Raw genomic sequence first — 55490 nt, forward strand, 5'->3', positions numbered from 1 at the left:
GCAGCAGCACCAGCGACAGCTGCTCGTTCATCGTCAGCATGGGCCGCGTCCAGCGCGCGGCCTCCGCTTCCGCGTGCCCCTTGGCCAGCTCCTTCTGGAGCCGCCACAGGCCGGACATCTCCTCGGCGCGCGTGGGCGCCACGCCCGCGAGCAGGCTCGCCGCCTGGTCCATGGCGGCCTCCGACGCGACGTAGTCCTGCTTGCCGAAGGCCGTCACCGCCTCCACGCGCTTCTCCACCGCCTGGCGCAGCACGCCGCGCGCGGGGACGCCCAGCCCGTCCGCCGCCGCGTCCAGCAGGTCCCCCAGGCCCTTGAGGCGCGCGGTGAGCTCCACGCTCTTCGCGGTCGCCACCTGCGGGTCCTTCACCTGGCCCTCGCCCACGGCGGTCAGCGCGGCGCTGGTCTCCTTGGCCACGTGGCCGGCGCGCTCCACCTCGCCGATGCGCAGGAAGCGCAGCGCGTCCTCGGCGCCCATGCGCGCCGTGTCCATGCGCTGCTCCAGGGCGAGCGTCTCCTCCTCGTTGAGGAGGAACTTGAACATGGAGGGCAGCACCAGGAAGTAGCAGAACAGCGAGCCCACGATGAAGGCCACGGAGCCCAGCACCACGAAGGGCGACGCGTACTTGCGCTCCTCCGGGTAGAGCCCCGGCGCCACGAAGCCCCAGATCTGCCAGAGGATGACGGGCGTAGTGAGGAAGATGCCGCAGTACACGCCCACCTTCATCAGCACGTTGATTTCTTCGATGCCGGATGTGTAGACGAGCGAGCGCCCCTCCGGGGGCAGCGCGTCCAGCACCGGCCGCATCAACACGCCGAAGATGGGCTTGGCGAAGATGAGCGACACGGCGCCCAGCACGAGCACCGCGAGCGAGCACTTCACGAGCCGCGAGCGCAGCTCCGTGAGGTGCTCCGCCAGGCTCATGCGGAAATCCGACAGGTCAACCCCTTGGCGGTTCAGGGCTCAGCTCCGTTTCGGCGCGTTGCGCGCCACCGTGCCCGGGATGGGGGCGAGTTGCGGAAGGCCGTTCTCGTCCTGCGCCGGCGCGCCCCCGGTTTCGGCCTTGGCTTCCGTGCCGGGCGCGGCCGCGTCCACGGCGGCCTCCGCGGGAGCGGGCACGTTCGCGGGGTCCAGCGTCGCGGTGAGCGCGGGCGCGGGCTCGGCCAGCACGTTGGGCGGGGAGGCGTCCGGGAGCGTGGAGGGGGCCAGCTCCGGCGGCGGGGACGGCACGCGCGTGCCCGGGCGCGGCGGGGGCTCGGCGTTGAAGTCCTGGTCCATGGCGTAGAACTCGCGCTCCACGACGTTGCGCACATCGTCCGTCTGCCGGCGGAACTCGCGCATGAACTTGCCGATGGCCCGCGCCAGCTCAGGCAGCCGCTGGGGGCCGAGCACGATCAGCGCGGCCACCAGGATGAACACCATTTCGCCTGCGCCGATGTTGAACATGGGTCGTCGTCTTCCCCTTGGAGGGAACGTCCCGGGGTTATCGCGCCCACTGGCGGCCCGCGCAACCGTCAGCGACCGTCCAGCGTCCGTCTGGCCTCGTGTCCGGGAGGCGGGCGGCCGGGCACCCCGTCCCCTCCGCCGCGCCCCTTGGGGCACATTGCCCCATCAGGCGTGGGGATTGGCCTGGGGCGACAGGGGCGCCGCCAGCCCCTGGGCCGGGGGCACCGCCAGGGCCCGGGCCTGCTCGCGCGAGCGCACCCGGCGCTCCACCACCCGCAGCATCACGGGGACCCCCACCGACAGCCCGATGGACACCCAGCCGATGGTGTCCATGCCGCCGAGCGTCCCGTCCGGCAGGTCCACCAGCAGGCGCGACGACAGGAAGGCCCCCAGCGCGGAGGCCATGTGCTGGGTGGCGGACTGCAGCGACATGAAGCGGGCGCGCACCGGGTTGTCCGGCACGCGGGAGGTGAGCGTGTTGTACGCCACGTTGCGCACCCCCATGGCCAGCATGAAGACCATGAACAGCACGGGGATGGGCAGCCACGCGGGATAGTGCACGAAGCCCAGGTACGTGGTGACGGCCGCCAGCGCCACGCCCACCGTGCCCACGCGGTAGGAGCCGAAGCGGTCCACCAGCGGCCCCGTCAGCCGCAGCGTGACGAAGCTCACGATGCCGCCCGCGAAGTAGAGGATCCACAGGTGGTCGCGCGGGTAGCCCAGGTTCTGCTGGACGTAGGCGGAGATGTTGGGGATGACGATGAAGCCGCTCATCATCACCAGCGCCGTCATCAGGTAGGACAGCTGCACGTCGGTGCTGCCCAGCAGCTCCGCGACGCCCGGCGCCCGCGCCGCGCCGCCGCCCGGTAGCAGGTGCCCGCGCACGGGCGGCAGCAGCCACAGCGCGGCCACCACCACCACCAGGCCCAGCGCCGCCACCACGAAGAAGGGCAGCCGCCAGCCGCCCACCTCCGCCACCTTCAGCGCCAGGGGCACGCCCAGCACGGAGGCCACGGAGAAGGACGCCATCACCGCGCCCAGCGCCCGGCCCCGGCGCTCCACCGGGATGAGGTCCGCGATGATGGACAGGGACAGCGCCGTCGCCGGTCCGCCGAAGATGCCCGCGCACACCCGCGCCAGCAGCAGCGTGGACAGCCCCAGCGCCAGGCCCCCCGCCGCGGTGGCCGCGACGAGCCCCAGCATGCACACGGCCAGCGCCTTGCGCCGGTCGAAGCGGTCCAGGAAGTAGCCCCCCAGGAGCCCCGCCACGCTCGCGGCGGCGGTGTAGCTGCCGCCAATGGTGCCGATGTGCGACGACTCGATGCCCAGCCCCTTCGCGAAGTCCGGGCCCAGCGGCATCACCATCACGAAGTCGAGGATGTTGACGAACTGCACCGCGCCGATGAGCAGCACCACGGCGCGCTCGGACACGGGACGGGAGGGGGCGGCGGACTCGGGCATGGACCCTTCGAAGGAATCGCGGTGCGTCAGACGCGGAAGCGGCGGACCTCGGCGCGCAGGATCTCCGCCTGGCGCGTGAGGTTGTCGATGGCCTCTTCCAGCTGGCGCACCGAGCGCGTCTGGTGCTCGGACACGCCCTTGATGGTCTCCACGGCCTTGAGCACCTGCTCGCTGCCCTTGGTCTGCTCCTTCTGGGCGCGGTTCAGGTGGGTGACCATCTCGTTGATGCTCTCGATGGAGCGGGTGATCTGCTTGCTGCCGTGCGCCTGCTCCTGGCTGGAGCGCTGCACGTGCTGGGTGAGCGTCTTCATCCGCTCCGCGCTCTTCATGATCTGCTCGCCGCCCCGGGCCTGCTCGTTGGAGGCCTGGGAGATCATGGACACCGTGGCGGAGATGCGGTGGATGGCGGCCGTCACCTGCTTGCTGCCGCGCGCCTGCTCCACGGTGGCGCGGGCAATGGCCTTCACCATCTGCGTGGACTTCTGGGTGCTGTCGTTGATCTTCCGCAGGGCGCCTTCCGCCTCGCGGCCCAGCTGCACGCCCTCCTCCACGCTCTTGACGCCCTGGTTCATCACCACCACGGCGTTGCGGCTCTCCTCCTGCACGCCGCGGATGAGCTCGGCGATCTCCTTGGTGGACGCGCCGGTGCGCTCGGCCAGGTCCTTGATCTCCTCGGCCACCACCGCGAAGCCCTTGCCGTGCTCGCCCGCCTGCGCGGCGATGATGGCGGCGTTGAGGGCCAGCAGGTTCGTCTGCTCCGCCACGTCGTCAATGACGTTGAGGATGTTGCCAATCTCGCTGATGCGCCGGCCCAGGCTGTCGATGACGCCCGCGGCGGTGCGGCTGGTGTCCTTGATGCGGTCGATGCCGGAGAGCGTCTTGCGCAGGGCCTCCACGCCCGTCTGCGCGTCCTCGAAGACCTGCTCGGACAGGCGGGCCGTCTCATTGGCGTTGGCGTCGACCTGGCCGATGGCGGCGTCCATCTGGCTGATGGCGGAGGACGTGTCCTCGGTGGACGCGGAGAGGTCCTCGATGTTCTTGGCCACCTCCTTGATGGAGTACGTCATCTCCTCGATGGCGCTGGTGGTCTCCTCCACGCTGGCGGCCATGGCCTGGACGTTCTCCGCCACCTCGTCGTTGGTGGCGGCCATCTCCATGATGGAGGAGCTGCTCTCCTCCGCGCTCTGGTAGAGGACCTCCACGTTCTCCGCGATGCCGCGCAGGGAGGCCATCATCTCCACCATGGAGGAGGACGTCTCCTCCACGCGCGACTGCACGGTGCCCGCGCCGGAGGACACGGTGGTGCCGGTGCGGTGGATCTGCTCGATGACGCCGGCCACCACGTCGGACACGCCGCGCACGCGGCCCAGTGTGTCGCGCCAGGACTGGGCCATGCGGTTGAGGGCTTCGGCCAGCTGGCCCAGCTCGTCCTTGCTGTTGCGCACCTCCGCGCGGCCGGTGAGGTCTGCTTCCGCCAGCTTGCGCGCCATGGACATCATCGCGTCCAGCGGGTGGAGGATGAACGCGCGCGAGATGAGGAACGCCGTGAGGAGGAAGAGCACCAGGCCCACGACGAAGGCCAGCAGCACCGTGTGGCGCAGGGACTCGAGCACGCCCTCCAGCCGGGCCCCGGCCACCACCACGACGACCTCACCGGGCACGCTGTCCGCGAGCGTCACCGGCACGGACACGGCCCAGTCCTTGGAGTCGAACTTCGTCTCCGCCAGCGGCGGCAGGGGGCGCGACTGGAGGCGCTTCTCCAGGCCCTGGGTGAACCACTGGGGGGGCGTCGCGGGGTAGGTGGCGCGGGGCACGCCCTGGGCATCCAGGACGGCCACGACGCTGAAGTCGTCATCCTCCAGGTAGACCCCTTCCAGGGTGGGGACCGGTTGGGTCTTCGCCTGCTTTTCGACCAGGGCCTTGACCTCCCGGGCCTTGTTCTGGGCATGGAGCGCCATGCGTTCCCTCAGGTGGTTGTCCACCTGGAGGGGAACGACGAAGTAGAGCGTCCCCAGGATGACGGCCAACGCAAGACCGAACGAACCCAGGAGGATGCCCCGGAGACCGGGTTTCTTGAGGCGACGTGGCAAGGCCGGCCCACTGTAGGGAGGGTGGCCCGTCCGGGCAAGGAACGGACTTCCCCGCCTGCCGGGGCTGGACGCTGGGTTCCCGAAGGGAGGATGCGTAAGGTCCAGGGGATGACCGCGACCCTGCTGCTCACCGACCCGCTCTTCCTCCAGCACGACGCCGGTGAGGGCCACCCCGAGTCGCCCGCCCGCCTGCGGCGCATCCTCCAGGTGCTGGCGCGCAACCCCGTCGAGGGCACGGTGATGGCGCAGCCCCGCTCCGCCACGGACGCGGAGATTCTAGCGGTGCACACCCCCGCGCACCTGGAAGCGATGGAGAAGCTGGGGGGCCGCTTCGAGCGCATCGACGGGGACACGGCGGTGTCGCCGGACAGCATCGACGCGGCGCGGGTGGCGGCGGGCGCGGCGGTGCAGGCCGTGGAGCAGGTGATGGCGGGGCACGCGCGGAACGCGTTCGCGCTGGTGCGCCCGCCCGGCCACCACGCGGAGCCGGACCGGGCGATGGGCTTCTGCCTCTACAACAACGTCGCCATCGCGGCGGAGGCGGGCCGCCGGCTGGGGGCCGAGCGCGTGCTGGTGCTGGACTGGGACGTGCACCACGGCAACGGCACGCAGGCGGCGTTCTGGGGGCGGCGGGACGTGATGTACCAGTCGGTGCACCAGTTCCCCTACTACCCGGGCAGCGGCGCGGCGCCGGAGGTGGGGCGCGCGGAAGGCCAGGGCTTCACGGTCAACTGCGGCCTGCCGGGCGGCAACACGGACGCGGACTACGGGATGATCTTCCAGGAGCTGCTGCTCCCGGTGGCGCAGGCGTACCGGCCGGACCTGGTGCTGGTGTCCGCGGGGTTCGACCCGCACCGCGCGGATCCGATTGGCGGCATGGACGTCACCGAGCGCGGCTTCGCGGCGATGTGCACCGCCGTGCGCAAGCTGGCGGAGGAGGTCTCCGGCGGGAAGCTGGTGCTGGTGCTGGAGGGGGGCTATTCGCTGGAGGGGCTGTCGAACTCCGTGCACGCGTGCGTCGAGGTGCTGGCCGGGCGCGAGGACAGCTTCGCGCCCGGAGCCACCAACGCGGACGCGAGGGCGGCACTGGCCGCGAGCCGCGAAGCGCTCAAGCCGTACTGGGCCAGCGTGCGCTGACGCGCGACCGGCTCAGCCGCCGGACTGACGGCCTTCGATGGCGCACAGGAGCACCGCCGCGGCGATGCCCAGCCGCCGGTCCAGCCGGCGCTGCGTGTCCATGGAGAAGTCCAGGTCGATCTTCTGGATGAACGGGTTGAAGTGCTGCCGGAAGCTGAGCACCTGCTCACCGCCCAGGGTTCCGGTGAAGGTCTGCGGGAGGAGGTTGGTGAGGAAGCGCCGCACGAGCGCCAGCAGCATGCTGTCCTCTTCAATCCGCCCCACCTCCTGGCCGTCCACGTCCAGCACCAGCCACGTGTCACGCAGCATGGAGCTCAGGGCCTTGCGGCGCAGCGCGCCCACCCGTTCGCCGGTGGCCGCGTCGGTGACGTCGTAGGTGGCGCCGAAGTCCAGGATGCCGCGCGCCTGGATGGTGAGGAGCTCCTCCTGCATGTCCTCGCCGCTGTAGATGCGCAGGTCCTCCTTCAGCTTGAAGGCCTTCATCTTCGAGTAGAAGGCGACGTTGCCCGCCTCGTCGTAGATGTGGAACGCGCCGCCAAACAGCTTGAAGAACTTGCGGCGGATCAGGTAGCGGGACTGGCCGAGGCGCCCGGAGGCGAGCTCGCTCCGGGGACGGGTCTGGAGGGCGGAGGACATGGCCCTCCTCCCTAGCGCGAAGCGGCGCGCGGGGCCAGGGGGCTACTTGATGCCCTGCTTCGCCTTGCTCTCCGCCACGGCCTTCTGCGCGGTGGCGTGGATGTTGTCGAACTGGGCGCGGTACACGTCCGAGTGGCTCTTGCCCGTCGTGTCGTCCTTCTTGTTCTGGCGATCCCAGTAGCTTTCGAAGCTGGGGTCGGCGCCCTCCAGGCGCTTGCCGAAGCGGTCCATCTCCTTGGGCCAGCCCTGGTTGTCGATGCCGTGCTTCATCACGTCATGGTGGCGCTTGATGCCGTCGTACTCGATGCGCTCCATGTTCTGGGCGAACTTCTCCCGCCGGGCGCTCAGGTCCCCGCCGAAGGTCGGCTTGCCCAGCACGGCGTTGAGCTCGTTCTGGAAGGCATCGCTCGTGACCTTGCTGAACTTCTTCTGCTGCGCCACGTTGGTGGCCTCGAAGGCCATGACGCTGGCGCGCTTGGGGCCCGTGAGGTCCGGCCGCAGGCCGATCTGGTTGTCCTTCTTGTAGAACATGCCGCCATGGACCTGGTCCTTGGTGACGACATTGACCGGCTTGCCATCCGACGCCTTCGCGGCGTCCTCCGCCAGCGCCGCGTACTTCGGGTTCTTCAGCATCTCCTCGTGCGCCATCTTGTCGTAGACGGCATGCATCGAGGGGTCCGTGGGCGGCTTCTTCACCGGCTGCTGCTGCGTGGCATCAGGCCCCTGGGTCCGCTGCTTCTTCTGCGGCGGCCCCTCCACCGTGGGCTTGCGGATGGAGGAGGTGAGGTCGTCGTGCTTGCGCTTCACCGGAAGCGACGGGCCTGAGCTGAACTTGGAGATTCCACGGGGCATGGGGGCGCTCCTGAGGGGGAGGGGCTGGATGAACTGGAAGCGCAGGATAACGCCCGCCATGGCCCGGTGAACACGCCGCGTCACGCACGGCGTGTCCGACCTTCAAGCATCCATCAGTAGCAGAGGTAGTTGTCGTTCCAGGCGTGGGGGTCCGCGCCCTCGTGGATGAGCGTGCAGAGCTTGCCCGCGATGGGGCCCGCCTGCGACCACGACAGCTGCAGCGGGCTGTTGGTGGGCACGCAGAGGTAGTTGTCGTGCCACGTGTGCGCCGCGGGCTCGGAGCCCTCGGAGACCTGCGTGCAGCGCATGCCGGCGATGGGACCCGCGCTGCTCCACTGGAAGCCGTAGTTCACGGCCGAGCACAGGAAGTTGTCGTGCCACGTGTCCGGGTCGGACGACTCGTGCACCTGGGTGCAGTACCGGCCGGCGATGGGGCCCGACGAGGACCAGGCGAGGTCCGGCATCGTCTGGATGGCCTGGCGCAGGTTGGGCAGCCGGCCGATGTTGCGCGCATCCGCCGCCTGCGCCGTGCCCGTGCTGGCCAGCAGGCCGCGCACGTAGCGCGGGTCGAGCGCGCCCGTGCCGCGCGCACGCGCCACGCCCTGGAGGCTCAGCGCCGAGCCGGTGACGATGGGCGACGCGCTGGACGTGCCGCTGAAGGTGCCCGTGTAGTACTGGTCCTCGCCGTAGGCGGAGCCGAACAGGTCGCCGTAGCCCATGGTCGCCACGCTCTCACCCCAGCCGTGCACGTCCACGCGCGAGCCGAAGTTCGTCCAGCACATGGGCACGCGCGTGGTGGCGGTGCTCGCGCCCACCACGATGGCGCCCGAGTCGCGCACGTTGCGGTTGAAGACGCCGCCGTACGCGGCCTCGTCCAGGTTGGCGCTGCCGTTGCCCGCCGCCTCCACCACGGTGACGCCGTTGGCGGTGGCCGTGGCGATGGCGTCGTAGTTGGCCTGCCAGTACTCCATCGCGATGTAGTTGCACTGGCTCTGGTTGCAGGTACAGGGCGTGCTGTCCGCCGGCCCCTGCGCGTGCAGCTCGATCAGGATGACGCCGCCACGTCCCACGGCCGCCGCCGCGTTGGCGATGGCGGCGGCGGTGCCCTGCGAGGCCGCCGACACGCCCGCCGTCGCGCCGTGCGCGATGCCCGTCACGCCGTAGCCGTTGGCCGTGCCCACGACCTCCCCCAGCACCGCGGTGCCGTGGTTGCGCCAGCCCAGGTCGTTGTACTGCGCGCCCAGCTGCGTGAAGAGGGCCGGCATGTCCTCATGGGTGGTGCGCCAGCCGCCCTCGATGTCCACGAAGCGGATGCCCGCGCCGTTGCCACCGGCCACGCCCCACGCATAGCGCGCGTCCACGCCGCTGGGGGCCGCGTTGAGGTAGCCCTGGTTGCCCTCGTACAGCGGCGTGGTGGGGGCGATGTCCGCGGCGGCGAGCAGGGCGCGCAGCGCGGGCTCCATGCCGAAGTTCACCATGGCGGGCTCGGCGGGAGGCTCCGCGTAGGCGACCTCCACGCTGTCCAGCGCGTTGAGCGACGCGACGAGCTCCGCCACGCGCTCCGCGGTGGTGCCCGGCACGAGCGGCACCGCGTAGTAGAGGTTGAGGTCCGCCAGCTGGCGGCCACTCTCGGACTCGCCCAGCACCTTGCGCGCCTCCAGCGAAGCCTCCGCGTCCGTGAAGAGGCGGCGGAGCGCGGCGGCACGGGGCGCGCGCTCCAGCAGGGCCTGCGCGGTCTTCACGTCACCATCGAGCCGGGCCTCGGAGAGCCCCCGCCCGGCGAGCAGCGAGCGCTCGGACTCGGAGCGCTCCGCCGCGAGCGGGCGCAGCGCATCGCCACGCAGGCGCACGCGGCTGCCCTCCTGGAACTTCACCACCAGCCGCTCCACGGGCGTGCCCGACGGCAGCGCCTTCTGGAGGCGCTTGTCGGCGGCGGCGCGGGGCTGCAGCTCCTGGGGAGCCGCGAAGGCGGTGGTGCACAGCGTGAGCCCGACGAGCGCGCCCGTCAGGCGGGATGCGAAACGCGAAGTGGTCATCCGGTTCTCCGGGTGAGGAAGGGGACATCGCCGACGGAGCCGCCGGGCCTCCTGCCCGGTTCCTCCGTCGGCCCTCCACCCTAGAATGCCGGCCTGACATGGAATACGTCTAAGGCCCGACCTGACTTCAGGGCCCGCGTGGCCTCGTGTCCTGGAACGCTTCCAGCTGCGCGGCCAGCGCGCGCTGGAACGCGGGCCGAGCCTCGCAGCGTTCCTTGTAGGCCTTGAGCGAGGGATGGGCGTCGAGCACGTCCGTGTGCCGCAGGATGCGCAGCACCGTGGTCATCATCAGGTCCCCCACGGTGAAGCGGTCCTCCAGGTACGGGCGGTCTCCCAGCCACGTGGCCAGCTCGCCCAGGCGCTGGTGGATGTTCTTCACCACGTCGGGCCGGTGGAGCTTCGCCCACTGGGCATCCGGGACGAAGAGGTCGATCTCCGCGAGCTGCTGGATGTGGATCTCCAGCGAGTTCAGCGCCGCGAACAACCACGAGAGCGCACGCGCCCGGCCTGCCTCGTCCGTGGGGAGGAGCACGTCGCTCTTCAACGCAATGTGCACCAGGATGGCGCCCGACTCGAAGAGGGACAGGCCGTCCTCCTCGAACACCGGCACCTGCCCGAAGGGCTGCTGCATGCGGTAGTCGGCCGACCGCTGGACGTCGCCATCGATGAGCCTCGCCTGGTACGGCAGGCCCGCCTCCTCCAGCGCCCACCGCACCCGGAGGTCCCGCACCAGGCCCTGCGCGAACGGCGGCACCCACTTGAAAGCACTGACGGTGATCATGCCCGGCAGCCTCCCGTCACCCAGGCAGGCATGACCAGCGTCATCTGAAACGCCTGTCCACCTGGAGGCCCCTGCCCGGAGGACGATGCCCGTGTCGGGCCGGGTGGCCATCTCGTGCGCATGGGAGACGAAGCGCGCCGGGGCTCCGCACGGAGCCACACCTCGTGGCTCACCCGCGCCAGCCCGTTCCTGGCGTCGCTGCGTGGCTATGACCGGACGCGCCTGAAGAAGGACCTGATGGGCGCGCTCACGGTGACGGCGCTGCACATCCCGGAGGGCATGGCCTACGCGCAGCTCGCCGGGCTGCCTCCGCAGGCGGCGCTGTACTCCACCCCGGCGGCGCTGGCGCTCTACGCGCTGTTCGGCAGCTCGCGGCAGCTCATCATCGCGGTGTCCGCCAGCGTGTCGGTGCTCTCCGCCGCCACGGTGGGCGCGCTGGCGCAGCAGGGCACCCCGCGCTTCATGGCGCTCACGGCCGCGCTGGCCCTGATGGCGGGAGCCGTCGCCGTGCTGGCGGGCGTGCTGAAGCTGGGCCGCGTCGCGCAGTTCTTCTCCACCTCCGTGCTGAGCGGCTTCGTGTTCGGGCTGGCGCTCATCATCGCCATCAAGCAGGTGCCCAAGCTCCTGGGCATCGAGGGCGCGAAGGGAGGCTTCTTCGAGCGGCTGGGCTTCATCCTCTCCCACCTGGGACAGACGCATCCGCTGACGCTCGCCGTGGGAGCCGCGAGCATCGCGGCGCTGCTCTTGCTGGGGCGGGTGTCGCGGCGCATCCCGGCGGCGCTCGCGGTGCTGGTGCTGGGCATCGCCGTATCCTCCCTGCTGCACCTGGACGCGAAGGGGGTGGCCATCGTGGGGCATATCCCCGCGGGCCTCGTGCCGCCCCAGCTTCCGGACGTGGGGCTGAAGGACCTGCTCCAGCTGTTGCCGGGGGCGTGCGGCATCGCGCTGGTGGCGTTCGCGGAGGCCATCGGGCCGGCGCGCATGTTCGCCGCGAAGCACGGCTACGAGGTGGACCCCAACCGGGAGCTGGTGGGCCTGGGCGCCGCGAACCTGGGCGGCGGGCTCTTCCGGGGCTTCAGCATGGGGTGCAGCCTGTCCAAGTCCGCCGCGAATGATCAGGCGGGCTCCACCACGCAGGTGTCCTCGCTGGTGACGGCGGGGCTGACGCTGCTGGTGGCGCTGTTCCTCACCGGGCTGTTCCGCGCGCTGCCGGAGGCCACGCTGGGCGCCATCGTGGTGGTGGCCATCCTGGGGATGATGGACGTGAAGGCGCTGGTGCGGCTGGCGCGCCTGCGCCGGGGGGACTTCCTGGGCGCGGCGGTGGCGCTGGTGGCGGTGCTGGCCTTCGACGTGCTGCCCGGGCTGCTCATCGCGGTGGGCGTGTCGCTGTTCCTCACCGTCTACCGCGCCAGCCAGCCGCGCCTGAGCGAGCTGGGGCGGGTGCCGGGGACGCTGGACCTGGTGGCCACGCACCGCGAGGCCTCCGCCATCACCCTGCCCGGCCTGCACGTCATCCGGCCGGACGAAGGGCTCTTCTTCGCCAACGCGACGTCGCTGCGGGACGAGGTGCTCGCCCGCGTGCGCGACGCGAAGGTGCCGGTGCGCGAGGTGCTGCTGGACCTGGAGCTGACGGAGGACCTGGACGTGCCGGGTGCGGACATGCTGGCGGGCCTGCACGAGGACCTGTCGCGCCGGGGCATCACCCTGGCCCTGGCCCGCGTGCACGCGCCGACGCACCGGTTGCTGGAGCGCACGGGCGTGCTGGCGAAGGTGGGCCCGCGGAACGTGTACTCACAGGTGAGCGAGGGCGTGGAGGCCTGGATGGCGCGGCATGAGTCCCAGACCTGGCAGGAGTGGCGCCTCATCCAGGATGGGCTGTACCTGGTGCGCTCGCGGGTGGACGAAGCGGGCGCGGCGCTGCACGGCGAGGAGCGTCACCGGCAGGAGGACCTGCTCATCCGGCTGGATGAAGCGGACACGCGCATGCGGGAGCTGCTGCGGCACCTGCCGCATCCACCGGCGGATGATGACTCGCGGGGGCCCACGCACTGAGCCGCGCGGACCTGCCTCCTGAGCGCCCGCCCGCCCCCGGCTGCCGGAACGATGTGCGGACCGGCCCCCGTGGGCACCTCGTGCCCAGGAGGTGGCGAATGGCAAGCAAGGCGAAGTCCTCGGGCAACGGACACGGCAACGGTCACGGGAAGCAGGCGAAGCAGAAGCCCAACATCCTGGTCATCTGGGGAGATGACATCGGCTTCTGGAACATCAGCGCCTACAACCAGGGGATGATGGGCTACCGCACGCCCAACATCGACCGCATCGCGAAGGAGGGCGCGCTGATGACGGACTGCTACGGCCAGCAGAGCTGCACCGCGGGCCGCGCGGCGTTCATCACGGGCATGAACCCGCTTCGCACGGGGCTCACCACCATTGGCATGCCGGGCGCGAAGTACGGCCTGCAGGACTCCGACCCCACCATCGCGGAGATGCTCAAGCCGCTGGGCTACACCTGCGGCCAGTTCGGAAAGAACCACCTGGGCGACTCCAATCCCTACCTGCCCACGAACCACGGCTTCGACGAGTTCTTCGGCAACCTCTACCACCTCAACGCGGAGAACGAGCCCGAGTGCCCGGACTACCCCAAGGACCCGGCCTTCAAGGCGCGCTTCGGGCCGCGCGGCGTGCTGCACACCTGGGCCACGAACCGCAAGGACGTCACCGAGGACGCGCGCTGGGGCCTGGTGGGCAGCCAGCGCATCGAGGACACCGGCCCGCTCACGAAGAAGCGCATGGAGACGGTGGACGGTGAGTTCCTGAACGGGTCGCTGGACTTCATGGAGCGCGCGGTGAAGGAGGGCAAGCCGTTCTTCCTCTGGCACAACACCACGCGCAACCACGTCTGGACGTTCCTCCAGGAGAAGTACCGCAACGCCACGGGCTATGGCCTCTACGCGGACGCGATGCGGGAGCTGGACGACATCGTGGGCGTGCTGCTGGCGAAGCTGGACGAGCTGGGCATCGCGGACAACACGCTGGTGGTGTTCTCCACGGACAACGGCGCGGAGAAGATGGGCTGGCCGGACGGCGGCAACAGCCCGTTCCGGGGGGAGAAGGGTTCGACGTGGGAGGGCGGCGTGCGGGTGCCGTGCGCGGTGCGCTGGCCGGGCGTGGTGGAGCCGGGGCGCGTCATCAACGACATCTTCGCGCACGAGGACTGGATGCCCACGATGGTGGCGGCGGCGGGCGGCCCCACGGACCTGGTGGAGAAGTGCAAGCGCGGCTTCAAGGTGGGGAACAAGACCTTCAGGGTCCACCTGGACGGGTATGACCAGACGGGGCTCTTGGCGGGCACGGAGGAGGGCCGCCGGCACGAGTTCATCTACGTGCTCGACAGCGGCAACCTCGCGGCGGTCCGGTACAAGGACTGGAAGATCATCTTCAGCTACCAGGACGGCGAGGGCCCGGACATGTGGTTCAGCGGCAAGCGCTTCAACCCGGCGTGGCCCTACCTCATCAACCTGCGCTCGGACCCCTTCGAGTACGGTCCGCACTCCGGCCTGTACACGTCCTGGTACGGCGAGCGCATGTTCACCTTCGTCCCGGCGCAGATGCTGGTGAAGCAGTTCGCGGAGAGCCTCATCGAGTTCCTGCCCAGCCAGGCGCCGGGAAGCCTGAGCATCGGGCCGATGAAGGAGCGCGTGAAACAGAAGATGGCGGCGGCGCGCAAGCAGAAGGAGGAGCCCAGCATCAGCGACCAGGTCATGTCCCTGGCGAACGAGGTGGAGCAGTTCATCCACCGCTTCCAGCAATCGCACACGTAGCCCAACCCACCGCCACCGTCGGAGGGGGCATCGACGGCGGTGGCGGGGATTCCCTCTACTTCGGATCAGGAGGCCCCAGCTCCTGCGGGAGAGGCGTCCGGAGGAACTTCAGGCCCTTGGGCAACTGGATGACCTGGAAGCCCTGGCCGTCGATTTTGACGAGCGCACCATCGACGGCTTCTCCACTGGCCAGCCACGAATCCGCATCCGCCTGGGTCGCGAACTCTCTCGCGATGGGGACATGCGCCGACGCGTCAGAGAACTCCCGATGGTACTCAAGGAAGCCATCCAGCTTCTTGAGCCGGCGGAGGTAGAGCAATGAGACAGCAGCCAGTTGTACAGCTGCCTCTTCCTTGGAACCGGGCGGATAGCTCTTGCTCACGGCATCAAGGATTCTCAGCGTCGACTCCATCTCGAACTTCTTGGAAGCAGTCATGGCCTCGTCCTGTCCGCGGTCACTAGAGCGCAAGCGGGGCAAGAATCAACGCCCCTGATCCGCCAGTGGCGACGATGAACGCCACACCCGCGATGACGACGACGGTTCCCAGCGCCAACTCCGAGCGGTGCGCCCTCAGCCAATCGAGCGCTCCATCGATGTTCGAAAACCGAAGCTCCGCGACATCGCCTTTCTGGGGCGCCCGTTCTAGCGCCTCGATGCAATCCATGTAGCGTTCGCGGCACTCCCCCGTGCAGTACTCATGGTGCTTGCCAGAGCCCCGCTTGATGCTCGTCAGCGGCGGGGCGGAGTTCCAGCACCGGTCGAAGCACACGACATGTTCGGCGTCACAGTCGCGTCCGCCAGCACCGCCGATTCCACCTGCGTCTTCCGCGATGAGATAGACACGCGGTTCTGGCTTCTGGGCGTGTGAACACCCGCTGGATGCGGCGGCAGCGAGCAGGACCCACGCTCCAAGAGCCTTGGGCAGGGTTGCCTTCCGTCCTCGGACGCTTCGGGCCATCCAGGCTCCAAGCATGAGGGTCTTCGATAAAGGTTCGGCGACAGTGTATCCAGCCATCCCCGTCAACGCGCCGACACCCTCCCCGGCCCCCGGTGCGAGTGTCATTCCGCGCGCAGGGCCGGATGTTCTCCATTGGAGGACTTCCAGCCATGCACCGGAACGACATCCGTGACGCCGCGCCCGACTCGGAGCCCACCGACACCGCCGCGCGCCCTGGCCGCGCTCCGTTCCCGGACATGGTCTGGATTCCTGGCGGCACGTACTGGATGGGCTCCGACCATCACTATCCCGAAGAAGCCCCCGCCCATCAGGTGACCGTCTCCGGCTTCTGGATGGACCGCTTCACCGTGACGAACGAACAGTTCGCCCGCTTCGTCGAGGCCACCGGCTACGTCACCGTCGCTCAGCGGCCGCTCAACCCCGCGGACTACCCCGGCGCTCCTCCGGAGTCCCTCGTCCCCGGCTCGCTCGTCTTCCAGAAGGCCCAGGGTCCCGTGGACCTGGGCAACGTGGCCCACTGGTGGAGCTATGTCCCCGACGCCTGCTGGAAGCACCCCGAAGGCCGCCGCTCCTCCGTGAAGCACCGCCGCGACCACCCCGTCGTCCACGTCGCCTACGAAGACGCGGAGGCGTACGCCACCTGGGCCGGCAAGGCCCTCCCCTCCGAAGCCGAGTGGGAACGCGCCGCGCGCGGCGGCCTGGACCGCAACGAGTTCTGCTGGGGCAATGACTTCACCCCGGACGGCGAACACCTGGCCAACACCTGGCAGGGCTACTTCCCCTGGCAGAACCTCCGCGAGGACGGCCACGAGGGCACCTGCCCCGTCGGCGCCTTCCCTCCCAATGGCTATGGCCTCCACGAGATGGCCGGCAACGTCTGGGAATGGACCACCGACTGGTACCAGGAGCGCCACCAGGGCAACAAAGGCAAGGCGTGCTGCATCCCCGTCAACCCGCGCGGCCCCGCCACCGCCCAGGGCAGCCAGGACCCTTCCACGCCCGCCGTCACCATCCCGCGCCGGGTGCTCAAGGGCGGCAGCCACCTGTGCGCGCCCAACTACTGCCGCCGCTACCGCCCCGCGGCTCGCTCGCCCCAGGCCGTGGACAGCGGCGCCAGCCACATCGGCTTCCGCTGCATCGTGCGCCCTTGAGCGGCCTACGCGCTGCCGGCGCTGGGAGGCACGGGTGAGTCGCGCTCCACGGGCAGGCGCGGCGGCACCACCACCGAGGCGAGCACCAGCCCCAGCACCAGCTGGAGCGCCACCAGCAGCACGTTGAACAACCGCGCGTCGTCCGCGCCCGCGCTGCCCGCGCCGAGCAGCGCGACCACGGCCTCCGTGCCGATGAAGCCCGGCGCCAGCTGCAACATCCCGGGCATGATGACCGTCATGGGCATCCGGTCCCTCCCGCGCCCGTAGAGCAGCCCCGCCACGCCCAGCACGAACGCGGCCACCAGCGGACTGCCCCGGTCCCCGAGCAGCAGCTTCATCACCGCCTGCGCCTCGTAGGCGAGCAGCACCCCGCCGACAATCCACGCCACGTCCCGCGGCCGCCCCGACATGCACACCGACAGCGCCACGCCCCCCACCCCGACCAGGAGGAAGGTGAGCAGGGGCGGCAGCGCGTGCGCCTCGAAGTGCGGCGGCAGCGGCCCGCCGAAGCCCCAGAGCGTCCCCGCCGCCGCGATGCCCACGCCCAGCATCAGGAAGCGCATCACGCCGTACATGAGCCGGGGCAGGCCCGCCTCCACCGACTCCAGGGCCAGCTCCAGCGAGCCCAGCGTCACCACCATCGCGGGCACCAGCAGCGTCACCCCGCCGAACAGGGCCCGCACCACGCTGAAGCGCGGCAGGAGGAACGTGAACCCCAGGGCCACCAGCGTCCCCAGGAACGCCGCGACGAAGCTCTTCTGCAAGTCCAACCGCTGCGAGCGCAGCGTGCCGAAGTGGATGACGCCCGCGATGACGCCCACGAAGAAGGCCACGAACATCTCCAGCCACGCCCCGCCCACCCGCGCCGCCACCGCCGCGCCATAGACGCCGTAGGCCACGAACACGAGCCACTCCGGATACGGCGAGCGGGTCTTCAGGACGCGCTCCAGCTCCGCGCGGGCCTCGGGCAGCCGCACGCGCCCTTCATGGATGGCCTCCGCCAGCCGCAGCAGCGCCGCGGCCCGGCCCAGGTTCCAGTGCGGGTTGAAGGGCAGCCGCACGAAGGCCACCCGCGAGCGGCCCGGGGACACCACCTCCGTCAGGGCCACGCTCTGGAGCGTGAAGACCTCCATGTCCAATCCCCACGCCTTCGCCGCCCGGCGCACGCGCGCCTCCACCAGGGGCGCTGGCTGGTAGGCCAGGTGCAGGGCCTTCGCCAGGTCCAGCAGGAAGGCGGAGGCCGCCGCTTCGTCCACCGCACGGTCCGCCCCGGGCTCCTGCGTCATGGAGACTCCGCGGTGGGAGCCTCTTCCACGCCGGGCTTGCCGCCCGGGCCCCGCGTGTCCTTGAAGGAGAAGCTGGCGCCCACCAGCAGCGTGGCCTGGAAGTAGCGGACGTCCTGGCTGCGCGTGGAGGCGGACAGGCCCAGCTGCTGGAGCGTCTCCGAGAACCGCTCGGTCTGCTTGCTGCCCCACGCCAGGTTGCCGCCGAACGTGAAGCGCGAGCGGCCCAGGAGGAAGTGGACGCCCGAGGCGACGTGGTACAGGTCCCAGCCCCCGAGCAGCGCGTTCGTCCCCGGCGTCTGCTCCAGCGCGCTGAAGTCCGTGTGCCCGCTCAGGTACACCCGCAGCCGGTCCCCCAGCGGCTGCTCGACGCCCAGCGCCGCGTTCAACACGGGCTTGAGCGCGAAGGCGTAGTCCCCATTGATGATCTCCGTGGAGTCGCGCGGAACGATGGGTTCGGTGTCCACCAGCGTGAGGGAGGAGACGCGCGCGAAGCCCTCCACGGACGCGTACAGCGTGGTCGAGCCAAAGCTCCGGCTGACCCCGAGCGCCGCGGCCCAGGAGTTGCGGAAGTGCGCCGGCAGGTCCTCCTGGAAGTCGAACACGGGCGCGGGCGCGTTCGTGTCGAACCCCTGGGATTGGACGGCGCGCTCGAGCCCCGTGGAGCCCTGCCCCCAGATGGCCAGGCTCGGCGTCGTCAGGGTGAGCCCCACGGCCCACGGGCCCTGCTGGTAGCTGGCGCCCACCTTCAGCAACACCCGGATGTGGTCGACCTCCAGGTCGCGGCCCAGGGTCGCCAGCAGCCGCTGCCCGGCGTCACCGGAGCCCTGCGCGAGCGTCTGGAAGCGCAGCTCGTGGTGCCGGGTCGCGACGAACGGCGTCAACCCCAGGCCCAGGTGTTCGGTGATGGGGGTGGCCCAGGAGAGGCCCGTCCAGTACTCGCTCACGGACTGGTCCAGGCGCACGTCCGTGGACAGCGAGTCCAGGCCCTGCACGCCGCCCAGGTCCACGCCCGTCCGCGTGCCGCGCGTCTGCAGGCTGTAGGAGAAGCCCTGGCGCGTGAGCAGCGAGTAGGCCAGCCGGGACTTCCCCAGGAACTCGAAGCGCAGCGAGCCCGCGATCAACGACGGCAGCACGTCCACGTTGGAGTCGGACAGGTCCCTTCCCTGCCCCTGCCCGTCCTCCACGTGCACGGTCGTGTACTCGTACACGCTGCCGGTGAGCTCCAGCTCCGGCGCGCCCAGCAGCGCGAGCGCTCCGGGGTTGTAATAGACGGCGCTGATGTCCTTCGGGTCGCCCACGAAGGCGCCCCCCAGCAGCCACGCCCGGTTGCCGAACTGCCGCGTGTTGTAGTGCGCGTCCTGCGCCAGCGCCGGCATGGACACGAGCAGTCCCAGCACCGCGCCCATCACCGTGCTGCCCCGGGCCCTGGATTGGATTGGCGTCATGGCGTCAGTGCACCTGTGGCGATAGGGCGGGCGCGCCATCCGGGGCGGCCCGCGCGTCGTCTCGCGTTTCGAGGTAGGCGCGCACGGCCGCGCCCACCGTGGGGAAGAGCAGGTCCTGTCCAATCAGCGCGGCCAGCCCCGAGCGATTCAGCATCCGGCGCATGGGCGCGCGCGCCTGGGCCACGGCGAAGACGATGCCTTCCTCCGTGAGCTCGTGGCGCACCTGGTCCAGGCTCTCCGCGGCGGTGATGTCCAGGTCGAACACGGAGGACGCGTCCAGCACGAACCAGCGCACCGGCTGGCGCGAGTCCGCCACCAGCCGGTGCACCTGTTCGCGCAGGAAGCGCGCGTTGGCGAAGAAGAGGGGCGCGTCGAAGCGGTAGACGACGAGGCCGGGGAGGGTCTCCGCGTCCGCGTGGCCCTCCACGTCGTGCCAGCCGGGCAGCCCCTCGCGCTCGCCCAGGACGGCGTCGTGCGGGTGCGCCGCGCGGCGGATGAGGTCCACCAGCGCCAGCGCCACCGCGATGAGGATGCCCTGGAGGATGCCCAGGAAGAGCACGCCCAGCGTCGTCACCACCGCGAGCACCGCCTCCATCGGCCGCACGCGCCAGAGCAGGAGGAGGGGTGTCAACTCCAGCAGGTACACCGCCGCGACGATGACAATGGCCCCCAGCGTCACCAGGGGCAGGTGGGAGAGCAGCGGCGTGAAGAACAGCGAGAACACCAGGACCACCACCGCCGCGCCCACGCCGACCAGCTGCGTGCGCCCCTTCATGGACACGTTGACCGCCGTGCGCGAGTCGCTGCCCGTCACCGGGAAGCCCTGCGTGAGGCCGGTGAGCAGGTTGGCCGCCGCCTGGCCGAAGAACTCCTGATGGGTGTCCAGCCGGTAGCCGAAGCGGTCCGCGTAGATGCGGCCCGTGAGCACGGAGCTGGCGTAGTTCACCAGCGCGAGGCTGAAGGCCGCCGGCAGGAGCGTGCGCACGTCCTCGAAGCGCGGGGAGGGCAGGCCGAAGGCGGGCGCCGACGCCTCGATGGCCCCCACCACCTTCACGCCGCCGTGTTCCAGCTGGAGCCTCCAGGTCACCAGCGTGGTGAGCGCCACCATCACCAGCGGCGCGGGCCAGCGAGGCAGGAAGCGGCGCATGGCGACGAGCGCCGCGACGATGCCCAGCCCCAGGGTCAGCGTGGGCACGTGCGTGCGGCCCACGTTCGCCGCCACCTCGTGGAGCTGCCCCGCGAACTCGTTCGACCTGCGCTCCAGCCCGAACATCCGGGCCAGCTGGCTGCCGATGATGATCAGCGCCGCGCCGTTGACGTAGCCGATGAGGATGGGCCTCGACAGGAAGTCCGCCAGCGCTCCCGCGCGGCACAGCCCGCACAGCAGGCTCAGCCCGCCCACCATCAACGCCAGCAGCGCCGCCAGGGAGGCCAGCCGCTCCGGCCCGCCGGCCCCCACCACCGGGGCCAGCGCCGTCGCGGTGAGGATGGCCGCGCCCGCCTCCGGCCCCAGCAGCAGGTGGCGCGACGGGCCGAACAGCGCGTAGGCCAGCATCGCGAAGACGCCCGCGTACAGCCCCGCCACGGGACGCACGCCGACAATCTGGGCGTAGGCCAGCCCCTGGGGAATCAGCATCGCGCCCACGGTGAGCGCGGCCAGCACGTCCGCGCGCAGCCAGCGCCGCTCATACGTCCGCGCCTGCTCGACGCCCGGGAGCACCCGACTCAGGACCTGACCGGCCGTGGCCGCGGTGCGCTTCATGACCCTTCCCCCCCCGTGTGCCTGGCCTCCCGGACGCAAGGAAGGGTGGAGGCGCCCGGGGCTCACGGCATCACCCACCCGGGTGCGTTGCGCGCATCGGCTCCAGGACACGGAGGGTCTACGGGTTCGCGGAGGCCCGCCTGCCCGGCGGCAGCGTCGGCCCGCCTCCGCGCTCGGACGCCTGGTGGCGCGGGTTCCAGAGCAGGTACGGCACCAGCGCCAGGGTGCGGATGAGCAGGTACAGCCCCATGACGCCCAGCAGGCTCTTCATGGGATAGGTGCTGCCGCCCAGGCAGAAGGCGAAGGCGGGGTTGCCGAAGACGGCGGAGATGGCCAGCGCCGTGCGGTCCTCGGGCCGGGGGCGGCCGGCCACGTGGCCCAGCGCCGTGGAGCCCAGCGTCACCACCACCATCGCGACCAGGGCCCAGAAGGGGAGGCGCTTCAGCAGCGGGAAGCTCGCGGCGAGCAGCGCCAGCACGGCCACGCCCAGGGCGAAGTTGAAGTAGAGCTTCACCGGCCTGCGCAGCCGGCGTGCCCACACGGGCGACAGCTTCTGGAAGCCGATGCCCAGGGCGAAGGGGATGAGGAACGGGAGCATGACCCTGGACAGGAGCACCTGGTACGGCGGTGGCTGGATGGCCAGGGGGAACAGCTGCGCCAGCAGCTTCAGCGACCACGGCATCAACACGATGGCGACGAGCGACAGGGTGATGGACAGCGCCAGGGCCAGCGGCAGGTTGCCCTTCTGCTGCGACACGACGTTGAGCGCCATGGGCAGTCCCGGGCAGAACGCCATCAGCGCGATGACGCCCTGGGCGGTGGGCCCCAGCGGCAGCACCTTCACCACGATGATGGACAGCAGCGGCACGCCGATGAGGCACACGCCCAGCCCGCGCGCGAACGCCGGCTGCCGCACGCCCCGGCCCAGGTCCTCCAGGTGCCACGACAGGCCCTGCGACAAGCCGAGCGCGACGATGAAGGTCGAGATCATCAGCCCGATGAAGTCTTGCAGGGCGTGCATCAGCGGCCCTCCGGGAAGACGCGCTTCCAGTCCTGGCGCATGCTGACCACGGTCCAGCCGCCCTCGCGCGCGGCCTTCAGCGACGCGTCGTTCTTCTCCGCGTAGGCGAACTCGCGCTCCGCGTCGTCGTGGTGGATGAGCAGGGCGAAACCCTGGCGCGGCTGCTCCTTCGTGTACTGGAGCATCTGGATGTCACCGCCCGAGCGCACGTTGCCCGCCGCGAACACGGGCCGCCGGCCGATGTGCTGCTCGATGCCCACCGGCTTGCCGGCCTTGTCGTTGAGGTGGTCCAGGCGGGCCTCGCGCCGGAGCACCGGGTGGCCGTTGCCCTCGTCGAACTTCTCCTTGAGGTTGCTGCCGATGACCTGCTGGGGCGGGATGCCGTAGGTGTCCTCGGAGATGGCCCGCATGAAGTCGGTGCCGCCGCCCGAGGAGATCCACGTCTGGAAGCCGTTCGCGCGCAGGTACTGGAGCAGCTCCAGCATGGGCGTGTAGACGAGCTGCGTGTACGGCACGCCCAGCTTCGGGTGGCGCGCGGTCTGGAAGAAGGCGCGGGCCTCGCGGTCGAACTCCTCCTGCGTCTTGCCCGCGTGGGTGGCGGCGACCAGCTCCATCAACTGGGGCTCGTCCATGGCGGACAGCAGGGCCACGTCCCCTTCCAGCACGGCCTTGAAGGGCTGCCGCTTCGCGAGCGACGCGTCCTCCTTCACGCGGGCCTTGACCTGCTCCAGGAGGAAGGCGCCCTGCACGACGGGCTGCTCCTGCCAGAGCGTGCCGTCGTTGTCGAAGGTGGCGATGCGCTCCTCCGGCGGGATGAAGCCGGGGCCGCCCTCGGTGGTGGCGCGGGTGACGAAGTCGACGATGGACTGCTTCACCGGGCCGTCGTTCCAGGAGGGCAGCGGATCCGCCGCCAGCGCCTGGAGGGGAACGGCGACCAGCAGCGCGAGCGCCCAGGCCGGTTGCTTCCACGTACGTCGCCTCACGGCCGCCTCCTGTTCCCGTGCAATCCCAGACATCAGGAGGGTGGGAACGCGGAGGCGCCTCCACAACGCGGCGTGGAGGGCGCGGGAGGAGGGCCCGCTGTGCCCGGCCGTCAGTGGGGAGTCAGAGGCTCCCGCGCCACTGGCGGGAGCCTCCGGTGTTTGCGCGAAGGAGGAAGCGGCGCAGCACAGGCCCCCACGAGCCCCAGCAGCCACCTTCCTGTCCGGGCTCCCGCCATGTGCCTCCCCCGCCTGCGCTGCGCCCGGGAATGAAGCTGGTGAGGAAGTGGAGGCCGTCGCCACGGACCTTCAGTCTCACGCATCTGTCCGCTGACGCGGGCCAACGCCTGCTCACCCCGGGTCGAGATTCCAGGTGCCTTCGGCCCAATACTGGAGCGTCTGCCGCGCACCAAAGGGAATGAGCCCTGTTCCCTTCGCGGCCTCCTCCAGTACTGACCTGGCTTCTTCAGTGCGGTAACGCAGGAGGAATGCCGCCGCCATTACACGGACATCCATCCGCTCATGCTTGAGCAGCACACAAAGGGCCTCACGGCCAACGTCGCCCGACTCCAAGAGCTTGCTGACCGCGGCAATGTACTTCCGGGCGTGCTTGTTGCCCGCCCTCGCGTCCCCGCGGAACAGGGCCTCGTTCTGGGCCACGACATGGTGCGCGAACTGCTCCACGAGTTCCTTCAGCTCCATCACGAGTAATCTATACGGACATCCCGTGTCACCCCTCGGGCGTCCTGGCTTGGAATGAAGGTGGTCTTACGCGTGGCGCCAGCGCGCGGACAGCACGGTCAGGGCCATCAGCGCACTGCCCGCGCCTGCGAGGGCAATCAGGGGCCGCCGCAGCTTCGCGCCCAGAGCCTCCAGTGCTCCGGCCGTGATCTCCCGGCTCGTGCGCCGCACCAGCTCCTGGTTGCGCGGCGCCTCCCGCCAGCGGAGCTCCTCCTGCGTGAGCGCGCTCCCAGCCCCCCGCATGGTCGCGGCGGCGGTGCGCTCGGCGAGCGTCGCCAGCGCTTCGCCGGAGGCCATTGGACTCGACGCCAGCTCCTCGCGCAGGCCCGCCGCCAGTCCGCGCACCAGCCCCTGCCCCGCTCGCTCCACCAGCCCCAGCAGCAGCCCGGAGTCCTCGCGCAGCTTGGACTCGACGCCCACCACCAGCCCCCGGCCCACCTTGGAGGCCACCTCCTCTCCCAATGGCGACAGGCCGCGCGCATCCTCCAGGATGACAGGAAGGGCTTCGTGCAGCTGCTCCGTGGCCGCCTTCACCACGCCCCGGGCCATCACCTGCGCCCGCTCCCCCGGCGCGCGGATCTCATCCGTGCGGGAGTGGGCGAACATCACCACCTCGTCGAAGAGGTGATTGAGGCGCACCATGAAGCCATGAAGGGGCAGGCCCCCGTCGTTCCATTCCCGCTCCAGCGCCTTCAGCGCCCCCTCCATGGCGGCGCCCGCGAACTCCTGGGTCGCGACCGCCGGCGCCCCGGATTCACGCTCGGCGGCCTCGTGCGCCAGACGGGCCAGCACCGTGAGCACGTCCTGGAGCAACGCGTGCAGCTGCCCATCCGCGTCCGGCAGCTCCTTGCGAATCCCTTCGGCCGTGCCGCGCACCACGCCGGTCGCGATCTCGCGCGCCGCCAGCTTCTGCAGTGACACCGTGAGGTTGCGAAGCGCCTCGATGGGTCCCGTGCGGCCCGTGCTTCCCATCCGCACACCCGTCCTTCCCCTGGGGGTTCCCCAGGAGGATGTGGCCCTGGGGACACCGGGACAATGAATGACATCCAGCCATGCCCGCCGCCCGCCACGCCGCCCCCCTGGGCGGCATGGGCTACCACACGCCGGACATCGACCGGCTGGCGAAGGAGGGAGCGCTCTTCACCGACTACTACGCCCAGCAGAGCTGCACCGCGGGCCGCGCCGCCTTCATCACCGGCCTCACCAAGGTCGGCATGCCCGGCGCGAAGGCCCCTACGCCTTCGCGCCGCGCTTCGGCTTGGGCAAGAGGTCCTTCCAGAGGCCCGAGTACTTCTTCTGGTACTTCGGGTCCTCCTCCTGGGAGATGAGCTCCACGGCGAGCTTCGGGAGCGAGTCATCCGGCGTGGCGTCGTGGGTCTTCCGGAGCACTTCCAGGATGTCGTAGCGGATCAGCGTCCCGTTCTTCTCCGTGGCGCATTCCTGGAAGCGCTTCTTCAGGCGGCCCACCACCGCCTTGCGCAGGGGCTCGCTCGCCGTCGCCACGCGCCAGAGCGCCTGGAGCGAGTGCCGCGCGGTGACGAACTTCTCGTCCTTCGTCGCGGCCATGAGCCGGTCCAGGTCCTTCAGCATCCGGCCTTCCGTGTCGCTCTTGGCCAGGTTCGCCAGCACCTGCGCGGCGATGGCCCGCTGGTGGTTGTCGCCCTCCTTCAGCAGCGCCAGCAGTCCGTCCCAGACCTCCGCGGCCCAGTCCACCGGCGCCTGCGTCACCTCCATGACGTGGCGGAAGGAGGCATAGCGGGAGTCCGCGTCCTGGCTGCGCAGGTTGGCGAAATGGTCACGGGTGGCCTTGTCCATGGGCGGTGTTTCTAATCCAGCTTCGCCAGGAAACACGCCTTGTGCGTGTCGGGGGCTTGAGGCATCCAGGGGCCTCTTTCCGGCCCCGGAACCTCGCGACATGACCGACACCCCATCCCCCGTCGCAGCCCCTCGAAGCAGGCGCTGGCGCCGCGTGGCGCTGTGGGCCCTGCTGGCGGTCGCGGTGCTGGAAGTGGCCCTCAACGTCGCGCTCAACACCGGCGTCACCCAGGCCATCATGGGCCGCGCGACGGACCGCACGCAGCTGACGTGGCAGCGCGCGTGGTGGCTGTGGCCCGTGGGCCGGCTCCACCTGAAGGGCTTCACCCTCACCCAGCAGGACGCGGACGTCTGGTGGAAGGTGGAGGTGGACGCGCTGGAGGCGGGCATGTCGCTCACGGGCCTGCTGCGAAAGCGCGTGGACGTGGACGGCATCGACGGACATGGCGCGACCTTCCACCTGGAGCCGTCCGGCGCGCCCGAACAGCCGTCCGCCCCGAGCAGCAAGCCCTGGGTCATCCACCTGAAGGACGTCACGCTGCACCAGGTGCGCGAGCTGGACTTCAGCCGCGTGCGCTTCGCGGGCGCGCTGGACGTCACCGGCACGCTGAACCTCCAGTCCCGCGAACGGCTCCGGGTGGACCTGCCGTCGGTGCGCGTGAGTGAGGGCTTCATCGAGGTGGACGGCAAGCGCGTCGCGAGGCTGGAGTCGCTCGACTCGCGCGCCCTGCTCGACGCGCCCTTCCGGCCCGGCAAGGGCTACGACCTCTCCCAGGCCCTCAGTGGCCAGGTGAAGACACACCTCGACGTGCTGCCGCTGGATTGGATCAACGACCAGCTGGGCGCGAGCGCCCCCGTGTCCCTTCGCGGCGGCGCCGGCCGGGTGGACCTGGACGTGCGCATGCAGCGCAACACCCTGGAGCCCGGCAGCCAGCTGAAGGCCTCCGGCGCGACGCTGGACCTGCGCGCGGGCCCCATGCGGGCGCAGGCCCCGTGGAGCCTGGAGGCGTCCATGCCCGCCGGGCAGCAGGGGCCGCCCTCCGGCACGGTGCGGTTGGCCTTCGCGCCCGTGCGCGTGTCGGGCGCCCGGGGCAACGACGTGGAGGTGCCGGAGGTGGCCCTCACCGTGCTGGCACGGCGGCGCGAAGGCCAGGCGGGCCTGGACCTGGAGCCCGAGCTGCGCGTGGCGAAGAGCAAGCCCCTGGACCTGCGCGTGCTCAACCCGTGGCTGGGACAGACGCTCGAAATCGACTCCGGCCACGTGACCATTCGCAGCGAGGAGCCAGCCAAGGGCGCGAAGGCGCGCAACACCCTGGAGCTGCGCATGGACACGGACCTCGTCTCCGGCCGCATGGGACAGAACAAGGTCCTCTTGCGCGCGGAGGTGGAGGTGGACGCGCGGCACCTGTCCTGGGACATGACGGAGCTGGGCCTGAGCGGCACGACGCTGCGGCTGAGCCAGGTGTCGTCCAACGGCAACGTGCCCATCCGCGCGTGGAGCGGGAACTTCACCCTGCCCCGCGCCAGCCTCAGCCTGTCCCCCACGGTGCTCAAGGCGCGCTTCGCCAGCCAGCTCACCGACACGCAGCCCCTGGTGGCGCTCATCACGTCGTCCAAGAAGCTGCCCGGCTTCCTCACGTCGCTGCTCAACATCCCGAAGGTGGAGGTGACGGGGCAGGTGCAGATCGACGAGCGCGGGCTCCAGCTGCGCGAGCTGAAGGCGAAGGGCGACGGCTTCTCCCTGGAAGGGCACCTGGACCTCGTGCAGGGCAACATGACGGGCGCCCTGCTGGCGACGCTGGGCGCGGTGACGGGCGGCATCGAGCTGCGGCCCGGCAAGCACGACCTGCACCTCATGAAGGCCACGGAGTGGTTCAAGGGCCAGCCGGTGCCGCCGTTCCGGTAGGGGCCCCGTCCCTCACTGGGAATGATGGGCCACGGCCCCGGTGGGCTTCACGTAGGCCGCCACCGCGGCCAGGAGCACGTCCAGGTCCACCGGCTTCTCCAGCAGGCCCTCCACGCCCAGGGCGCTCATGGCGCGAGCGCCCGCGTCCTGCGAGTACAGGACGATGACCGGGATGGAGGCGAGCGCCGGGTCCTCCAGCTGCCGCAGGCGGAAGGACCACGCGTTCATCCCCGGCATCATCAGGTCCAGGAGGATGAGCGCCGGGCGCAGTCCCTGCCGCAGGAGGCGCAGCGCCTCGAAGCCGTTTCGCGCCAGCGCCACCTCGTGCCCGTCCAGCTCCAGCGCTTCCTTGTAGGCCCGGAGCAGGTCCAGGTCGTCGTCCACCACGAGGATGCGGTTCCACCAGGGCATGACCGAAACTCCCCTTCCCCAGGTCTTCAAGGTGTCAACGCGCCGAAGAAGGCACCTCGTCCTCCGGTGAGGGGAGGGGTTTTGCGTGCCCTCGGGCGCGCAACCGTGCGACAAGGCAGGCCACTGCGACACCCCTGGAGGACGGCATGGCGGAGATGACCTACCGGACGGCGCTGGTGACGGGCGCCTCGAGCGGGCTGGGACGTGGACTGGCCCTGTGGCTGGCGAAGCACGGCGTGCGCGTGTTCGCGACGGGACGGCGGCTGTCGCAGCTGCAGGCCCTGGCCGCGGAGGCCCAGGCCGCGGGCGCGGCGGTGGAGCCCGTCGTCATGGACGTCAACCACGCGGAAGCCTCCCAGGAGCGCATCCGCGCCATCGACGCGGAGTGCGGCGGGCTGGACCTGGTGGTGGCGAACGCGGGCATCGGCGGGCCCACGCACGGCAAGCGCATGGACTGGGAGCGCACGCGCGCCATCATCGACACCAACGTCACCGGCGCCGCCGCCACGCTGTGCGCGGTGCTGCCGCGGATGGTGGAGCGCCGCCGGGGCCACATCGTCGGCGTGTCCAGCCTCGCGGGGATGCGGGGGCTCGCGGGCCACGCCGCCTACTCCGCGTCCAAGGCCTTCCTGGCCACCTTCATGGAGAGCCTGCGCGTGGACCTGAAGGGCACCGGCGTCCAGGTGACGTGCGTCTACCCGGGCTTCGTGAAGAGCGAGCTCACTGCGAAGAACAACTTCCCCATGCCCTTCCTCCTGGAGACCGAGGACGCGGTGGAGCGCATGGGCAAGGGCATCTTCGCGGGCGCCGCGGAGGTGACCTTCCCCTGGCAGCTGGCCACGCCCATGCGCCTCTTGAAGGTCATGCCCAACCCGCTGTTCGACGCCACCGCGCGCCGGTTGAAGTGAGAGGAGCCTGGCCATGACGACACTCCCGCCCCCGTCCTTCGCCGAGCGCTTCCAGCAGCTCGCCGACGAGCGCTCTCCCTTCTGCCTGGGCCTGGACCCCTCCCGCGACGTGCTCGCCCGCTGGAGCCTGCCGGACACCGCGCGGGGCCTGTCCGACTTCTGCGAGCGGCTGGCCGACGCGGCCGGCGAGACGCTCGCGGTGGTCAAGCCCCAGAGCGCCTTCTTCGAGCGCCACGGCCCCGAAGGGCTCGTCGTGCTCCAGCGCGTGCTCAAGCGCTTCCGGGCGGCGGGCACCCTCACGCTGCTGGACGTGAAGCGCGGCGACATCGGGTCCACCATGGACGCCTACGCTGAATCGCTGTTCGGCAAGGACAGCGCCTACGACGTGGACGCCGCCACCTTCACCGCGTACCTGGGCCTGGACGCGCTCGCGAAGACGGTGGAGCGCGCGCGCTACCACGGCGCCTGCGCCTTCATCGTGGTGCGCTCGTCCAACCCGGAAGGCGTCCCCCTGCAGAACGCCGTGGGCGGCGACGGCCGCACCGTGGCCCAGGCGGTGGCGGACGGCCTGCGCAAGCTCAACGACAAGGCCGGCCGCGGGGTGTTCCCCGCGGGCGCGGTGATGGGCGCCACCCTGCCCCCGGCCGACCGCGACGTGGTGGAGCGGCTGGGCGGCGCGCTGATGCTCACGCCCGGCATCGGCTCGCAGGGCGCGGGCTTCGCGGACCTGCCCAAGCTCTTCTCCGGCCGCGAGCGGCAGGTGATTCCCACCGCCGCGCGCTCCGTGCTGGAGGCGGGGCCGGAGGTCACCGCGCTGAAGCGAGCCCTGGAAGCACATCAGGCGCCCTCGCGTGCATTCCGCGAAGGCGCCTGAAGGGGCACTGCGATGAGGCGCGCGGTGGCTACTGCGCGCCCATCATGAACTGATCCACGCCGACCTGGTTCTTGTCGGGCACGGCCTCCTTCGGCTCGGTGCCCTTCTTGAAGAACATCAGCTCCGCGCCCTTGGAGCCGGGATGGGACACCTTGCCCGTCTTCTTGTCGATGTAGAGCCGCGCCAGCTGCATGGACTGCCAGGGGTAGAACTCCGGCTGCGGCCGGCCCTCCAGCGCGCGCTTCATGTAGTTGAGCCAGATGGGCAGCGCCGCGCGGCCGCCCGTCTCGTAGCGGCCCAGCGGGTGCGGGTTCAGGTCGTAGCCCACCCACGCCACCGTCACCAGGTCCTTGGTGTAGGCCGCGAACCACGCGTCGAAGGAGTCGTTCGTCGTGCCCGTCTTGCCCGCCGCCGGCTTGCCCAGCTTCTGCGCGGGACCGCCGGTGCCCTGGAGCACCACGCCGCGCAGCAGGTGCGTGAGGATGAAGCCCGTCTCCGGGCTCATCACCTGCTCACCCGGCTCGAAGAGGCGCGCGTAGCCCGCGGCCACGCGGTCCTGGAGCGGCGCCCACGCGTCGTCGAACGCGGTGTGGTCCTCCAGCGTGCGCCCGAAGCGGTCCTCCACCTTGCGGATGAAGTACGTGGGCTTCTTGCGGCCGTAGCGGTTGAAGGTCGCGTACGCGCTTGCCAGGTCGAACGGGTACACGCAGGACGAACCCAGCGCCGCGGAGAAGTCCATGTTCATGGGCGTCGTCAGCCCCAGCTTCTTGGACCACTCCGCCATGTTGTGCACGCCCACCGCGCCGAACGTCTTCACCGCGGGGATGTTCATGGAGTTCACCAGCGCGGTGCGCAGGAGCACGTCACCCACGAACTCCTCGCTGTAGTTCGCCGGCTTCCACGACACCTTGTTGTCCGGGTCGTGCTCCACGATGGGCGAGTCCACGATGACGGTGGCCTCCGTCCACTCCAGCTGCTCCAGCGCCGCCGAGTACACGAACGGCTTGAAGGACGAGCCCGGCTGGCGGCACGCCTGGAACGCGCGGTTGAACTCGTTGTCGTCGAAGTCGTAGCCGCCCACCATCGCGGTGAGGTACTGGCGATGCGGGTCGATGGAGACCAGCGCGCTCTGCGCCTCCGGCGTCTGCTCCAGCCGGAAGAGCTTCACGCCCTCCTCGGGGATGGCCTCCGCGAGCTTCTTGTCCCACTGCTCCCGGTCGTCCGTCAGCTCCTTCTTCGTCACGTGGCGCAGGACGACGACGTCGCCCACCGTCACGGCCTTCTTGACGGAGGTGATCATGCTCGCCGGGTAGTAGCTCTCCGGGTTCACCTTGCGCGCCCAGCGCATGCCCAACAGCGGCAGCCGGCCCTGGTGCGGCCCCACCTGCACGTCCGCGCCCTTGCCGTCCTCGTCGATGCGGGTGACGACGCCCACGTAGAGGCGGTTGTCGACGAGCTCCTCCTTGCCCATGGCCTTCTTCGCCTTGGCGAGGAAGGCGTTGCGCTCAGCGTCGGTGGCCAGCTGCATCACCGGGCCGCGCCAGCCCTGGCGCTTGTCCACGGACATCAGGCCGTCCAGCACGGAGTCCTGCGCCGCGCGCTGCCGCTCGCTGTCCATGGTGGTGAAGATCTTGAGGCCTTCCTTGAGCAGCACGGGGTTGCCGTAGCGGTCCACCACGTCCTTGCGCACCTGCTCCACGAAGTACGGGGCGAACTCGTGGAAGACGTCCTCCACCGGGTACACCTTCACCGGCTCCGCGTTGGCCTGGTCATGCTCCTCCTTGGAGATCATCCCTTCCGTCAGCATGCGGCCCAGCACGTACGAGCGGCGCCTCTTCGCGGCCTCCGGACGCAGGAACGGCGAGTAGCGGCTGGGCGCCTGGGGCAGGCCCGCGATGAGCGTCATCTCCCCCAGCGTCAGGTCGCGCACGTCCTTGCGGTAGTAGTTCTCCGCCGCGCTCTGCACGCCGTAGCTGTGGTGCCCGAGGAAGACGTTGTTCAGGTAGAGATAGAGGATCTCCTCCTTCGTCAGCGCCTGCTCCAGGCGGAAGGCGAGGATGGCCTCGCGAATCTTGCGCTTGGGCGTCTTCGCGGTGGCCTCCTTGTAGCCCTCCGCGGAGATGAGCACCGCCTTCGCGGTCTGCTGCGTGAGCGTGGAGCCGCCCTGCACGCCGCCGGCGCGCAGGCCCAGCTTCGTCATGACCGTCTTGGACACGGCGCGCGTGGTGCCCAGCACGTCCACGCCGAAGTGGTCGAAGAAGCTGGAGTCCTCGCTGGCGATGAACGCCTGCACCAGCCGCTTGGGGATGCGCTCGTAGGGCACCACCTTGCGCCGCTCGTTGTAGAACTCGCCCGCGAGCACCGCGTCGTCGGTGTAGACCTCCGTGACGATGGGCGGCCAGTACTCGTCCACCTTCGGGATGGCGGGCAGCCCGTCGGAGAAGATGTAGTAGGCGCCCACGACGGAGAGCGCGCCCGCGGTGGCGCCCATGAGGCCCAACACGGCGACGAGCTTCATCAAGCGCACGAGGATGTTGCGCTTGGGCGGAACGCCGTCGAGCACCAGCTTGGAGCGGCTGCGGTCAATCTTCGGGTCGGACATGCGTGTTCTGTCGAGTCCTGGGCTCAAGGCTTAGAGGAGCGCCGCCCGCTTCAGCACGTCCGTCAATTCGGCTGGCATTGCGGCCTCCACGACGACCTTCCTGCCATCCTCGGGGTGCGGAAATTCGATGCGCTCGGCGTGCAGGAACAAACGCTTGAGCCCCCATCGCGCCCGCACGTCGCGGTTGAAGGCGAAGTCTCCGTACTTCTTGTCACCCGCCACCGGGTGCCCCACGGCGACCAGGTGCCTTCTTATCTGATGCGTGCGCCCGGTCTCGATGGTGCAGGAGAGGAGGGCTGCCTCGCTCGACTGGCGCACGACCTTCCAGCGGGTGACGGCCTCCTGCATGTTCACTCCCCGACGGGCCTTGGACTCGGCCGTCTGCTGGTGCTCGGCGAGCGGCAGGTCGATGACGCCCGAGTCCCTGGGCATCTTCCCCTTCACCAGGGTGAGGTAGCGCTTCTTCGGGTGGCCGTGGGTGAAGATTTCCGTGAAATGCACCATCGCCGGGCGGCGCTTGGCCACCAGGATGACGCCGGAGGTCTCCCGGTCCAGGCGGTGGGCGGGTGAGGCGGTGAAGTCGTTCCGGGTGGCCTTGGGGCCCAGGTAGGCGCGCACGTAGTCCACCAGGGTGCCCCCGGTGATGCCGCTGCCGGTATGGACGGCCATGCCACTGGGCTTGTCCACGGCCATGAGCCAGTCGTCTTCCTTCAGGATGACCAGCCGGGAGGGGTCTACCGGTGGCGGCGGGGGGGGCGGACGGTCCGATTTCGGACGCTCCGCCAGGGTGAGCTGCTCTTCGGTGCCGCGGATGGTGAGCACGTCTCCTTCGGCAAGCAACTGCTCTGGCTGCGCGCGCTTGCCATTCACCCGCACCTTCTTGGTGCGGATCATCTTGAAGAGGTGGCTGACGGGGACGTTGGGCATCCGCTTGCGCAGGTGCTTGTCCAGCCGCATCCCGACGGTGTCGGCTTCGATTCGGTACTCGATCATTTGTGCTGGCGCCTGGACCAGAGCACACGAATAATTCGGGGTCCATGCCGAAAGCCCCAACTATCGAGAAGCTGCTCCAGAACGGTTCCGCCGAATGGAACAAGCTGCGCAAGTCCGGCCAGGCGCCCACCGGCCAAACGGGCGCCACGTTCACGCAGCTGTTCTCCGCCAACGCGGACCTCTCCGGACTGGAGCTGGTGGGCTCCGAGTGGGAGCGCTGTGACCTGTCGAAGATGAACTTCCGGGAGACGGACCTCACCAACGCCTACTTCCACGGGGGCCGCCTGCAGGACTGCGACTTCCGCGGCGCCAACCTGGAAGGCTGTGTCTTCGAAAAGCTCAAGCTGCTGCGCTGTGACTTCACGGGCGCCAAGGGTCTGGACGACCTGGAGCTGGACGACGTGGACATGGACCGCGTGACGGGCCTGGACGGCGAGGAGGCCCCGCCGCCGCCGCCCCCGCCGGTGCAGGGCATCACGGCGTTCACGCGCGAACAGCGCGAGAAGATGCTGGGCCAGTCGCACGGCGCTGGCGGCGCGATGGACGGCGCGGGCTCCGCGCACCCGGACGAGCTGCCCCCGTTCCGCCCGCAGGACCCGCCGGGCTCGCTCTTCTTCCGGGCGCTCAAGCGCGTGGGCGCGCCCCCGCTCTGGGTGCTGGACGTGCCGGGCCTGCGTCCGCTGCTGCCGCAGCGGCTGCCGCCGGGCAGCTCCCTGGAGACGCTCTACCGCGAGGCGGTGAAGACGCGGCTGGAGAACAAGAAGCCCGCGGCGGACCCGGGCGCGGTGGAGCGCGCGCAGAAGGCGCTGCGCATGGGCGGCAAGGAGGCCAACGTCGCGGCGGTGTACCTGCGCGAGGTGGGCGTGCTGCCGCTGTTCCGCTTCGCCGCGGCGAAGCAGCTCAAGGGCGAGCTGCGCACCGAGGTGGAGGTGGACGACCTCACGGGCTCCATTGATCCGCGCACCACGGGGGCGCTGCTGGAGCTGCGCCTGACGCACGAGGTGGTGGAGCACGTGCACGAGGTGCGTCGCCGGCTGGCCGCCGCGCAGCTGTACACGTCGCTGCTGGAGGCGGGCTTCAACCCGGAGAACAACTGGGACGAGGCGCTGGAGTCGGCGGACGCGTCGCTGGAGCTGGCGAACGCGGCCACGGGCGAGGACCGGCAGGCGCTCCTGGAGGGCTTCCAGGTGTTCGCGGCCCTGCCGGAGGAGGCGCGGCTGCGCCGCCTGGCGTACCTGGCGGAGTCCGTGTCGAACCTGGAGCTGCTCAGCCGGCTGCCGGAGGGCATGGAGCCGCAGTGGCTGTCCGGGCCAGAAGTGCGCGAGTGCCACGACCGCGAGATGACCTACGTGCAGTCGCTCAAGGCGCAGGACATCCCGGCCAAGGTGCCGGCGCTGGCCAAGGCGGAGCTGGGCGTGCCCGAGGGCGAGGTGCCCGAGGAGAGCGACGACGACCTGTTCGTGCACGTGCGCTGCGACGTGTGCGGCAAGGAGAAGCTCATCGTCCAGTCGCCGGAGGCTTGAGGCACTCCGACGCACTGACGTGACAGCAGGGCCCGGTCGGAGGCGCTTCCAAGCGCCTCCCGCCGGGCCTTCTGCTTTCCTCAGCCCACCGCTTCCGACTCCGACGGCGCGGAGGGCAGCGAGTACGTCACCGGCGGCGGCAGCATCACGCGCACCTCGTCGCCCGCGCGGATGAGGCCCGGGCGCTCCACCCAGCCCACCAGCCCGCGCTTCTGCCACGCGGCCTTCACGAAGCGGCTCGCGAGCCCCTTCATGTCCGGGTGGTGCGCTTCAATCACGCGGCCCGGCTGCACGCAGGGGAGGTTCTCCCCTTCCATCACCAGCGTGGCGTCCTCCGGGAAGAACAGCCGCGTCCCCGGCGGCAGGTGCGTGAGGCGCGGCACGCCCACGAGCTCCAGGTTCGCGCCCAGCCACGACGCCAGCACGTGCGGCACGCCCAGCGCGCGCGCGACTTCCACCATCTCCTCGCGCGACACCACGGAGAGCTGCCGGGTGTTGCGGATGAGGGTCCCCTTGGGGAACCACGGCACGCGCACGTCCGCCTTGCGCGTGAGGCCCGCGTGCCGGTCCCCCTCGATGCCTTCGAAGGTGACCTTCACTTCAGGCACCTCCCGGGTGACGAAGCGCTTGGGTTCAGCGTCCGTGCACAGCAGCACGTTGGCCAGGTGTCCGGTCAGCGAGGGAGCAGGAGTGGGCATATCGGGCGCCCGTTCCAACACGCCGACGCGGCAAAATCAAAACAGGGCCATCTGCTGTGGCTTGCCCAGCGGACGGGCATCCGTGCCCGCGTCCCGCAGTGCCTGGGCCAGCTCCTCCGCGAAGCCGTGGCAGGTGATGACGTCCCGCGCGCCGGTGTCCTTCACGTAGCGCATCAGCGACGGGAAGTCGGCGTGGTCCGACAGCGGGAAGGCCACGTCCGCGCCGTAGCGCCGCGCGCCGCCGGGGTCCATGGCCCAGCCGGTGAGCACCGCCGTGGCCCGGGGCCAGTGCGGCGCCAGCGCCCCGCCGCGCGCCAGGTGCGGCGGGAAGAACAGCACCTCGCCCGGCTCCACGCGGCCGTCGTAGCGGCGCAGGTTCTCGATGGGGACGCCCAGCTCCGCGTACAGCTCCGCGACCTCGAAGATGGACGGGTGCGCCACGAGCATGAAGCCCCGGCCGGCGAGCTGCTTCATCGCCTCCTGGCTCTTGCCCAGCGGATAGCCCAGGAGCACCGGCGTCACGCCCCGGTTCAGCTGCGCGCGCAGCCACGTCTCCACCTGCCCCAGCACCTCCGGGCGCGGCGGGAAGCGGTAGCGCGGGTGCCCGAAGGTGGACTCGATGACCAGCGTGTCGCAGGTGGCCACCTCCGTCGCCTCCGCGGTGAGCGACGGCGCGGTGTTCAGGTCCCCCGTGTAGACGATGCGCTTGCCGTCCGCGCGGGTGACGCGCAGCTGCGCGCTGCCCAGGATGTGGCCCGCGGGCAGGAGCTCCAGCAGCAGCGAGCCCAGCTCGAACGGGCGGCGGAAGGGCACGGACAGCGCGGAGGCCACCGGGCCCAGCCGGTGGGCCATGAAGCGCAGCGTGGCCGCGGTGGCGATGGTGCTCTCATGGCGGGCGATGTGGTCCGAGTGACCGTGGCTGACGAAGGACAGCGGCGACTTGCGCTTCGCGTCCAGCGACAGGGGCGTGCCCGTCAGGTGCAGGCCGTTTCGTCTCAGCTCCACGCTCATGGGATGGGCGCTGTCTATAGCGCGGCCCGGGCGCTCGCGCTCCCGGCCGGGCCACCCCACCCCGCGCGTCGCATGCTCAGGCGGCGGGCGTGCGGCCCCGTGCCCGCCATCCGTCCCACACCACCGTGCCCAGCTCCGACGCGAAGACGCCCACGACGATGAGCGCGCCGCCCAGCCACTCCTTCAGGCCCAGCACCTCGCGGCCCACCGCGACGGAGTAGGCCGAGGCGAACACCGGCTCCATCGCGAAGATGAGCGCCGCGCGCACCGCGTTGGTGCGCGCCTGGCCCCACGTCTGCACGAGGATGGCGACCGCGCTCGCGAGCACGCCACACGTGAGCACCGCCACCACCAGCGGCTGGGACCACTCCAGCTTGCGCTCCACGAAGGGCAGGCACAGCGCGGACATCACCGCCACGCCCACCAGCTGCACCGCCACCAGGCCCACCGCGTTGTCCCTGGAGGCGAAGCGCTCGGTGAGGAGGATGTGCCCCGCGTACGCCAGCGCGCACCCGATGGACAGCCAGTCCCCCAGGTGCAGGCCGCCCACGCCGCCCGGCAGCGCGTCATCCGGGGTGGGCCGCGTGAGCCAGTACAGGCCCAGCGCCGCCAGCACCACGCCCACGCTGGTGCCCCACCGGGGCAGGCGCCTGAGCAGCACCATGGACAGGAGCGGGACGAAGAGGACGTTGAGGCCGGTGAGGAACGCCGCGCGCGACGGCGTGGTGGTCTGCAGCCCCACCGTCTGGAGCGCGAAGCACAGGAACAACACCGTCGCCAGCAGCAGCCCCTTGGGAACGATGCCGGGCGCGAACATCCGCCCACGAGCGATGACGGCCAGCACCGCCGCGCCCACGACGAAGCGCAGGGTGATGAAGGTGAAGGGGTCCGCGAACGCGAGCGCGTCCTTCACCACCACGAACGTCAGCCCCCAGAAGACGGTGAGGAGCAACAGCGCCCCGTCCGCCTTCCACCGCGCCCCAGTCTGCTCCTGCGTCACCAGTCGACTCCCGCCCCACTCCGGAATGAAGAAGAACGCCACGCCGGGGACGGCGTGGACGCCCAGCAGCATCACACCCTCCAGCCCGTGGCCCCCGCCGTCCAGCGCGATGATGAGCTCCGTGGCCTCGCCCATCCGCCGCGCGAGCAGCAAACGCGGGGGACGGGACGGGGGTGCTTCTGGCCCAGGTGGCTGGAGGGTGCAACCCCGGGTCGGGCGTCAGCCCGGAAGCGGACGCACCAGGACGACCAGTCGCTTGCTTCCGCCCGCCGCGTCCCACTGCTGGTTCGTGGCGACGGTCAGCGCCTCCGGCGCGGGCCGGAAGCCCAGGCCGGAAAAGGTCCTCAAGGACGCGGTGTTGTCCTCGTCGATGTCCGCGTGGAGCCGGTCCGCGCCCTGCCGCTGGACCTCCTGCACCAGGCACCGCACCAGCGCGGTGGCCACGCCCATGCGCCGCACCCGGGGGGACACCACCAGCGAGCGCACCCAGAAGCCGTCCAGGGCCAGCCCCTCCTGGTGGTAGTCATCCGCCCAGGCGAAGCCGAGCAGGTGCCCCTCGGCGTCGAACGCGCCCGCCGCCGCGCCCACGCGCTGGTCCGGCGGCAGGCCCCACCGGTCGCGCAGCTGGCGGCGCAGGAAGGTGCCGGACACCACCAGCCTCTCGGTGGCGAAGGCGAGCAGCGCGTCCAGGTCATCCGGGCGCACCAGCCGGATTTCGAGCGGGCCCACGAAGTGGCGGCGCAGCGGCTTCGTCCACCCGGAGAACAGGTCGCGCAGGTGGCGGAACACCGCCCGGGACGCGGGCTTCGTCCAGACGCCGGACAGGGTGCGCTGCATGAGGAACAGCGCGGGCCGCGTGGGCCGGGGCAGCCGCACCACCCACCGCCCCCGCTTGAGCGCGATGATGCGCCCCACCAGCTCCCCGCCCGCCACGTCCGTGCCGCCCAACAGCGACTCCGTCACCCAGGGCCGGGTGGAGAGCACCACCTGCGCGGCCAGCCGGGGCCCGTGCCGCACCAGCGCCACGTCCCCGCGCGCCAGCCGCTCCGGCCCGCAGCGCAGCAGCCGCACCGCGTCCCCGCTGCGGAGCAGCGGGTAGAGACACCGCCCCATGCCGCGCACCCACAGCCGGTGGCCGAAGGGCAGCGCCGCAAGCAGGTCCGCGAGCTCGGCCGTCGAGACGCCACCAGAGGGCATGACACCCACTCTGTCATGAAGGCGCCCCCGAAACCCGCACTGGGTGCAGGCCCCACTTCCGCTTCGTCCGGAACCGGCTATGACACGGCCCCAGGTCCAGGCCAGGAGGGCCCATGCCGCCGACGATGCCCGAGGGTGACTACGCACCCGTGCCCCGCCAGGGGTGGTGGAGCCGCAACTGGAAGTGGGCGGTGCCCGTGGGCTGTCTGGGGATGGTGGGCTCGTGCTTCTGCTTCGTCGCCATCGCCGTGGGCTGGGGCTACTCGTCCTTCAAGGACATGGGCGCGTACACGGACGCCCTCGCCGAGGCCCAGGAGGACCCGCACGTGCAGAAGGCCCTGGGCGGCACCTTCAAGGCGGGCTTCCCCAGCAACACCCAGGTGAGCACCGTCAACGGCCGCACCCACGCGGAGTTCGTCGTCCCGCTGGACGGCCCCAAGGCGGACGGCAACCTCCACGCCGTGGCCGACAAGAACGGCGAGGCGTGGACGTTCCGCACCCTCTACGTCCAGGTGCAGGACGGCCAGCGCATCGACCTGCTCGACACGGGCGACGCGCCCTCCGAAGAGGAGGAGGTGCCCCATGAGCTGGAGCCGGAAGCCCCCGAGCCGCCCGCGGAGAAGAAGCCCGGCCAGGACCCCGACATCGAGCTGTAGGCCGCCGCCAGACGCGACGAAGGGCGCGCCCCCGGGAAGCAATCCCGGCGACGCGCCCCACGGTGTCACGGCCCGCCTTGAGAAGGCGGAAGCGGACTACTTCAGCTTCTGGATGCCCTCGCGCAGCGCGGGCAGGACCTTGAAGAGGTCGTCCACGAGGCCGTAGTCAGCCACCTGGAAGATGGGCGCCTCCGGGTCCTTGTTGATGGCGACGATGGTCTTCGAGGACTTCATGCCCGCCAGGTGCTGGATGGCGCCGCTGATGCCCGCGGCGATGTACAGCTTGGGCGCGACGACCTTGCCCGTCTGACCGACCTGCAGGTCGTTGGGAACCCAACCCGCGTCGCACACCGCGCGGGACGCGCCCACCGCGGCGCCCAGCAGGTCCGCCAGCGCTTCGACTTCCTTGAAGTCACCCTTGGTGCCGCGGCCACCGGACACAACCACGCTGGCCTCGGTGAGCTCCGGACGGGCGCTCTTCACCTCGTTGAAGGACACGAACTTCGTCTTGGAGGCCTCCAGCTTCGGCTGGAAGGACTTCACCTCCGCGGACGCGCCCGCGCCAGCGACCGCCGCGAACTCCGTGGCGCGGATGCTGATGACCTGCACGGGCGTGGAGAGCTTCACCTCGGCGAACACGTTGCCGGCCCACATGGGGCGCGTGAAGGTGATGTCCGCGCCACTGCCGTTGATGGCGGTGATGTCGGTGGCCATGGCGGCCTTCAGCCGGGCGGCGACGCGCGGCAGCAGGTCCTTGCCCTGCGCCGTGGAGGCCGCGCCCACGAAGGTGGCCTTCAGCTCCTGCGCCAGGCCCGCGACGACGGGAGCGTAGGTCTCGGCGAGGTAGTGCTCCAGCTCGGGAGCGGCCGCGGTGTGGATGACCTTGGCGCCGGAGCCCTTGAGCTCCTCCGCCAGCTTGGACGGGTCCTTGGACAACAGGACGAGGTGCAGCTCGGCGCCGGCCTTGTCAGCCAGCTGCTTGCCCGCGGCGATGGCGTTCAGGGAGGCCTTGCGCAGGTTCCCGTCCGGCTGCTGCTCGGCGACGATGAGGACGATGGACATGGTGTCTGTCTCCGGAATCGTTGGAAGGGTTGGCAGCGCGGGTCAGACGACCTTCGCCTCGTTGTGCAGCTTCTCCACCAGGGTGGCCACGTCCGGCACCTTGATGCCCGCCTTGCGCGCCGGGGGCGACGCCAGCTTGAGCACCTGGATCTTCGGCGCCACGTCCACGCCCAGGCCCGCCGGGGTCAGCTCCTCGATGGGCTTGCTCTTGGCCTTCATGATGCCCGGGAGGCTGGCGTAGCGCGGCTGGTTGAGGCGCAGGTCCGTGGTGACGACCGCGGGCAGCTGGACCTCCAGGGTCGCGAGCCCGTTGTCCACTTCACGCACCACCTGGACGCTCTTCTTGTCCGCGGACAGCACCACCGCGGGGACCTTGTTCTTCTCCTGGTCGCTCTCCAGCGACTCCACCTTGGAGGCGAACGTGGCCTGGCCCCAGCCCAGGAACTCCGCCAGGTACTGGCCCACCTGGTTCTGGTCGTCGTCGATGGACTGCTTGCCCAGCAGGACGATGTCCGGCTTCTCCTTCTCCGCGACCTTCTGGAGCAGCCCCGCGATGCCCAGCTGATCCAGCGGGCCCGTGTGGTTCACCCAGATGGCGCGGTTGGCGCCCATGGCCAGCGCGTGGCGCAGCTGCTCCTGCACCTCCTTGCCGCCGATGGACACCACCACCACCTCGCCGGTGTGCTTCGCGGCAAGGCGCAGGCCCTCTTCCACGCCGATTTCATCGAAGGGGTTGATCTTGTACTTCAGCCCCTCCTTCACGATGTCCGAGCCGTCCGGCTTCACCTTGATCTTCGACTCGGGATCTTCCACGCGCTTGGCGGTGACGAGAATCTTCACGGCGGGCTCTCCTCAGTGGGGAGTGTTTGGAAATGGTGGCGCATTGACGCGTCGCGCATCAGGGCCGGAGTAATAGACATCCGTACACGGCGGCGGCAACGGGAAAGCCCCGCCGGGCACAGTTTTGCTTTTCTACCTGAACAGTTCCTTCGCGATGACCAGGCGCTGCACCTGGCTCGTGCCCTCGTAGACCTGGATGAGCTTGGCGTCGCGCATCAGCTTCTCCACGGGGTATTCCTTCATGTAGCCGTAGCCACCGAAGACCTGCACGGCGTCCGTGGCGACCTTCATGGCCATGTCCGCGGCGAAGCACTTCGCATAGCTGGACTGGAGGGTGTTGCGCTGTCCCTCGTCCAGCACCTGGGCGCTCTCGTAGGTGAGCAGGCGCGCGGCGTGGGTGTTCATGGCCATCTCCGCCAGCATGAACTGGACGGCCTGGTGCTCGCGGATGGGCTTGCCCATCGTCTGGCGCTGGGCGGAGTACTCCAGCGAGTGCTCCAGCGCCGCGCGGGCGATGCCGATGGAGATGCTCGCGGTGAGCGGGCGGCTGTTGTCCAGCGTGGCCATGGCGATCTTGAAGCCCTCGCCCTCTTCACCGATGCGGTTCTTCACCGGGACGCGCACCTCGTCGAACGTGACGGTGGTGGTGTTGCTGGCGCGCTGGCCCATCTTGTTCTCGTGCTTGCCGGTGGTCAGCCCCTGGGGCCGGCCCTCCACGACGAAGCAGGTGATGCCCTTGTGCTTCTTGCCCTTGTCCAGCGTGGCGAACACGGTGAACTGGTCCGCGTAGCCGGCGTTGGTGATGAAGCACTTGCTGCCGTTGAGGACGTACTCGTCGCCCTCGCGGCGCGCGGTGGTGCCCATGGCCGCCACGTCCGACCCCGCGGCGGGCTCCGTGAGACAGAAGCAGCTGAGCTTCAGCTTCTCTCCGAAGGGGGCCAAGAGGCGCTTCTTCTGGTCATCCGTGCCGGCCAGGATGATGGGCAGGTTGGCCAGGTCGTTGGCGATGAGGGACGTGGCCACGCCCGCGCAGCCCCACGCCAGCTCCTCACAGACGATGACCTGCTCCAGGTGCGTCAGGCCCACGCCGTTGTACTCGGACGGGATGGCCATGTTCAGCAGGCCCAGCTCGAAGGCCGCGGAGATGAGGTCCTTGGGGAAGTCCGAGGTCTCGTCGTAGTGGGGGGCCTTGGGACGCACCACTTCACGGGCGTACTTGCGCGCGGCTTCCTGCAAGGCGCGCTGGTTTTCGCTGAGCTGGAAATCCATGGGCGGGGCTCCGGGAGGGTTGATTCAAATATCAATCCGCTCCCCCTGCCATACCGCTCCCGGCGTCGTGGCGCCAGCCCCCGCGAGGGTCCCCCCGTCGTTCCAGGGACACCGGAACGGCGGGGGAGACGACCGGGCGGCTACTTCCCGGCGGGCTTCGCCTGCTTGGGGACCTTCTCCCAGTCCGCGAGGAACTTCTGGATGCCCGCGTCGGTGAGGGGGTGGTTCGCCAGCTGGGTGATGACGTTGTAGGGCAGCGTGGCGACGTCCGCGCCCAGGCGCGCGGCCTGGAGGACGTGGACGGGGTTGCGCACGCTGGCCACCAGCACCTGCGTGGTGAAGTCGTAGTTCTGGTAGATCTCCAGGATGTGGGCGATGAGCTCCATGCCGTCCTGGGAGATGTCGTCCAGCCGGCCCACGAAGGGCGACACGTACGTGGCGCCGGCCTTGGCGCACAGCAGGGCCTGGTTGGCGGAGAAGCAGAGGGTGACGTTGGTGCGGATGCCGTCGGCGGTGAGCGCCTTGACGGCCTTCATGCCCTCCACGCCCATGGGAATCTTCACGACGACGTTGTCGTGGATCTTCGCCAGGCCCTGGCCTTCCTTGATGAGCTCCGGGGCCGTCAGCGACACGCACTCCGCGCTGATGGGACCGTCCACGATGGAGCAGATCTCCCGGATGGTCTCCTCCAGGTTGCGCCCGACCTTGGCCAGCAGTGACGGGTTGGTGGTGACGCCGTCCACGCAGCCCATCTCGTGGGCCTTGCGGATTTCGCCGACGTCCGCGCTGTCGATGAAGAACTTCATGCCGTCCCCTTGGTTTCCGGTGATGAAACAGGTTTCCCCGGCCACGGGCGGCCGGGCGGGCAGGCCGTAGCCCAGGCCCCCCCATGCGTCAAGGATGGCCGCCCACGGGGAGGCTGGGTTAGAGGTAGCGCCCAGCCATGGCCCGCGCCCCCCGCTCCACCGCGAAGAAGCAGCCCCGCCTGCGCGCCCTCCCCGGCCGCGCGCCCTCCCCGGCCCCCGTGCGGCCTGAGTCCCGGAGCGCCGACGACGAGGCCGCGCTCACGTACGCCCGGGGCGTGCTGGAGGCGGAGGCCCGCGCCATCCTCGGCGTCACGGACAGGCTGGGGGACGCGTTCCTGCGCGCGCTCAAGCTCGTGCGCGAGTGCCCCGGCCAGGTGGTGGTGACGGGCATGGGGAAGGCGGGCCACATCGGCCAGAAGCTGTCCTCCACGCTGGCGTCCACGGGCATCCGCTCCGTGTTCCTCCACCCCGCGGAGGCCGTGCACGGCGACCTGGGCCGCGTGGGCCCGGGCGACGTCATCCTCGCGCTGTCCAACAGCGGCAGCACGGAGGAGCTGTTGCGCCTGTTGCCCCTCTTCAAGCGCATGGGCACGCCGGTGGTGGCGCTCACCGGGGACGCGGACAGCGCGCTCGCGAAGGGCGCGGAGGTGGTGCTGGACATCGGCCGGATTGAAGAGGCCTGCCCCATGGGCCTCGTCCCCACCGCGTCCACCGCCGCGCTGCACGCCGTGGGCGACGCGCTGGCGATGACGCTGCTCCGCTCACGCCCCTTCGGGCGGGACGACTACGCGCTCCTGCACCCGGGCGGGAAGCTGGGGCGCTCCGTGCTGCGCGTCTACGAGCTGATGCGCACGGGCCCCGCGAACCCGCTGGTGCTGGACACCGCGCGGCTGTCCCAGGCGGTGGTGGTGATGACCAACACGCCGGGCCGGCCGGGCGCCGCGTGCGTGGTGGACCGCGACGGGAGGCTGGAGGGCATCTTCACCGACGGGGATTTGCGCCGGCTGGTGGAGCGGGGGCACACGGACTTCGAGGTGCCGGTGCGCCAGGTGATGGGCAAGCGCCCGCGCTGCATCACCCCGGACACGCTGGTGCTCACCGCCGCCACGCAGATGCGCGAGCTGAAGGTGGACCAGCTGCCCGTGGTGGACGTCGAGGGCCGCGCGGTGGGCCTGCTCGACGTCCAGGACCTGCTGGCGGCGAAGTTCGTCTAAGAAAGCCGCGGGGCTACTGCGACAGCTTCGCCTGGAGCGCGGCCTTGTTGGGGTAGTTGGGCACGTCCTGGGCCAGCTTCTCCCAGAGGGCCTTGGCGCCCTTCGCGTCGCCCTTGGCGAGCAGCGTGTCGCCCAGCTTCTCCACCGCGCCCGCGTCCGACTGGAGCGCCACGCCCCACACGCGCGCGCCCATGGGACGGCCCAGGCCGACGAGCGCCCAGGCCATGCCCGCCTTCGCGCGGCCGTTCTCCGGCTGGAAGGGCACCACGCGGGTGTAGTTGGCCAGGGCCTCCTGGTAGCGGCCGCGCGCCAGGTGCTCCTCGCCCTCCTCCACCAGCTTCGTGAGGCCCGCCTCCAGCTCCGGCGTGCGCTCCGTGTTCTTCACCGCGTCCACCATCTCCGGCGTCAGCGGGCGCGGCGCGTCCGGCGGCATCGCGGCGGCCTGCGCGGTGGACTGGGACAGGCGCACCTGGCGGTCCGCGGCGCGCGACGCGAGCCACTTCTTGCGGCCGCCCGCCTTCACCGTCTCTTCAATGCGCACGCTCAGCTCGCGGGCCATGGGCGCGCGCTGGGACTGCGGGTACGCCGCCACCAGCGCGTCGAAGCCCTCACGCGCGGACTTGAGCGCCTGGAGGTCCTCGCCCTTCGTCTCGAAGAGCAGCGAGGCGTGCGCGTACAGCGCCTCCTCGTGACGGGGCTCCACCTCCAGCACGCGCGCGTACGCCTTGAGCGCGTTGGCGCTGTCACCGCCCAGGTACAGCGCGTTGCCGCGCACCACGTCCACGTCCAGCGCGGGCACCAGCGCGGCGCGAGCGCAGGCGGCGGCGCCCGCGGCGTCCCCGGACTTCGCGCGGGCCTGCGCCACGGCCTCCATCGCGTCCAGCGGCTGGCCCGGCGTGAAGCCGCAGCTCGCGGCCTCCGGGGTGGCGATGGGGGCCTTGCCCAGCTTCTTCTTCGACGCGAGGAACAGCGAGCGCAGCCCCTCCGCCTTGGCCTGCGCCTGGCCCAGGTAGGTCAGCGCCTCCGCGTTGCGGCCGTTCGTGTAGTAGAGCTTGCCCAGCGACGAGGCGATCTCGAAGGTCTTCTCCCGCTCGCGCAGGCCCTCGGACGAGTCGAGCTGCTTCATCAGCTCCTCGGCGGAGGGCGGCAGCTTGTTCGCGTCCACCGTGGGGTGGCCCGACGGCAGCGGCGTGCCCGGCGCCACGGGAGAGCCCGCGGGCATCGTGGGGTGGCCGGGAGGCAGCGCGCCGTTGGCGGCACCGGAGCCCGAGCCCATGGCGGGAGACGCCTGGGTGCCAGGGGGAATCGTGGGGTGACCGGGAGGCAGGGGGGTGGGCTCGGCCGCGAGCAGCGCGGCCGTGGCCAGGACGAGGGACAGGCTCATAGTTCGTGGACGGGGAAACGGGCGCCCATGTCGGGCCAGTAGAGGGCCTCGCGCTTGCGGACGTCCTGGGGGGCGAGCTTCGCGAGCAGCTCCTGCACCGTCACGCCCAGCACCGGGTGGCGGGCGTCAGGGGCCAGCTCCGCCAGGGGCTCCAGCGCGAAGCGGCGCTTGTGCAATTCAAGGTGGGGCACCTGGAGGTTCGCGTCCGCGACGACGCAGTGGTCCTCCTCGTCCCAGAGCAGGATGTCCAGGTCGATGGTGCGCGGGCCCCAGCGCTGGACGCGGCGGCGGCCCAGGTCCTGCTCGATGCGCTGGAGGATGCACAGCAGGCGCTGCGGCGTCAGGTCGCACTCCAGCGCCACCACGGCGTTGAGGAAGCGCGGCTGCGCGGGGCCCACCGGGGCGGTGTCATAGAGGGAGGAACACCCCAGCACCGACACCGCGTCGATGCAGGACATCGCGGCAAGGGCGGCCACGAGGTGGGACTCGCGGTCGCCCTCATTGGAACCCAGTCCTACATAGACGGTAGCGCTCAAGGCTCCATCTCAACCGGGTTCACCAGGGTTCCGATTCCCTCCAGCTCCACCTCCACCGTGTCCCCCGCCTTGAGCGCGCCCACGCCCGAGGGAGTCCCCGTGCTCACCAGGTCGCCGGGCAGCAGCGTCATGACGTGGGAGATGAAGGAGACCAGGCGGGCGGCGCTGAACACCATGTCGGACGTTCGGCCATCCTGACGCACCTGTCCGTTCACCCGGCACACCACCCGCAGGTCCGCGGGGGACAGGCCCGTCACGGCCCAGGGGCCCGCGCAGGCGAAGGTGTCGTAGCCCTTGGCGCGGGTGTGCTGGATCTCCTTCCGCTGGATGTCGCGCGCGGTGACGTCGTTGAAGGCGGTGAGCCCCCAGATGGCGCGCGCGGCGGTGGCCTCGTCGGCGTTCTTCAGGCGCTCGCCAATCACGAGCGCCAGCTCCGCCTCGTAGTGCACCTCCTGGCTCGCCTTGGGGATGCGGATGGGCGAGCCCGGGCCGTTGAGCGCGGTGGAGGGCTTGGTGAAGATGAGCGGCTCCGTGGGGATGGGCTTGCCCATCTCCTCCGCGTGCTTGCGGTAGTTCTGGCCGATGCAGACGACCTTCGACGCGTCCGACGGCGTGAGCAGCGTGAGCCCCTGGAGCGAGCGGCGCAGGCCGGTCTCCTTGCCGCCGGCCCACGGCGCGGCGGTGAGCACCACCACCTCGTTGCCGTCGACGCGGCCGTAGCTGGCGCGGCCCTCGACCTGGAAGCGGCAGTAACGGGCGGTCATGTCTTCCCCTGGAGGCCGAGCACGTCGGCCATGTCATAGAGTCCCGGCGCGCGGCCCGCCACCCAGCGCGCGGCCCTCAGCGCCCCTTGCGCGAACTGATCACGGTTCGTCGCACGGTGGGTGAGCTCGATGCGCTCGCCCTCGCCGAAGAAGTAAACCGTGTGCTCGCCCACCACGTCCCCGCCGCGCAGCGCCTGCACGCCAATCTCACCGGGCGGCCGGGCGCCCGTCTGCCCCTCGCGAGCGAAGGTGAGGTCGTCCTTCGTGCGGCCCAGCGCTTCCATCAGCACCTCGGCCAGCTTGAGCGCGGTGCCGCTGGGCGCGTCCTTCTTCATGCGGTGGTGCGCTTCCAGCACCTCCACGTCGAACGAGGGGCCCAGCACGCGCGCCAGCTCCGCCGCCATGCGGATGACCAGGTTCACGCCCACGGACATGTTGGGCGCCGCGACGATGGGGATGCGCTTGCCGTGCGCCTCCAGCCGCGCGCGGCCTTCGGGGGAGAAGCCCGTGGTGCCCACCACCAGCGCCACGCCGCGCTCGGCGCAGATGCGCGCGTGCTCCAGCGTGGCCTCCGGGCCGGTGAAGTCCACGACGACGTCCGCCTTCGCGCCGTCCAGCGCGCGGCCCAGGTCGTCGTGCGCCATCACGTCCAGCGGCGTGCCCAGCCGCGCCACGAGCCCCGCGTCCTGTCCCGAAAGGGGGCTGCCCGGGCGCACCGTGGCGCCCACCACCGGAAGGTCGCTGGCGGCCTTCGCCAGGCGCACCAGCGTGCTGCCCATGCGGCCGGAGATGCCGGTGATGACGGTGCGGGTCATGGCGCGTGTCCCCTTCCCTTCAGCCCTTCAGCAGGCCCAGCCCGGTCAGCTCTTCCTTGAGCTTCGCGGCGTTCGCCTCGCCCATCTGCACGAGCGGCAGGCGCACTTCCGGGCCGAACATGCCCATCAGGTGCAGCGCCCACTTCACCGGGATGGGGTTGGACTCCACGAAGAGCAGCCGGTGCAGCGCGTTCATCCGCACCTGGAGGCCGCGCGCCTTCGCGATGTCGTTGCCGCGCGCCGCCGCCACCAGGTCCGCCATCATGCGGGGCGCGACGTTGGAGGACACGGAGATGACGCCCTTGCCGCCGCACGCGATGAAGGGCAGCACGGTGAAGTCGTCACCGGACAGCAGCGTCAGCCGGTCACCGCACTTCTCCACCAGGTCCACCGCGCGGATGAGGCTGGCCGTGGCCTCCTTCAGCGCCACGACCTCCGGGATGTCACACAGGCGCAGCGCCGTCTCCGGCAGGAGGTCCACGCCCGTGCGGCCCGGCACGTTGTAGGCGACGAGCGGGAAGCCCGGGTGCGCCTTCGCGATGGCGCGGTAGTGCTCCACCAGGCCCGCCTGCGTGGGCTTGTTGTAGTAGGGCGTGACGATGAGCGCGCCGTCGGCGCCCACCTCGCGCGCGCGGCGCACGGACTCAATCGTCTCGCGCGTGCTGTTGCTGCCCGCGCCCGCCACCACCGGCACCCGGCCCTTCACCTCGTCCACGACGACGGCGATGGCGCGCGCGCGCTCGTCCGCGTCCATGGTGACCGCTTCGCCGGTGGTGCCCATGGGCAGGAGCACGTTCGTGCCGCCCTCGAGCTGATAGCGGACCAGGGCCCGGAAGGCCCCCTCGTCCAGGCTTCCGTTGAGGAACGGAGTGGCCAGCGCCGTCATGGAGCCTTCGAAGGTCTTCATGCCGGCGCTTATACGTTCAGGTTCGCTCGCCGCGCCAGAGGTCCTCGACGCGCTCGCGCTCCCGCACGACACGCCAGGCCGCCCCGTCCACCAGCACCTCCGCCGGCCGGGGGCGCGAGTTGTAGGTGGAAGCCATGCTCATCCCGTAGGCCCCGGCGCTCATGAAGGCATACAGGTCGTCCTGGCGGGGCAGCACCAGGGGGCGCGCCCGCGCGAGCACGTCGGTGGATTCACACACCGGCCCCACGACGTCCACCTCCACGTCCCGGCCGCGGCGCTTCACCACCGGCTGGATTTCGTGGTGCGCTTCGTAGAGGGCCGGGCGCAGCAGGTCGTTCATGCCCGCGTCCACCACCACGAAGGTGCGCGCCTCGGTGGGCTTCCGGTACAGCACGCGCGTGAGCAGCACGCCCGCGTTGCCCACGAGCGACCGCCCCGGCTCCAACAGCAGCGTGGCCCCGGTGCCTTCCGTCGCGTCCAGCACCGTGCGCGCGTACTGCTGGGGGCTGGGCGGCGTCTCGTCCGAATAGGTGATGCCCAGGCCGCCGCCCACGTCCAGGTACTCCAGCGCGTGGCCCTGCGTGTTGAGCGTGGCGTAGAGGTCCGCCACCTTGGTGAGCGCGGCCTTCATGGGGGCGGTGCGCGTGAGCTGCGAGCCGATGTGGCAGTCCAGCCCCAGCGCCTTCAGCCCCTTCAGCTTCCGGGCCTTCGCGTAGAGGGCGACCGCCTCCTCGAAGGGCACGCCGAACTTGGACGTCTTCAGCCCGGTGGAGATGTAGCGGTGCGTGCGAGCGTCCACGTCCGGGTTCACGCGCAGGGCGAACGGCGCGCGCTTGCCCAGCCGGCGGCCCACGGCGTCCAGCGCCTCCAGCTCCTCCGCGCTCTCCACGTTGAAGAGCAGGAGGCCCTGGGACAGCGCCTGGGCCATCTCGTCCGGCGTCTTGCCCACGCCCGCGAACACCGTCTTGCCCGGCTCGCCACCGGCCTGCTTCACGCGCGCCAGCTCGCCGCCGGACACGATGTCGAAGCCGCTGCCCAGCCCCGCGAAGAGGCGCAGGATGGCCAGGTTGGAGTTGGCCTTCACCGAGTAGCAGATGAGGTGCTTCTGGCCCTGGAACGCGTCCGTCACCTCGCGGAAGCGCTCCGTGAGGGCGGCGGTGGCGTAGACGTAGGTGGGCGTGCCCACCGCGTCCGCGATGGCGGACAGGGGCACCCCTTCCGCGTGCAGCGCGCCCTTCCTGTAGGCGAAGGCGCTCACTCGGGCAGCCCGGCGTCCGTGGTGGCCGGCGGCACCGTGGGGCCGGAGGGCTCCACGGGCCCGCGCGGCGACTGCTGCGCGGGCACCGTCTCCGCCGTGGGCGCGGGCAGCGGCGCCGGGCGGGGCGCGCGGGGGCTGCCCTTGATGCCGCACGCCACCAGCGCGAGCGTCACGCTGGCAGCGGCACACAGCCGGATGAGAGAGGAGCGCATGGGCCTAGAACCGGATGGCCAGCGTGCCGCGGATGGCGTGCGCGGTGCTCAGCTCCTGGGCCGGCAGGCCCGTGTCCTTCAGGCCGTCCAGGGGGAAGAGGATGCCGTAGTCGATGCCCGCCACGAAGCCGTCCTCGGTGATGTAGCGCGCGCCGATGTCCGCCTCCAGGCCCAGCGCCTTGCTGGTGAAGGACGGCGTGGACTCCGCGTAGAACGCCTGCGAGTAGATGACGCTGCCGAAGACGTCGAAGCCCTCCGCGATGGAGTACTTGAGGCCCGGCTTCACGTAGAACGCGTCCGTGACGCCATTGAGGATGGACCGCCACAGGATGAGGTCCACGCGGTAGTCGCGGTTGAAGCGGAAGTTGCGGATGGCGTTGTCGCTGCAGCCGCCGGTGTCGCAGCTGTACTGACGGCCCTCCACGTCGCCCGGCGCGGTGTTGCCGTCCGAGCCCGTGCCCTGGCGGCCCGGGTAGTTGCCGAAGCCCGGCGCCTTGTCACCGGAGGCGAAGCCCACCTCCACGCCCAGGTGCAGCTTCTGCGGGATGACGTGGAACTCCGTCTGGAGCACGCCGCCGAACTGCGCGACGCGCAGCGACTGGGTGGTGGGGTCGTTGGCCGTGAGCGCGCGCCCGTCGATGTTGCCCAGCTGCGCGGCGAACTCCGCCTCGACGCGGAAGCTCTTCTCCTCGTACTTGAACCACAGGTCCGGGATGTAGAGCGTGCCGCCGCGCGGGACGAACGCCGGCGCGGTGGTGTTGATGGGGTTGGAGGGGTTGGCGTCCTCGAAGGGCACGCCCGTCTCCGTCGTCGCCGCGTAGCGCTGCGTGCGGTAGGTGAAGTACAGGCCGTAGTTGAGGACGCCCTGGTTGTTGTCCAGCTTGGCCTTCTGCTGCTGGTCGGTGTCGCGCCGCGCGATGGCCAGCACCAGGCTGTGCGCGTCGTCGGACTGGGTGAGGTCCACCGGCTCGCCCAGCGCGTTGGCCTTCTCCGTGGAGAGCCCCTCGGAGTTGAAGTCCAGCATGGGCGTCACGTACCAGCCGGCGAACGGCTCGGTGACGAACTGGATGCGGTCCACCGTGTCGCCGTAGTCGCAGTCCAGGCAGTTGCCGTCGTTGCGCAGCATGCCCAGGCCCCAGTGGCTGCCCATGCGGCCGAAGCGCAGGATGCCCACCGGCGTCGTCACCTCACCGTACGCGCGGCGGACATGGACGGAGTCCTTGAACGCGTTGACGGCGGAGTTGGACGGGGACTGGTTCTCCGAGAAGAGCGTGAACGTGTTGCGGCCATCCCCGCTGTAGGCGCTGTCCGGGTTGGAGCCCAGGAGGATGTTGTCCAGCGCGTCCACCTGCGCCTTGATGCGCACGTCCTCGGAGACGTTGAAGGACGGATCCAGGCGGAAGCGCATGTTGGCGCCGGCCTGGGTCTGCTCGGAGGCGGTGCGCGGCGAGCGCGTCCACAGCTGGCGGCCCAGGGGCGTGCCGGAGGGCAGCGCGGGCTTGCCCAGGTCGAACTTGTAGAAGAGCGTGGGGCGCACGCGCAGGTAGCCGTCCAGCGTGAACAGCTCCAGCTTGCGCTTCTCCTCCGTCCACTCCTCCTGCCAGTCGTTGTTGGCCACGGACTGGGTGGCCGTCTGGGCGCGGATGTCCTCGCGCAGCTCCTGACGCGTGGCCTCCAGGCGCTGCTCCAGCTCCTCGCGGCTGACGGAACCTTCGCTGGGGGTGGGGGCGGCGGCGGCCGGGGCGGCGGGCGCGGGGGCGGGAGACTCGGCGGGCGCCGACTCCTGGGGTGCCGCGGGCGCGCCACCATCGGGCACCGGCGTCTGCGCGGTGGCCGTGGACGAGGCGACGAGCAGCGCCGCCAGCAGGACGTGAGGCATGGTCAACGGTCTCCGGGGCCGCGACATGACGCGGCCGGGTGTAAAGGGCGGGCGATTCAAGCCATGCACCCCTGGGGTGTCAACGTCTACGGGAGCGGGGCTTCGTACTTGCAACGGCGGGGGCCGTCCCCTTCCCCGCCGCCGGCCCCTTCCGGGACGCGCGGGAGGGAACGGTGGAGAGCGGCTGACATTTCGGACAGAAATGCGTGGTCCGCCCACCCTGGGTGAAGGACTCCACGGCGGTTCCGCACTTCGAGCAGGGCCCCTTCGCCCGCCCGTAGACGCGGAAGCGGTTCACGGAGCCGGCCTCCTCCAGATAGGTGATGTCCTCGCCCTCCTGCTCCTTGAAGGCGAAGTCGAACGCGGCGTGGATGGCCTTCGCCAGGTGCTTCCAGTCGTCGGGCGTGAGGGTGCCGGGCTTGCGCGCCGGGTGCAGGCCCGCCCGGAAGAGGGCCTCCGCGGCGTGGATGTTGCCCAGGCCCGCGACGCGGCCCTGGTCCATCAGCGCCACCTTCAGGTCCTGCTTCGAGTCGCCCACCGCCTCCTGCAGCTGCGGCCCGGTGAGCCCGTCGGTCAGCGGGTCGCGCCCCAGGGCCTTCACCGCGGGCAATTCCCACAGCTCCTGCGCGGGCACGGGCTCCATCCGGCCGAAGAGGCGTGGATCAGCGAAGTGGACCACGTGGCCGTCGTCCAGGTGGAAGCGGGCGCGGCTGTGGGGGACGGCCTCGCCCTCCTTGCGGCGCACGAACTTGCCCGTCATGCCCAGGTGGGCCATCAGCCCGTGGCCGCCCTCCAGGGTGAGGAGCAGGTACTTCCCCTTGCGCTCCAGGGCCTTCACCTGCCCGGTGAGCCGGGTGAAGCGAGGCAGCTCCGCGCCCCGGAAGACGCGGGTGGCGTCCGCTTCCGCGCGCACGATGCGGTGGCCCTTGAACCAGCGCTCCAGGTTGCGCCGGGCGATCTCCACTTCCGGTAGCTCAGGCATCTGAGCGCCGGGGCATACCACCGGACTGTTTCCGGCGCATGTCCCCCGGTGGATGGCGCGCGGGGAAGGCGCTTGCCCGGGGCGTGGGGGCGCGGCTACGACGGGCGACGAAAGCCTCCAACCTCCAAAGCACAAAAGGACGACTCGCCCATGCAACGGATGGTCACCGCACTCATGACCCTCACCCTGGCCTCGGGCCTCACCACGGGCTGCACCAAGCAGCGCGTGGGCGCGGAGAAGGCCATTGCCAGTGTCCTCATCTCCGACGAGCAGGAGAACCAGCTCGGCCTCCAGGTGAAGAAGGAGTTGGAGACGAAGGAGAACATCCAGTACGTGGAGGACCCGGCGGTGCTGGACTACGTCCGGAGCATCTCCGCGCCCATCCTCGCGCAGGCCAACAAGGACCGCTCCGGGGTGAAGTGGAAGGTCAACGTCATCAACGACCCGAAGACGGTCAACGCCTTCGCCACGCCGGGCGGCTTCCTCTACGTGTACACGGGCCTCCTGCTCGCGGCGGACACGGAGGCGGAGCTGGCGGGCGTGATGGCGCACGAGGCGGGCCACGTGGTGGGCCGGCACTCCGCGCGCGCCATGGTGAACGCCTTCGGCCTGCAGGCCATCACCCAGGTGGCGCTGGGCCAGAACCCGGGCACCGCGGCGCAGATCGCCGCGCAGCTGGCGGGGGGCGGACTGCAGCTGGCGCACGGCCGCAGCGAGGAGACGGAGGCCGACGAGTACGGCGCGAAGTACTCCTCCGCGGCGGGCTTCGACCCCAACGGCCTCATCACCTTCTTCCAGAAGCTGCAGAAGGAGCAGGGCTCCACGCCGGGCGTGCTCAAGTGGCTGTCCACGCACCCCACCAACGAGGACCGCATCGCGCACCTGCGGAAGATCATCGCGCAGCAGGGGCTCACGGGCGGCCGCAACACCGCGGGCGGGCTGACGGCCATCCAGGCCAAGCTGCCCAAGCAGTAGCCTGAAGCCCTGGGGCGGGCTTCGGGGCCCCTCGAGCCTCAGTGCATGGACGGGTTGTCGTTCCCGTCCGGCACCAGGCCCGGGGGCTCCGGGTCCTTGCCCTCCGCCACGCGGCGCCTGCGCTTGAACAGCGCGAGCCGGGTCTTCCGGGCGCTGGCGGCGCTCTTGGCCGCGCCGGGCGTCTTGAGGGGCGGCTCCAGGGGCGCGGGCTGACCGAAGTCGCGCGCGCCCTTGGCCTTCCCCTCCGCGGACGCGTGCTCGAGGATGGCGTTGAGCTCCCCGCCGAGGATGAAGATGAGCCCGGTGAGGTAGAGCCACAGCAGCAGCACCACCACGCCACCGATGGAGCCGTAGGTGACGTCGTACTTGCCGAAGTGCTCCACGTACTGGGTGAAGCCCCAGGTGCTGCCCATCCACGCGAGCGTCCCAATCACGGAGCCCGGGGTGATGTACTTGAAGCGCTGCTTCACGTCCGGCAGCAGGTAGTAGCAGAGCGACAGCATCAGCATCACCAGCGCCATGGTGAAGGGCCAGCGCAGCCAGGACCAGACGAGGTGGAACTCGTCGATGAGCGCCAGCTTGTCCGCCGCCCACGCCCCCACGCGCCCGCCCAGGAGCAGGATGGCGAAGGACAGCGGAATCAGCAGGCCGCCCAGCAGCGTCACGGCCAGCGCCAGCCCTTGCGTCTTCCAGAAGGGCCGGGACTCCGGCACGTCGTACGCCAGGTTGAGGGCCTTGCGCAGGGCGTCCACGCCGCGCGACGCGGACCACAGCGCCACGAGCAGACCCACGGTGAGCAGCTTGGGGCGCGTCTCCCCGACGACGGACGTCAGGTGCTGGCTGAGCAGGCCCATGGCGTCACCGGGCACCAGCGGGCGGATGCGGTCCATCATCGCGTCCACGGCGCCGGGCGCGAACGGCAGGTACGCCACCAGCGTGACGAGGAAGAACAGGAACGGGAACAGGGAGAAGATGAAGTAGTAGGACAGCTGCGCCGCCACGTCGGTGACGGTGTCCTCTTCAATCTCCTTCCAGAAGCGCCGCGCGAACTCCCTCCACGTCAGGTACTTGAGCCGTGGCAGCCCCATGTGGTTCCCCCTCCGGGTCTGTGGGGAGCCAATGTGCGAACGGCCCGGGCATTCGGCAGCAGGCAGCCGGCCGAGCGCTCGCGGACAGAGGCACCGGGAGATGCGCCGGGTGTTGAACGCTAGACGAGTCCGGAGGGCAGGTAGCGGCCCAGCAGCGGACGCAGGCGGCTCTTCACCTCCGCGGGGATGCGCGTGCGGTCGGTGAAGATGGCCAGCGCGAGCGCGCTGGCGCAGCGGCAGGTGACGGGCGCGCTGGCGATGCGGGGCAGCGCGCGGCGCAGGAGCGCGGCGCCGTGGGCGGT

The 55490-nt window shown here is 70.6% G+C and carries 51 protein-coding genes and 1 pseudogene (2 of these 52 only partly in view); 12 read left to right on the top strand and 40 right to left on the bottom strand.

Annotation, left to right across the window (positions count from 1 at the left end; translation table 11 throughout):
- The 4 genes from NR792_RS18870 to NR792_RS18885 form a co-directional block, all read right to left on the bottom strand.
- A protein-coding gene (locus NR792_RS18870; protein WP_375761401.1) for a twin-arginine translocase subunit TatC crosses the window boundary here: on the bottom strand, positions 1-922 show its 5' portion. Its footprint begins 284 nt before the window's first position; 922 of the gene's 1206 nt are visible here — the first part of the coding sequence; it begins with the start codon at positions 920-922; its stop codon lies off the left edge, out of view.
- A 39-nt stretch (positions 923-961) separates the two neighbouring features.
- Complete coding sequence (gene tatB / locus NR792_RS18875; RefSeq protein WP_375761402.1) at positions 962-1444, bottom strand: Sec-independent protein translocase protein TatB; 483 nt, start codon at positions 1442-1444, stop codon at positions 962-964.
- 165 nt (positions 1445-1609) lie between these two features.
- Entirely contained in the window at positions 1610-2905 is a 1296-nt protein-coding gene (locus NR792_RS18880; protein WP_375761403.1) for an MFS transporter, read from the bottom strand.
- A gap of 26 nt (positions 2906-2931) precedes the next feature.
- Complete coding sequence (locus NR792_RS18885) at positions 2932-4995, bottom strand: methyl-accepting chemotaxis protein (protein ID WP_375761404.1); 2064 nt, start codon at positions 4993-4995, stop codon at positions 2932-2934.
- 108 nt (positions 4996-5103) lie between these two features.
- On the opposite strand from NR792_RS18885, the gene NR792_RS18890 reads away from it, so the two are divergent.
- A complete protein-coding gene (locus NR792_RS18890) occupies positions 5104-6132 on the top strand; it encodes a histone deacetylase (RefSeq protein ID WP_375761405.1) in 1029 nt (342 codons plus the stop codon).
- Positions 6133-6144: 12 nt separating this feature from the next.
- On the opposite strand, the gene NR792_RS18895 is transcribed toward NR792_RS18890, so the two are convergent.
- The 4 genes from NR792_RS18895 to NR792_RS18910 form a co-directional block, all read right to left on the bottom strand.
- Positions 6145-6768, bottom strand: a complete 624-nt coding sequence (locus tag NR792_RS18895) for a hypothetical protein (RefSeq protein WP_375761406.1) — start codon at positions 6766-6768, stop codon at positions 6145-6147.
- A gap of 42 nt (positions 6769-6810) precedes the next feature.
- The gene (locus NR792_RS18900) at positions 6811-7620 is read right to left on the bottom strand and encodes a hypothetical protein (RefSeq protein WP_375761407.1); all 810 of its coding nucleotides are present in this window, start codon (positions 7618-7620) and stop codon (positions 6811-6813) included.
- A gap of 113 nt (positions 7621-7733) precedes the next feature.
- Complete coding sequence (locus NR792_RS18905; protein ID WP_375761408.1) at positions 7734-9656, bottom strand: S8 family peptidase; 1923 nt, start codon at positions 9654-9656, stop codon at positions 7734-7736.
- Between the two features lie 127 nt (positions 9657-9783).
- The gene (locus NR792_RS18910; protein ID WP_375761409.1) at positions 9784-10437 is read right to left on the bottom strand and encodes a glutathione S-transferase family protein; all 654 of its coding nucleotides are present in this window, start codon (positions 10435-10437) and stop codon (positions 9784-9786) included.
- Between the two features lie 120 nt (positions 10438-10557).
- On the opposite strand from NR792_RS18910, the gene NR792_RS18915 reads away from it, so the two are divergent.
- Positions 10558-12489: a SulP family inorganic anion transporter gene (locus tag NR792_RS18915; protein WP_375761410.1), complete on the top strand. Its 1932-nt coding sequence runs from the start codon at positions 10558-10560 to the stop codon at positions 12487-12489.
- Positions 12490-12587: 98 nt separating this feature from the next.
- Positions 12588-14258, top strand: coding sequence for an arylsulfatase (locus NR792_RS18920; protein ID WP_375761411.1), 1671 nt, complete (start codon positions 12588-12590; stop codon positions 14256-14258).
- A gap of 55 nt (positions 14259-14313) precedes the next feature.
- Here the strand turns inward: NR792_RS18920 and NR792_RS18925 are convergent, their stop codons facing one another.
- Positions 14314-14694 carry a hypothetical protein gene (locus tag NR792_RS18925; protein WP_375761412.1) on the bottom strand — a complete coding sequence of 127 codons (381 nt, stop codon included), beginning with the start codon at positions 14692-14694 and terminating at the stop codon, positions 14314-14316.
- A 22-nt stretch (positions 14695-14716) separates the two neighbouring features.
- Entirely contained in the window at positions 14717-15217 is a 501-nt protein-coding gene (locus NR792_RS18930; RefSeq protein WP_375761413.1) for a hypothetical protein, read from the bottom strand.
- Positions 15218-15366: 149 nt separating this feature from the next.
- Here NR792_RS18930 and NR792_RS18935 point away from each other — a divergent pair, with 149 nt between their 5' ends.
- Positions 15367-16368 (top strand): formylglycine-generating enzyme family protein, encoded by a 1002-nt coding sequence (locus NR792_RS18935; RefSeq protein WP_375761414.1) that lies wholly within the window; start codon positions 15367-15369, stop codon positions 16366-16368.
- A gap of 5 nt (positions 16369-16373) precedes the next feature.
- Here the strand turns inward: NR792_RS18935 and NR792_RS18940 are convergent, their stop codons facing one another.
- The 7 genes from NR792_RS18940 to NR792_RS18970 form a co-directional block, all read right to left on the bottom strand.
- The gene (locus NR792_RS18940) at positions 16374-17654 is read right to left on the bottom strand and encodes a threonine/serine exporter ThrE family protein (protein ID WP_375761415.1); all 1281 of its coding nucleotides are present in this window, start codon (positions 17652-17654) and stop codon (positions 16374-16376) included.
- On the bottom strand, positions 17651-19099 hold the full coding sequence (locus NR792_RS18945; protein ID WP_375761416.1) for a hypothetical protein: 1449 nt from the start codon (positions 19097-19099) through the stop codon (positions 17651-17653). The genes NR792_RS18940 and NR792_RS18945 overlap by 4 nt, the downstream gene beginning before the upstream one ends.
- 4 nt (positions 19100-19103) lie before the next feature.
- On the bottom strand, positions 19104-20861 hold the full coding sequence (locus NR792_RS18950) for a SulP family inorganic anion transporter (RefSeq protein WP_375761417.1): 1758 nt from the start codon (positions 20859-20861) through the stop codon (positions 19104-19106).
- Positions 20862-20979: 118 nt separating this feature from the next.
- Positions 20980-21882: a bile acid:sodium symporter family protein gene (locus NR792_RS18955; RefSeq protein WP_375761418.1), complete on the bottom strand. Its 903-nt coding sequence runs from the start codon at positions 21880-21882 to the stop codon at positions 20980-20982.
- On the bottom strand, positions 21882-22865 hold the full coding sequence (locus NR792_RS18960; protein ID WP_375761419.1) for an HAD family hydrolase: 984 nt from the start codon (positions 22863-22865) through the stop codon (positions 21882-21884). Before NR792_RS18960 ends, NR792_RS18955 begins: the two co-directional genes overlap by 1 nt.
- A gap of 348 nt (positions 22866-23213) precedes the next feature.
- Positions 23214-23564 carry a DUF2019 domain-containing protein gene (locus tag NR792_RS18965; protein WP_375761648.1) on the bottom strand — a complete coding sequence of 117 codons (351 nt, stop codon included), beginning with the start codon at positions 23562-23564 and terminating at the stop codon, positions 23214-23216.
- A 66-nt stretch (positions 23565-23630) separates the two neighbouring features.
- Positions 23631-24575, bottom strand: a complete 945-nt coding sequence (locus NR792_RS18970; RefSeq protein WP_375761420.1) for a hypothetical protein — start codon at positions 24573-24575, stop codon at positions 23631-23633.
- Between the two features lie 110 nt (positions 24576-24685).
- Between NR792_RS18970 and NR792_RS18975 the strand changes: the two are divergent.
- Positions 24686-24832 (top strand): annotated as a pseudogene (locus NR792_RS18975) (sulfatase-like hydrolase/transferase); the annotation flags it as partial.
- A 4-nt stretch (positions 24833-24836) separates the two neighbouring features.
- Here the strand turns inward: NR792_RS18975 and NR792_RS18980 are convergent.
- Positions 24837-25418, bottom strand: coding sequence for a hypothetical protein (locus NR792_RS18980; RefSeq protein WP_375761421.1), 582 nt, complete (start codon positions 25416-25418; stop codon positions 24837-24839).
- Between the two features lie 154 nt (positions 25419-25572).
- On the opposite strand from NR792_RS18980, the gene NR792_RS18985 reads away from it, so the two are divergent.
- Positions 25573-27324: a hypothetical protein gene (locus NR792_RS18985; protein WP_375761422.1), complete on the top strand. Its 1752-nt coding sequence runs from the start codon at positions 25573-25575 to the stop codon at positions 27322-27324.
- A 12-nt stretch (positions 27325-27336) separates the two neighbouring features.
- Here NR792_RS18985 and NR792_RS18990 read toward each other — a convergent pair whose 3' ends face one another.
- Entirely contained in the window at positions 27337-27735 is a 399-nt protein-coding gene (locus NR792_RS18990; RefSeq protein WP_375761423.1) for a response regulator, read from the bottom strand.
- Between the two features lie 146 nt (positions 27736-27881).
- Here NR792_RS18990 and NR792_RS18995 point away from each other — a divergent pair, with 146 nt between their 5' ends.
- Both NR792_RS18995 and pyrF read left to right on the top strand, forming a co-directional pair.
- The gene (locus NR792_RS18995) at positions 27882-28643 is read left to right on the top strand and encodes an SDR family NAD(P)-dependent oxidoreductase (RefSeq protein WP_375761424.1); all 762 of its coding nucleotides are present in this window, start codon (positions 27882-27884) and stop codon (positions 28641-28643) included.
- A gap of 13 nt (positions 28644-28656) precedes the next feature.
- Complete coding sequence (pyrF, locus tag NR792_RS19000) at positions 28657-29517, top strand: orotidine-5'-phosphate decarboxylase (RefSeq protein ID WP_375761425.1); 861 nt, start codon at positions 28657-28659, stop codon at positions 29515-29517.
- A 28-nt stretch (positions 29518-29545) separates the two neighbouring features.
- On the opposite strand, the gene NR792_RS19005 is transcribed toward pyrF, so the two are convergent.
- Complete coding sequence (locus NR792_RS19005; RefSeq protein ID WP_375761426.1) at positions 29546-32119, bottom strand: penicillin-binding protein 1A; 2574 nt, start codon at positions 32117-32119, stop codon at positions 29546-29548.
- Between the two features lie 30 nt (positions 32120-32149).
- Positions 32150-33112: an RluA family pseudouridine synthase gene (locus NR792_RS19010; RefSeq protein ID WP_375761427.1), complete on the bottom strand. Its 963-nt coding sequence runs from the start codon at positions 33110-33112 to the stop codon at positions 32150-32152.
- Positions 33113-33156: 44 nt separating this feature from the next.
- Between NR792_RS19010 and NR792_RS19015 the strand changes: the two genes are divergently transcribed.
- A complete protein-coding gene (locus NR792_RS19015) occupies positions 33157-34635 on the top strand; it encodes a pentapeptide repeat-containing protein (protein WP_375761428.1) in 1479 nt (492 codons plus the stop codon).
- 80 nt (positions 34636-34715) lie between these two features.
- Here NR792_RS19015 and NR792_RS19020 read toward each other — a convergent pair whose 3' ends face one another.
- From NR792_RS19020 to NR792_RS19035, 4 genes are all read right to left on the bottom strand, one after another.
- Positions 34716-35333 (bottom strand): MOSC domain-containing protein, encoded by a 618-nt coding sequence (locus tag NR792_RS19020; RefSeq protein WP_375761429.1) that lies wholly within the window; start codon positions 35331-35333, stop codon positions 34716-34718.
- A 36-nt stretch (positions 35334-35369) separates the two neighbouring features.
- Positions 35370-36344, bottom strand: coding sequence for an MBL fold metallo-hydrolase (locus NR792_RS19025; protein WP_375761430.1), 975 nt, complete (start codon positions 36342-36344; stop codon positions 35370-35372).
- A gap of 76 nt (positions 36345-36420) precedes the next feature.
- Positions 36421-37479, bottom strand: a complete 1059-nt coding sequence (locus NR792_RS19030; protein ID WP_375761431.1) for a DMT family transporter — start codon at positions 37477-37479, stop codon at positions 36421-36423.
- Positions 37480-37563: 84 nt separating this feature from the next.
- Positions 37564-38541 carry a GNAT family N-acetyltransferase gene (locus tag NR792_RS19035; RefSeq protein ID WP_375761432.1) on the bottom strand — a complete coding sequence of 326 codons (978 nt, stop codon included), beginning with the start codon at positions 38539-38541 and terminating at the stop codon, positions 37564-37566.
- Between the two features lie 113 nt (positions 38542-38654).
- Between NR792_RS19035 and NR792_RS19040 the strand changes: the two genes are divergently transcribed.
- Positions 38655-39197: a cytochrome c oxidase assembly factor Coa1 family protein gene (locus NR792_RS19040; protein ID WP_375761433.1), complete on the top strand. Its 543-nt coding sequence runs from the start codon at positions 38655-38657 to the stop codon at positions 39195-39197.
- 96 nt (positions 39198-39293) lie between these two features.
- On the opposite strand, the gene NR792_RS19045 is transcribed toward NR792_RS19040, so the two are convergent.
- The 4 genes from NR792_RS19045 to fsa form a co-directional block, all read right to left on the bottom strand.
- Positions 39294-40259, bottom strand: a complete 966-nt coding sequence (locus NR792_RS19045) for an electron transfer flavoprotein subunit alpha/FixB family protein (RefSeq protein WP_375761434.1) — start codon at positions 40257-40259, stop codon at positions 39294-39296.
- Between the two features lie 42 nt (positions 40260-40301).
- Positions 40302-41099 carry an electron transfer flavoprotein subunit beta/FixA family protein gene (locus NR792_RS19050; RefSeq protein ID WP_120530297.1) on the bottom strand — a complete coding sequence of 266 codons (798 nt, stop codon included), beginning with the start codon at positions 41097-41099 and terminating at the stop codon, positions 40302-40304.
- A gap of 132 nt (positions 41100-41231) precedes the next feature.
- Positions 41232-42368 (bottom strand): acyl-CoA dehydrogenase family protein, encoded by a 1137-nt coding sequence (locus tag NR792_RS19055; RefSeq protein ID WP_207047934.1) that lies wholly within the window; start codon positions 42366-42368, stop codon positions 41232-41234.
- A gap of 140 nt (positions 42369-42508) precedes the next feature.
- A complete protein-coding gene (gene fsa / locus NR792_RS19060) occupies positions 42509-43174 on the bottom strand; it encodes a fructose-6-phosphate aldolase (protein WP_120530299.1) in 666 nt (221 codons plus the stop codon).
- A 137-nt stretch (positions 43175-43311) separates the two neighbouring features.
- Here fsa and NR792_RS19065 point away from each other — a divergent pair, with 137 nt between their 5' ends.
- Positions 43312-44388: an SIS domain-containing protein gene (locus NR792_RS19065; RefSeq protein WP_375761435.1), complete on the top strand. Its 1077-nt coding sequence runs from the start codon at positions 43312-43314 to the stop codon at positions 44386-44388.
- Between the two features lie 13 nt (positions 44389-44401).
- On the opposite strand, the gene NR792_RS19070 is transcribed toward NR792_RS19065, so the two are convergent.
- The 9 genes from NR792_RS19070 to mutM all read right to left on the bottom strand — a co-directional run bounded on the left by NR792_RS19070 (position 44402) and on the right by mutM (position 53125).
- Positions 44402-45772: a tetratricopeptide repeat protein gene (locus tag NR792_RS19070; protein ID WP_375761436.1), complete on the bottom strand. Its 1371-nt coding sequence runs from the start codon at positions 45770-45772 to the stop codon at positions 44402-44404.
- Positions 45769-46308, bottom strand: a complete 540-nt coding sequence (gene folK / locus NR792_RS19075) for a 2-amino-4-hydroxy-6-hydroxymethyldihydropteridine diphosphokinase (protein ID WP_375761437.1) — start codon at positions 46306-46308, stop codon at positions 45769-45771. Before folK ends, NR792_RS19070 begins: the two co-directional genes overlap by 4 nt.
- Entirely contained in the window at positions 46305-47072 is a 768-nt protein-coding gene (locus NR792_RS19080) for a fumarylacetoacetate hydrolase family protein (RefSeq protein ID WP_120530005.1), read from the bottom strand. Before NR792_RS19080 ends, folK begins: the two co-directional genes overlap by 4 nt.
- On the bottom strand, positions 47069-47887 hold the full coding sequence (dapB, locus tag NR792_RS19085; protein ID WP_375761438.1) for a 4-hydroxy-tetrahydrodipicolinate reductase: 819 nt from the start codon (positions 47885-47887) through the stop codon (positions 47069-47071). Before dapB ends, NR792_RS19080 begins: the two co-directional genes overlap by 4 nt.
- A 19-nt stretch (positions 47888-47906) precedes the next feature.
- Positions 47907-48794, bottom strand: coding sequence for a 4-hydroxy-tetrahydrodipicolinate synthase (gene dapA / locus NR792_RS19090; RefSeq protein WP_375761439.1), 888 nt, complete (start codon positions 48792-48794; stop codon positions 47907-47909).
- Positions 48795-48810: 16 nt separating this feature from the next.
- Entirely contained in the window at positions 48811-50052 is a 1242-nt protein-coding gene (gene lysA / locus NR792_RS19095; protein WP_375761440.1) for a diaminopimelate decarboxylase, read from the bottom strand.
- On the bottom strand, positions 50049-50264 hold the full coding sequence (locus NR792_RS19100; RefSeq protein ID WP_375761441.1) for a hypothetical protein: 216 nt from the start codon (positions 50262-50264) through the stop codon (positions 50049-50051). The genes lysA and NR792_RS19100 overlap by 4 nt, the downstream gene beginning before the upstream one ends.
- A gap of 4 nt (positions 50265-50268) precedes the next feature.
- Entirely contained in the window at positions 50269-52143 is a 1875-nt protein-coding gene (locus NR792_RS19105) for a TIGR04551 family protein (RefSeq protein WP_375761442.1), read from the bottom strand.
- 79 nt (positions 52144-52222) lie between these two features.
- Complete coding sequence (gene mutM, locus NR792_RS19110; protein ID WP_375761443.1) at positions 52223-53125, bottom strand: bifunctional DNA-formamidopyrimidine glycosylase/DNA-(apurinic or apyrimidinic site) lyase; 903 nt, start codon at positions 53123-53125, stop codon at positions 52223-52225.
- A 150-nt stretch (positions 53126-53275) separates the two neighbouring features.
- Here mutM and NR792_RS19115 point away from each other — a divergent pair, with 150 nt between their 5' ends.
- The gene (locus NR792_RS19115; RefSeq protein ID WP_375761444.1) at positions 53276-54100 is read left to right on the top strand and encodes a M48 family metallopeptidase; all 825 of its coding nucleotides are present in this window, start codon (positions 53276-53278) and stop codon (positions 54098-54100) included.
- A gap of 38 nt (positions 54101-54138) precedes the next feature.
- Here the strand turns inward: NR792_RS19115 and NR792_RS19120 are convergent, their stop codons facing one another.
- Entirely contained in the window at positions 54139-55188 is a 1050-nt protein-coding gene (locus tag NR792_RS19120) for a YihY/virulence factor BrkB family protein (RefSeq protein ID WP_375761445.1), read from the bottom strand.
- Positions 55189-55307: 119 nt separating this feature from the next.
- On the bottom strand, positions 55308-55490 hold the 3' portion of the coding sequence (locus tag NR792_RS19125) for an MTAP family purine nucleoside phosphorylase (protein ID WP_375761446.1). Its footprint extends 708 nt past the window's final position; the window shows 183 of its 891 coding nt (coding positions 709-891); the start codon falls outside the window, past its right edge; it ends in the stop codon at positions 55308-55310.

It is taken from the genome of Corallococcus exercitus, assembly GCF_042231735.1.
Lineage (GTDB): Bacteria > Myxococcota > Myxococcia > Myxococcales > Myxococcaceae > Corallococcus > Corallococcus exercitus_B.

Bases quoted from the DNA above. Each gene is read 5' to 3' on its own strand.
- tatB (WP_375761402.1), bottom strand. From the start codon at position 1,444: ATGTTCAACATCGGCGCAGGCGAAATGGTGTTCATCCTGGTGGCCGCG.
- NR792_RS18880 (WP_375761403.1), bottom strand. From the start codon at position 2,905: ATGCCCGAGTCCGCCGCCCCCTCCCGTCCCGTGTCCGAGCGCGCCGTG.
- NR792_RS18890 (WP_375761405.1), top strand. From the start codon at position 5,104: ATGACCGCGACCCTGCTGCTCACCGACCCGCTCTTCCTCCAGCACGAC.
- NR792_RS18895 (WP_375761406.1), bottom strand. From the start codon at position 6,768: ATGTCCTCCGCCCTCCAGACCCGTCCCCGGAGCGAGCTCGCCTCCGGG.
- NR792_RS18900 (WP_375761407.1), bottom strand. From the start codon at position 7,620: ATGCCCCGTGGAATCTCCAAGTTCAGCTCAGGCCCGTCGCTTCCGGTG.
- NR792_RS18905 (WP_375761408.1), bottom strand. From the start codon at position 9,656: ATGACCACTTCGCGTTTCGCATCCCGCCTGACGGGCGCGCTCGTCGGG.
- NR792_RS18910 (WP_375761409.1), bottom strand. From the start codon at position 10,437: ATGATCACCGTCAGTGCTTTCAAGTGGGTGCCGCCGTTCGCGCAGGGC.
- NR792_RS18915 (WP_375761410.1), top strand. From the start codon at position 10,558: ATGGGAGACGAAGCGCGCCGGGGCTCCGCACGGAGCCACACCTCGTGG.
- NR792_RS18920 (WP_375761411.1), top strand. From the start codon at position 12,588: ATGGCAAGCAAGGCGAAGTCCTCGGGCAACGGACACGGCAACGGTCAC.
- NR792_RS18925 (WP_375761412.1), bottom strand. From the start codon at position 14,694: ATGACTGCTTCCAAGAAGTTCGAGATGGAGTCGACGCTGAGAATCCTT.
- NR792_RS18930 (WP_375761413.1), bottom strand. From the start codon at position 15,217: ATGGCCCGAAGCGTCCGAGGACGGAAGGCAACCCTGCCCAAGGCTCTT.
- NR792_RS18935 (WP_375761414.1), top strand. From the start codon at position 15,367: ATGCACCGGAACGACATCCGTGACGCCGCGCCCGACTCGGAGCCCACC.
- NR792_RS18940 (WP_375761415.1), bottom strand. From the start codon at position 17,654: ATGACGCAGGAGCCCGGGGCGGACCGTGCGGTGGACGAAGCGGCGGCC.
- NR792_RS18945 (WP_375761416.1), bottom strand. From the start codon at position 19,099: ATGACGCCAATCCAATCCAGGGCCCGGGGCAGCACGGTGATGGGCGCG.
- NR792_RS18950 (WP_375761417.1), bottom strand. From the start codon at position 20,861: ATGAAGCGCACCGCGGCCACGGCCGGTCAGGTCCTGAGTCGGGTGCTC.
- NR792_RS18955 (WP_375761418.1), bottom strand. From the start codon at position 21,882: ATGCACGCCCTGCAAGACTTCATCGGGCTGATGATCTCGACCTTCATC.
- NR792_RS18965 (WP_375761648.1), bottom strand. From the start codon at position 23,564: ATGGAGCTGAAGGAACTCGTGGAGCAGTTCGCGCACCATGTCGTGGCC.
- NR792_RS18970 (WP_375761420.1), bottom strand. From the start codon at position 24,575: ATGGGAAGCACGGGCCGCACGGGACCCATCGAGGCGCTTCGCAACCTC.
- NR792_RS18980 (WP_375761421.1), bottom strand. From the start codon at position 25,418: ATGGACAAGGCCACCCGTGACCATTTCGCCAACCTGCGCAGCCAGGAC.
- NR792_RS18990 (WP_375761423.1), bottom strand. From the start codon at position 27,735: ATGCCCTGGTGGAACCGCATCCTCGTGGTGGACGACGACCTGGACCTG.
- NR792_RS18995 (WP_375761424.1), top strand. From the start codon at position 27,882: ATGGCGGAGATGACCTACCGGACGGCGCTGGTGACGGGCGCCTCGAGC.
- pyrF (WP_375761425.1), top strand. From the start codon at position 28,657: ATGACGACACTCCCGCCCCCGTCCTTCGCCGAGCGCTTCCAGCAGCTC.
- NR792_RS19005 (WP_375761426.1), bottom strand. From the start codon at position 32,119: ATGTCCGACCCGAAGATTGACCGCAGCCGCTCCAAGCTGGTGCTCGAC.
- NR792_RS19010 (WP_375761427.1), bottom strand. From the start codon at position 33,112: ATGATCGAGTACCGAATCGAAGCCGACACCGTCGGGATGCGGCTGGAC.
- NR792_RS19015 (WP_375761428.1), top strand. From the start codon at position 33,157: ATGCCGAAAGCCCCAACTATCGAGAAGCTGCTCCAGAACGGTTCCGCC.
- NR792_RS19020 (WP_375761429.1), bottom strand. From the start codon at position 35,333: ATGCCCACTCCTGCTCCCTCGCTGACCGGACACCTGGCCAACGTGCTG.
- NR792_RS19025 (WP_375761430.1), bottom strand. From the start codon at position 36,344: ATGAGCGTGGAGCTGAGACGAAACGGCCTGCACCTGACGGGCACGCCC.
- NR792_RS19030 (WP_375761431.1), bottom strand. From the start codon at position 37,479: ATGGGCGAGGCCACGGAGCTCATCATCGCGCTGGACGGCGGGGGCCAC.
- NR792_RS19035 (WP_375761432.1), bottom strand. From the start codon at position 38,541: ATGCCCTCTGGTGGCGTCTCGACGGCCGAGCTCGCGGACCTGCTTGCG.
- NR792_RS19040 (WP_375761433.1), top strand. From the start codon at position 38,655: ATGCCGCCGACGATGCCCGAGGGTGACTACGCACCCGTGCCCCGCCAG.
- NR792_RS19045 (WP_375761434.1), bottom strand. From the start codon at position 40,259: ATGTCCATCGTCCTCATCGTCGCCGAGCAGCAGCCGGACGGGAACCTG.
- NR792_RS19055 (WP_207047934.1), bottom strand. From the start codon at position 42,368: ATGGATTTCCAGCTCAGCGAAAACCAGCGCGCCTTGCAGGAAGCCGCG.
- fsa (WP_120530299.1), bottom strand. From the start codon at position 43,174: ATGAAGTTCTTCATCGACAGCGCGGACGTCGGCGAAATCCGCAAGGCC.
- NR792_RS19065 (WP_375761435.1), top strand. From the start codon at position 43,312: ATGGCCCGCGCCCCCCGCTCCACCGCGAAGAAGCAGCCCCGCCTGCGC.
- NR792_RS19070 (WP_375761436.1), bottom strand. From the start codon at position 45,772: ATGAGCCTGTCCCTCGTCCTGGCCACGGCCGCGCTGCTCGCGGCCGAG.
- NR792_RS19080 (WP_120530005.1), bottom strand. From the start codon at position 47,072: ATGACCGCCCGTTACTGCCGCTTCCAGGTCGAGGGCCGCGCCAGCTAC.
- dapB (WP_375761438.1), bottom strand. From the start codon at position 47,887: ATGACCCGCACCGTCATCACCGGCATCTCCGGCCGCATGGGCAGCACG.
- dapA (WP_375761439.1), bottom strand. From the start codon at position 48,794: ATGAAGACCTTCGAAGGCTCCATGACGGCGCTGGCCACTCCGTTCCTC.
- NR792_RS19100 (WP_375761441.1), bottom strand. From the start codon at position 50,264: ATGCGCTCCTCTCTCATCCGGCTGTGTGCCGCTGCCAGCGTGACGCTC.
- NR792_RS19105 (WP_375761442.1), bottom strand. From the start codon at position 52,143: ATGCCTCACGTCCTGCTGGCGGCGCTGCTCGTCGCCTCGTCCACGGCC.
- mutM (WP_375761443.1), bottom strand. From the start codon at position 53,125: ATGCCTGAGCTACCGGAAGTGGAGATCGCCCGGCGCAACCTGGAGCGC.
- NR792_RS19115 (WP_375761444.1), top strand. From the start codon at position 53,276: ATGCAACGGATGGTCACCGCACTCATGACCCTCACCCTGGCCTCGGGC.
- NR792_RS19120 (WP_375761445.1), bottom strand. From the start codon at position 55,188: ATGGGGCTGCCACGGCTCAAGTACCTGACGTGGAGGGAGTTCGCGCGG.